Here is a 56,433-nt window from a genome sequence, read left to right as displayed (position 1 = left end):
CGGCGGCGTGTGTGGGCCAGCGGGCGGGTGCGTCATGCTGCGCTCTCCGATCGGCTCGTAGCGGGCGTGCACGCGACTCGCCCGAACAGCACCTCGACGGACGTGCCGAGGTCGGCCGCCATCCGCATCGCCAGCGCCAGGCCGGCGCCCTTGTGGCCGTTGCGGAGCAGCGACATGTGGGTCCGGCCGATGCCGTGCCGCTCGGCCTGCTTCGCGACGGTGTCCAGGCCTCGCTGCCTGGCGAGCGCGTCGTAGACATCGACCCGAAGGCGGACGACGTCGGCCTTCGGCGACTCGGCGTCGGGATTTGGCATCGGTTCCATGGTCGCCACCGTAACCGTCACCTAAAGGCAACGCAACGGGCGACGCCAAAATCAGTCTGATTCAGCCGATCGTCTGAGTGGCCGGCGCCGTCGATCGCGGCTACCGTTGCCCACAGACAACGCTTGCAGGGGGTCCACATGCCGGGTCAGCGCGTCAACACCGCAGGCGCAGCACGGATAAGGCGACGCTCGAAGCTCAGACGCGGTGTCGCCAAAGAGCAACGGCCACAAACCCACCGTTGCCGCTGGTCCAGCGCTTATGGTTCGCCTATGGGCGACGCTTCTCCACCCGCCGAGGACTGGGCGGGTTACCTACGGCGAATGACCAGCCGGCCGGGCTGGAGCGTTGCCAGGCTCGCGCGCGAGTCCAAGATCCACCGTGGCACCATCTTCGGTTGGATGAAGGGCGAGGGCGTCACGGTCGCGAGCGTGAAGGCCATCGCGAAGGCGCTCGGCGACGACGAGGCTCACGCGCTGGCTGCCGCCGGCGGCGCGGCTACTCACGCTGAGAAACTCGATCCGGACCTACGGATCATCATGCAGCGCCTCGAGGACCCGGCCGTCGGTGAGCCGGAGAAGGCCACGATCCGCGCCACGTTGCGGTATCTCGCAGACCTCGCCGACCGGCAGGACCGCGAGCGGCGGGAGCGCCGAGAAGAGCCAGACCAGAAGGCGAGCTGATGCCTCGCCGTCGCGGCCAGCTCGCCGCCGTGCCGGATCAGCCGCGCCGGTTCGTCGCCTACCGCCGCGTCTCGGAGCTGATGGGCCGCGGCGGCGACGACTTCCACTCTCCGGGCATCCAGCTCACCGCGATCCGTCGCATGGCCAAGCCGGCCGGGCTGCGTGAGGTCGCGGTCGTCGACGACATCGACCGCACCGGCCGCCATTTCAGCCGTGAGGGCATCGACGAAGTGCGGCGCATGGCCGCCGCCGGGCAGATCGACGTCCTGGTGGTGTACAAGGTCGACCGGTTCGGACGCAACGTCCTCGAATCGCTGCAACTGCTCGCCGAGTTGGCCGACAAGGGCGTCACGATTATGTCGGCCACCGAACAGATCGACACGTCCACGCCGTCCGGCCGGTGGATGCTGACCAATCTTCTGGCGATCGCGGAAATGCAGTCCGACGAGATCGGCCGGGGCTGGTCGAACACCATTGCCCGGCGCGCGGAAAAGGGCGAGCATCACGGCCGGCCCCTCGGATACATCCGGCGGGATAAGCGCCTCGTTCCCGATCCGGAACTGTCGGCCGCGATCACGGAGACATTCCGGCAGTACGCGGCCGGGGAGCCGATCGGCGACGTCACCGCCTATCTCGCGGCGATTCGCGGAAAGGCAATGCACACGGCGAACGTCAAGAAACTGTTGCGCAATCCCGCCTACCGGGGAATGGTCATCGCCGGCGACGAGGTGTGGCCGGGCGAGCATGAGCCCCTGGTCGACGAGGTGACGTGGCGGAAGGTGCAGAACCGCCTCGCAGCCGAGGCCGGGACGCCGCCGCGGCACCTGGCGCCCACCTGGTCACTGGTCGGGCTGGTCGAGTGCCCGCAGAAGCACAAACTCCAGCGGGCGGGCGGGCGCCTGATGTGCGGCGAGGACCGCAGCCAGGTCAAGGGCTCCCGCTGCGACGGCGTTGGCCGGCCGCTGCTGGCCCGGGTGGAGGCCGAGGTTCTCGCCCAGGTCGCCGCCTACGCCCGCGAGCTGCGCACCGACCACGGGGCCCGGGCGCAGCGGCTGGCCCGGCTGACCGCCGGCCGCGCCGACCGGGCAACGCTGGAGCGCCAGGTGAGCGAGGCCCGCACCGCCATGGTCAACCTGCTCAAGGACAACGCGCGGGAGCAGGTCCCCGAACCGGTGTACCGGCAGGCCCTCGCCGAACTGCGGGAAGCCGAGCAGACCGCCGCGGGACAGCTCGCCCGCCTCGGCGCCGCCGACACCCCACCGGACCCGGAGGCCGTCGCGAAAGCCGCGGAGGCGATCCTCAAGCTGTGGGCCGACCCGGAGGTGACCCACGCCGAGCGAGTCAAAGCCCTGCGGTCACTGGTCGACCGGATCGTCGTCCGACCGGCGGAGCGGTGGCGAGAGCCCGAATCGGACCGCGTGGACGTACGTTTCCGCTGGTAGCCGTCTTCTCAGTTCGTGATGCCCCACGATCGTGGGCAACGTGCTCACCACACCCGAGTGGCGCCGGACCACCCAGAGCCAGACCCTGGTGGCCAACTTCAAGGTCGCCTCCACCGCCCGCCGCCTCGACCGCGACAGCGGCCGCTGGGTGGACGGGAACAGCCTCCGCGTCCGCGTGAACTGCTGGCGGAAGCTCGCCGAGGGCGTGGCCGCCTCGGTGATGGTCGGCGACCCGGTGATCGTGTGCGGGCGGCTCTACACCCGCGACTGGACCGACGACGCCGGCAACCACCGCACCCTCTACGAACTGGAGGCCGTCGCCGTGGGGCACGACCTCTCCCGGGGCCGCGGCCGGTTCCTGCGCAACCGCCCGACGCGGGCGACCAGCGCCGTGGAGGACGCCGAGGCCGAGCGGCGCGTCCACGGCGAGCCGACCGAGCCGGTGCCGCCCGCCGAGGCGCCGGCCCTGCCCGATGCCCGGCCGCTCGACGACGACTTCGAGCTGCCCGAGTTCGCGGCGGCGCGAAGCCGGTCCGAGTCGCTGAGCTTCAGCGGGATGGACCCGCTGGACGGCCCGCTGGAAGCCGCGCCGGCCGAGCCCGACCCGGAGGACGACGACTCCGACCTGACCGAGGACTCCGGCGAGGACGCGGGCCCGGCCGGTGCTCCCGAGCCGGGCCTGCACGGGACGGCGGACCTGGTCGGGGAGACGGATCGGCTCGGTGCGGCGGACCGTGAGACGGACCCGCTCGGTGAGACGGACCCGCTCGGCGGGTCCGAGGCCGGGCCGGTTGCCGGTGGTCGGGGCCGGCGAGGCCGAAACCGGGTGCCGACGCCGGCCTGACCGGGGTCGGCTCTGCGCGGCGTGGCTCTGCACGCTCGGTCGGCCCTGCGTCGGGGTGGCCTTGCGTCGGGTGGCTCTGCGTCGGGGTGGCTCTGCGTTGGGTCAGCCCTGTGTCGGGGTGGCTCTGCGTCGGGTCGGGACCGTCCGGGGCTGGGCTGCCCGGTCGCTGGGGCGAACGGGGGCGGGGTGGCGGCGGTTGCCGCCGTCACCCCGCGGGCCGGCGGACCGAGCTCGGGCGATCGTCATGATCGGATACGGCTCAGCGCCTGTCGTGGCGGCGTCTCGAGTCGGTGGAACGTATTCGATCATGGGCGGGTAGGCGGGCGGTGCGGGTGCGCGGTGGTCGCTACACATCGTGATCGGTCGGAGCGGCGGGCGGGAGGGGGCGGGGGAGGGCTCGGTTAGGCTGGCCGGCCGGAGGTGATGGCCGGTGCGGCAGGCGACGCCGGTGGCGACCGCGGCGGGACTGATCGCGGGATACGCCCTGGATGCCCTGGTCGGCGACCCGCGCCGGTGGCACCCCGTGGCGGGGTTCGGCCGCGCGGCCGGTGCCCTGGAACGGCGGATCTACCGGCCCGAGCGGACAGCCGGTGCCGCGTACGCGGCATTGGCGGTGGGCGCGCCGGTGCTGCTCGGGGCGGCGGCGACGGTCGCCACCCGGCGGCGTCCGTTGGCCCGCGCCGTCCTCGTGGCAGCCGCTACGTGGACGGTGCTCGGCGGGCGTACCCTGCGGCACGAGGCCACGGTGATGGGCAGGGCGCTGCGCGGCGGCGACCTGCCGGGGGCCCGGCAGCGGATCGGTCACCTGTGCGGGCGGGACCCGTCGGCGCTGGACGAGCCCGAACTGGCGCGCGCCACCGTCGAGTCGGTCGCCGAGAACACCTCCGACGCGGTCGTCGCGCCGCTCTTCTGGGGCGCGGTCGCCGGCCTGCCCGGCCTGCTCGGCTACCGCGCGGCGAACACGCTCGACGCGATGGTCGGCCACCGCTCGCCCCGGTACGCCCGGTTCGGGACGCCGGCCGCGCGCCTCGACGACGTGCTCAACCTCGTCCCGGCCCGGCTGACCGGGCTGCTGACGGTGGCCGTGGCCCCGGTGGCGCACGGCGACCGGGCGCGGACCTGGCGGATCTGGCGCCGGGACCGCAACGACCATCCCAGCCCCAACGCGGGGCAGTGCGAGGCGGCGATGGCCGGGGCGCTGGGCGTCCGGCTCGGCGGTCGCAACGTCTACTTCGGCCGCTCCGAGGTCCGCCCCTTCCTCGGTGACGGGCCGCGTCCGGAGGCCCGCCACCTGCCCCGGGCTGCCCGGATCTCCGGTGCGGTGGGGCTCGCCGCGCTGGGGCTCGCGGCGGCGTACCCGCTGACCGCCGGCCGCCTGGCCGCCGCCGCCGGACGCCGGCTCGCGGCAGGGCTGGGCGCCCGCGCCGGCCGCGGCGCGGTGGGAACCGGCGTCCGGACGGGCCGGGTCGCCCCGGCATCCGCCCTCCGGGCCGGCCGCGGGCCCGCCGCGGGCGCGGGCAGCACGAGCGGGCGGGGGAGCGGGCGGTGAGCGGCGGCCTGCTGGTCGCCGGCACCACGTCCGACGCGGGCAAGAGCGTGCTCACCGCCGGCATCTGCCGCTGGCTGCACCGGCGGGGCGTGAAGGTCGCGCCGTTCAAGGCGCAGAACATGTCGAACAACTCCGCCGTGGTGGTCGGCCCGGACGGGCGCGGCGGGGAGATCGGGCGTGCCCAGGCCATGCAGGCGGCCGCCTGCGGGGTCCCGCCGGACCTGCGGTTCAACCCGGTGCTGCTCAAGCCGGGCAGCGACCTCGCCAGCCAGGTCGTGCTGCTGGGCGAGGCCGTCGACACGATCACGGCCGGCACGTTCCGGCAGCTGCGCCCCCGCCTCGCCGAGACCGCGTACGCGGCCCTGGCCGAGCTGCGGGCGGCGTACGACGTGGTGATCTGCGAGGGCGCGGGCAGCCCGGCGGAGGTCAACCTGCGGGCCGGCGACTACGTCAACATGGGGTTGGCCCGGCACGCCGGCCTACCCACGATCGTGGTCGGTGACATCGACCGGGGTGGCGTGTTCGCCGCGATGTTCGGCACCGTCGCCCTGCTCGACCCGGCCGACCAGGCCCTGATCGCCGGCTTCGTCGTCAACAAGTTCCGCGGCGACCTGGGGCTGCTCCGGCCGGGGCTGGACATGCTGCGCCAGGTCACCGGCCGCCCCACGTACGGGGTGCTGCCCTGGGCGCTCGACCTCTGGCTGGACGCGGAGGACTCGCTCGCGTACGGGCGGGTGCTGGGCCGTCCGGCCGGCCCGCGCGGCGACGAGTGGCTGGACGTGGCCGTGGTCCGGCTGCCCAGGATCAGCAACGCCACCGACGTCGAGGCGCTCGCCACCGAGCCCGGTGTCCGGGTACGCCTCACCGTCGAGCCGGCCGAACTCGCCGCCGCCGACCTGGTCGTGCTGCCCGGCTCGAAGTCGACCGTGGCGGACCTGGCCTGGTTGCGGGAGACCGGGATCGCCGACGCGGTGCTGGCCCACGCCGGCGCCGGCCGTCCCCTGCTCGGCGTCTGCGGCGGGTTCCAGATGCTCGCCCGCGCGATCCACGACCCGGTGGAGAGCCGGCGGGGCAGCGTGCCCGGCCTCGGCCTGCTGCCGATCGAGGTCACCTTCGACCCCCGCAAGACCGTGCGCCAGTCGGCCGGCACGGCGTGGGAGGGTGTCCCGGTCCGCGGCTACGAGATCCACCACGGGTACGTCTCGTCCGCCGACCCGGACCTCACCCCGCTGCTCGCGTACGCCGACGGTGCCGGCGAGGGCGCGGTCGCCGGGGCGGTGTACGGGACGCACTGGCACGGCGCGTTCGAGTCGGACGCCTTCCGCCGCCGCTTCCTGACCGAGGTGGCCCGGCAGGCCGGGCGGGACGGCTTCCGGGTCGCCCCGGACACGTCCTTCGCCGCCGCCCGCGAAGGTTCGCTGGACCTGCTCGGCGACCTCGTCGAGGAGCATCTGGACACCGACGCCCTGTGGCGCCTCATCGAGTCCGGCCCGCCGGCCGGTCTCCCGGTCATCCCGCCGGGCGCCCCCACCGGCTGAGACACGGCCCGGGTCAGTGGCGGACGTCGGCGGGGCGGTCGGACATCGGCAGTCCCGCCTCCCGCCACCCGTCCACGCCACCGATGACGTCGGTGGCCCGGTGCAGACCGAGCGCCCGCAGGCTCGCCACCGCGAGGCTGGAGCTGTAGCCCTGGCGGCACACCACCACGATCTTCAGGTCGTACCCGGTGGCCTCGGGGATCCGCCAGGCGCTCGCCGGGTCCAGCCGCCACTCCAGGACCGTGCGGTCGATGACGATCGCGCCGGGCAGGTCACCCTGCTCCCGCCGGTGCGCGTCGGTGCGAATGTCGATCAGCAACGCCCCGGTGCGGACCGCCTCGACCGCCTGGTGCGGGGTCAGCCGGCGCACCCCGGCCCGGGCCTGTTCCAGCAGGGCGTCGACGCCCGGACTCATCACGCTGTGGGACACGAGCCGATCATGCCGCCCAGCCCGGGGCTGCGCCGCCGGAACGGTCCGGCTGCCCACCACGACCGCCCGAACGGGCGACGGGCCGCCGGTCCCGCCGGCACCGCCCGCTACGGTCGGCGCGTGGAGGTGGCGGTGCTGGAGGCGTACGCCCGGTTGGCGCGCCGGGTGCGGGCGGCCCCGGCGCGGCTGGGAGCGACCCGGCTGGTGGCCGTCGACGGGCCCAGCGGCGCGGGCAAGAGCTGGTTCGCCGCGCGGCTCGCGGACGCCCTCGCCGAGCTGCCCGGCGACGCCCGGCCACCGGTGGTGCACACCGACGACCTGCTCGACGGCTGGGACGACCAGCTCACCTTCTGGTCCCGGCTGGAGGAGTGCGTCCTCGCGCCGGTCCGCGAGGGCCGGCCGGGGGCGTACCGGCGGTACAGCTGGGTCCGCCGGGAGTTCCTGCCCCGGCCGGTGCCGGTGCCGGTGACGCCGGTGCTCCTTCTGGAGGGGGTGAGCGCGGCCCGCGCCGCGGCGGCGCCCGACCTGACCCTGGCCGTGTTCGTCACCGCCTCGCCGGAGCTGCGGCTCACCCGCGCGGTGGCCCGGGACGGTCCGGGCATCCTCCGCGAGCTGCGCCGCTGGCACGCGGGCGAGCGGGCCCACTTCGCCGCCGACGGCACCGAGGAACGGGCCGACCTGGTGGTCGACGGGGCGCCGGAGCTGCCGCACGACCGGTCCCGCTACTACCTGCGGCGGGGCGGCTCGGGTAAGGCCGGCATACGATGCCGGTCATGACCACACCGATCATGTCCGAGTCCGACCTGCGGGCCGCCGTCGAGCGGGAACTGCCCGGCGTCCGCGCCGACCTCGAACGCCTCGTCCGCATCCCCGGCATCGCGTTCGACGGCTTCGACCACTCGCACGTGGAGCGGTCCGCCGAGGCGGTCGCCGAGCTGCTGCGCGGCTGCGGCCTCGACGTGAAGATCGTGCGCTCCGGCGGCCAGCCGGCCGTGATCGGGACGAAGCCCGCCCCGCGCGGCGCGCCGACGGTGCTGCTCTACGCGCACCACGACGTGCAGCCGGTCGGCGACCTGTCCCTGTGGGAGTCGCACCCGTTCGAGCCGGTGGAGCGGGACGGCCGCCTCTACGGGCGCGGCGCCGCCGACGACAAGGCGGGCATCATGGCGCACGTCGCGGCGCTGCGCGCGTTCGGTGACGCGCTCCCGGTCGGCGTGGTGCTCTTCATCGAGGGCGAGGAGGAGTACGGCTCCGACTCGCTGGAGCAACTGCTGGCCGAGCACCGGGACGAGATCGCGTCCGACGTCATCGTGATCGCCGACTCCGGCAACTGGGACATCGGCGTGCCGGCGCTGACCACGTCGCTGCGCGGCATCGTGAACTGCTTCGTCGAGGTGCGGACGCTGGACCACGCCGTGCACAGCGGCATGTTCGGCGGCGCGGTGCCGGACGCGCTCACCGCGCTGGTCCGGCTGCTCGCCACCCTGCACGACGACGCAGGGAACGTCGCCGTCGACGGGCTGGTCGGCCGGGAGGGCGCCGCCGTCGACTACCCGGAGGACCGGGTCCGCGTCGAGGCCGGGCTCGCCGAGGGCGTGCAGTTCATCGGCACCGGCCGGATCACCGACCGGCTCTGGACCAAGCCGGCCCTGGCCGTGCTCGGCGTCGACGCGCCGGCCACCGGGGAGGCCCCGAACGCCCTGGTTCCGACCGCGAAGGCCAAGCTCAGCGTGCGGCTCGCGCCGGGCGACGACCCCAAGCGGGCGTACCTGGCGCTGCGCGCCCACCTGGAGAAGCACGCCCCGTGGGGCGCCCAGGTGACGGTGACGTTCGAGCACGACGGCGACCCGTGCGTCATCGACGCCTCCGGCCCGATGTTCGACGCCGCCCGCTCCGCGTTCCGCACCGCCTGGGACGGCACCGACCCGGTGGACATCGGCGTGGGCGGCTCGATCCCGTTCATCGCCACGTTCCAGGAGATGTTCCCGGCCGCCGCGATCCTGGTGACCGGTGTGGAGGACCCGCACGCCCGGGCGCACGGCCCCAACGAGAGCCTGCATCTCGGCGAGTTCGCCCGGGTCTGCCTCGCCGAGGCGCTGCTGCTGCGCAACGTGGCCGGAGCGGCCCGCGGGTGAGCTGAGCCGGGCCTGGTGTCGGATCCGTAACTTCCTGGTCCATCTGGGAGTTTGCGGTGTGTCGGGCGCGGGGCTGTTATAGCCTTTCGTACATGAGTACGAACGAGGTGATGGCCCGCCTGGAGGCCGCCGTCAGCGCTCTGGGGGACGTCGACGTCTCCGCGTGGCCCGAGGACACGCTCAAGGAACAGCTCGGTGAGCTGTCCGCCGCCCTGGTCGCGCTCGACTCGCTGCTGTCCCGGGTCGCCGACGAGGTGCGCGCCCGTGGCCTGCGCATCGAGGAGCCCGTCCCGGCCTGACCACGCGGATGCCCGGGTGGTGTCGGGGGTGGCTGGCAGGATGGAGCCCGTGCGGTTCCTGGACCTGGCAGCCACCTCCGCCGCTGTCGCCGCGACCAGCGGTCGCCGCGCCAAGGTGGAGCTGCTCGCCGACGCGTTGCGGCGCCTCGAGCCGGGCGAGGTGGCGGCCGGCTCCGGCTACCTCGCCGGTGAGCTGCGGCAGCGTCAGACCGGGGTGGGCTGGGCGAGCCTGCGTGACCTGCCGGCACCGGCCGACACGCCGACGTTGACGGTGGCCGCGGTGGACGCGGCGATCGAGGACATCTCGTCGCTTCGCGGGGTGGGCTCCCAGGCCCGACGCCGCGCACTGCTGCACGGGCTCTACGCGTCGGCGACGGCCGACGAGCAGCGGCTGCTGACCGGGCTGTTCAGCGGGGAGCTGCGCCAGGGCGCCCAGGCCGGGCTCCTCGCCGACGCGGTGGCCCGCGCCGCGGAGGTGCCGGTCGCGGCGGTCCGCCGGGCCCTGCTGCTCGCCGGTGACCTGCGCGCGGTGGCGGTGGCGGCGCTCGACGGCGGCGCGGCCGCGCTGGCCGCGTTCGGTCTCCAGGTCGGGCGTCCGCTCGCACCGATGCTGGCGCAGAGCGCCCCGTCGGTCGACGAGGCGCTCCTCGCCATCGGCGTGCCCGCCGTGGTCGACGTCAAGCTCGACGGCATCCGCATCCAGGTGCACCGCTCGGGGCAGGACATCGCCGTGTTCACCCGCAGCCTCGACGACATCACCGTCCGGGTGCCGGAGGTGGTCGCGGCGGTGCGCGCGCTGCCCGCCCGTGAGCTGGTGCTCGACGGCGAGGCCATCGGGCTGGACGCGGCCGGCCGCCCGCTGCCCTTCCAGGAGACCTCCAGTCGGGCGGCGCGCCGCACGACACCCAGCACCACCGGCGGCAGCCCGGTCGCCCCGGCCGTGCTCGCGGCCGCCGGGACGACCGGCGAGACCGTGCTCACGCCGTACTTCTTCGACCTGCTGCACCTCGACGGCGAGGACCTGATCGACCGGCCGGGCCGGGAACGGTGGGCTGCGCTGGCCGGCGCGATCGACCCGCAGCTGCTGGTCGGGCGGGTGGAGGTCGACGGCCCGGAGGCGGCGGGGGCGGCGTTCGCGGCCGCCGTCGACGCCGGGCAGGAGGGGGTGGTGGTGAAGTCCCCGGACGCCCCCTACGACGCCGGCCGCCGCGGTGCCGCCTGGGTCAAGGTCAAACCCCGGCATACCCTGGACCTGGTGGTCCTCGCGGTCGAGTGGGGCAGCGGCCGACGCCAGGGCTGGCTGTCGAACCTGCACCTCGGCGCGCGCGACCCCCGCACCGGGGAGTTCGTCATGCTCGGCAAGACCTTCAAGGGGCTCACCGACGAGTTGCTGCGCTGGCAGACCGGGCGTTTCCTCGACCTGGCGGTGGAGAAGGGCGACTGGGTGGTGCGGGTCCGTCCCGAGCAGGTCGTCGAGATCGCCTTCGACGGCGTGCAGAGCAGCTCCCGCTACCCGGGCGGGATGGCGCTGCGCTTCGCCCGCGTGGTGCGCTACCGGGACGACAAGACTGCGGCGGAGGCGGACACGATCGACGCGGTGCGCGCCATCCACGCCGGCCGCGCCACCGGCTGACGCGATCAGGCCGGCGCGGGTTCGGCCGCGCGGTCGGCGGGTCGCTCCGGCGCCACACCGGCGCGGCGGCGGGCCTCCCGCCGCGCGAAGAAGCCGTAGCCGAACAGGGTCATGCCGGCGAAGATCCACCACTGCACGACGTAGCCGAAGTTCTGCCAGTTGTTCGTGTAGCCGACGGGGATCGCCGCGAAGGCCGGATCGGCCGCCGGGGTCTGCTCGTCGAGCAGCACGTACGCCCCGTGCACCGGGTAGGGCAGCTCGCGGGCCAGCCGGGGCAGCATGATGCGGCGCGTCTCCAGCTTGCCGTCGCGCCGGGCGACCGGGACGGAGCCGCCCTCGCCGGGGCGGACCCGGCCGATCACGGTCACCTCACCGGCGGGCGTCGCCGGCACCGCCGGCTGAGCGGTCGCGTCGCCCCCGGGTGCGGGCGGGATCCAGCCGCGGTCCACCAGGACGGCGGTGCCGTCGGCCAGGACCAGCGGGGTGAGCACCTCGAAGCCGACCGTACGGTCCACCGAGCGGCCCCGGACCAGGATCACGTTCGAGTCGTCGTAGCGGCCGGTGACGGTGACCTTCGTCCAGGTCTGCTCGTCGGTGGGCGGCTGCCCGGCGGTGCCCGCGCCCCCGACCGGGGCGGCCACCGCGTCGCGCAGCGGCACCGGCGTCATCCGCCGGCCGGCGTCGATCCGCTCGTTGATCTCCGTCCGCTCGTGGTAGCGGTCCAGCTGCCAGTTGCCGAGCAGCACCATCGCCGCCGCCGCGACCAGGGTCAGCGCGAGCGCGCCCAACCAGCGCGGTGTCAGCAGGAACCGGTACACGACCACGAGATTACCCGTATGACCTGGGCCACCGACCCGCGCGACCCGGCGGCGACGCGACCGGGCGCCGCGGTGACGCTCCCACGTCGGTCCCGTCCGCTATCGTCACGCGGGCGGACCGCGCCGTCGGTCCACTCCGCGTACCCGCCGCCGCCCGCGAGGGAGTCGATGATGACCGTCGTGCCGCGCCTGGTGCTCAGTGCGCCCTCCTCCGGGCATGGGACGAACATGCTGGCGATCGGGCTGCTCGCCGCGCTCGCCGACCGGGGGGTGACGGTCGCCGGTTTCAAGGTCGGGCCGGACCGGGTCGACGCCGCCTACCTCGGGCTCGCCGCCGGCCGGCCCGGGCGCACGCTCGACCCCCGCCTGGTCGGCGCGGAGCGGATCGCCCCGCTGGTCGCGCACGGCGCCGCCGGCGCCGGGCTCGCGGTGGTGCAGGGCAGCATGGGGCTGTACGACTCGCTGACCGGCCACCCGGAGACCGAGTCGACCGCGGCGGTCGCCACCGCGTTGCGCAGCCCGGTCGTGCTGGTGGTCGACGTGGCCGCCATGGGCCAGTCGGTGGCCGCCCTGGTGCACGGCTTCCGGGCGTACGACGAGCAGCTCTGGCTGGGCGGCGTGATCCTCAACCGGGTCGCCTCCGGGCGGCACGAGGCGTTGCTGCGCGAGGCGCTGGACGACGTCGGCGTGCCGGTCTACGGCGCGCTGCGCCGGCAGGACCTGCCGCCGGTGCTGCCGGCCCGCCGGCACGGGACGGTGCCCGTGGTCACCGCGTCCGCCGAGGCCGACCGGGCGGTCCGCCGGCTCGGCGAGGCGGTGGCGGCGACCGTCGACCTGGAACGGCTGCTGGGGCTGGCGCGCTCCGCGCCGCCGCTGAGCGTGGCAGCGTGGTCGCCGGAGGCCGAGGTGGGGGCCGCCGAGGCGTCGGCGACCGGCGAGCGACCGCTGATCGCGGTGGCCGGGGGCGCCGGCGGCGGCTACAGCCACGCCGAGACGACCGAGTTGCTGCGGGCCGCCGGTGCCGAGGTGGTGACCCTGGATCCGCTGCACGACGAGGCGCTGCCCGCCGGCACCCGCGCGCTCGTCGTCGGCGGGGGCCTGCCCGAGTCGAACGCCGAGCGCCTGTCGGCCAACCGCCGGCTCTGCATCGCGGTCGCCGAGCTGGCCCGCACCGGCCGCCCGGTCGTCGCCGAGGGCACCGGGCTGCTGTGGCTGGCCCGGGAGCTGGACGGCCTTCCCATGTGCGGGGTGCTCGACGCGGTCGGCAGCAGCCGGGAGGGCCTCGTGGTGGGCTACCGCACGGCGACGGCGGCGACCGACAGTGTGGTTGCCGCGGCCGGTGCGACGGTGACCGGGCACAAGGAGCATCGGGCGGTGCTCACGCCGCGGGCCGGGCAGCGGCCGGCCTGGACCTGGGACGGCGGGACCCCCGAGGGCTTCGTCTGGCGGGGCGTGCACGCCTCGCAGCTGACGCTGCACTGGGCCGCGCACCCGCGGCTGGCCGCCCGGGTGGTCGCCGCCGCCGCGCAGGCGGAGCCCGCCGAGTCCCCGGCCGGCGGGGTCCCCGCGTGATCGGTCAGGTGGCGGTCCGCCGGTTCCCGGAGCTGACGGTCTCCACACCGCGAACGGAGGTGCGGCCCCTGACGGCGGCCGACGCGAAGGCGGCGGACGAGGTCTTCGCCGACCGTCAGACCCAGCGCTGGCTGCCCGTGGCGGAGGAGACCGGCCAGATCGACGGGCACGCCTGGTGCACCGACCTGGCGCGGCAGCGGCGCGACAGCGGCGACGGGGACCACTACGCGGTGCTCCGGCGGGAGGACGACCGGGTGGTCGGGTGCCTCTGGACGCGGCGTACCGACTGGGGCGCCCGGTGCACGGAGGTCTCGTACGCGATGGCGGCGCACGCCCGCGGCTTCGGGCTGGCCGTCGAGGCGGTGGACGCGCTCGCCATCGCCCTGCTCCTGGAACACGGCTTCCAGCGGGTCGAGCTGCGCGTCGCGCCGGGCAACGTCGCGTCGCGGCGGCTCGCCGAGAAGGCCGGTTTCAGCTACGAGGGTCTGCTCCGCAACGCCGGGTACGTGCGCGGCGCGCGGGTCGACCTGGAGCTGTGGTCCCTGGTCGCCGCCGACCTGCGCTAGCGGGCCGGTGTCGGCGCGGCTCGCGCCGGGGCGTCGACACCGGCGCCGGCCACCGGGCGGTGGACCCGGCGGCGGCGCTCAGCCGACGATCGCGTCCGACGGCGGGGTGAACTGGCGCACCGGCTTGCCTTTCAGCGCCTCCTTCAGGGTGTTCGAGACCGCCGCGATGGGGATCTGCGACTGGCCGTCACCCACCGCGTTGAACGGGTTGTCCGGATCGGAGATGAAGCTCGCCGCCGCCAGCTCCGGGGTGAACCCGACGAACCAGGCCGACCGGGTGCTGTCGGTGGTACCGGTCTTGCCGGCGACCGGCCGGCCGACCGTGCCGCGGACGCTGTCGGCCGTCGACCAGCCCCCGCAGCTGCCCTTCGCCGGGGTGTCACCGGTGGGGCACCGCGCGGCGTCGGTGGCGGCCCGGGCGGCGTCGGCTTCGACCACCTGGCGGCAGCGCGGCTTGGCGACCTCCCGCTCGATCCCGGAGGCGGTCCGGTACATCGCCGGGGTGCCGTCCCGGTTGTAGATCGCCTGCACCGGCATCGCCTCGCAGTACCGGCCCTCCGCGGCGACGGCGGCGTACGCGTTGGCCATCTCCAGCGGGGTGGCGTCGGAGACGCCCAGGGTGAAGGCGCCCCAGGTCTTCGCCTTGGCCGGGGACGCGTGGTCCCGGTCCACGTCGGTACGCCAGCGCAGGCCCAACTGTTCGGCGAGGCGTACCGCGCGGTCCGCGCCGACCTGCTCCTCCAGCCAGACGAAGTACGTGTTCACCGACTTGCCGAAGCCGGACCACATGGTCTGGGTACCGGACATCGCGCCGCTGGCGTTCGACGGCGCCCAGCCGTTGTAGACCTCCGACCGGTACCGGTGCGGCGCGTCGAAGGTCGTGTTCAGGGTCAGGCCGGCGTCGAGCGCGGCGAGCATCGGGAACATCTTGAACGTCGACCCCGCCTGGTAGCCCGGCAGGTCACCGCCGCCGAGCAGGGGGGCCACCGTGTTCGGGTAGTTGGCCTTGACCTTGGGGCCGGCCTCCGGGTTGGAGCTGGGCGGGTTCTCGTCCAGGTTGAGGGAGTAGGTCCGGTTCACCGCCATGGCCTTCACCCGCCCGGTGCCGGGCTCCGTGATCACGATGCCGTTGGCGAACGGGCTGCCCGTGTTGTCCTTGCTGCCGACGTTCTTCTCGGCCGCCGCCTGGATCTTCGGGTCCAGGCTCAGCACGATCCGGTATCCGCCCCGGCGGAGCTTGTCCATCCGCTCCAGCGGGTTGTCGCCGAACGCGGGCTGGGCGCTCCACCAGTTCTTCACGTAGTCGCAGGCGAAGCCCCAGCTGTTCCACTTCTCCGGGACGGAGATGCAGTCGTTGGAGGGGTAGCTGAGCTTCAGCCGGATCGGCTCGGACCTGGCCGCGGCGGCGGCGTCCGGCGAGAGGTAGCCGAGCCCGGCCATCCGGTCCAGCACGTAGTTGCGGCGTGCCGTGGCGTCCTTCTGGTCGGAGGTGGCCGGGTCGTACTGCGACGGTGACTTGACGAGCCCGGCGAGCGTGGCGGCCTCGACCGGCGTGAGGTCCTTCGGGGTCTTCGAGAAGAAGATCTCGCTGGCGGCGTAGATGCCGTACGCGCGGTGCCCGAAGTACGCGGAGTTGAGGTAGCGCTCGAGAATCTGCTCCTTGCTCAACTCCTTCTCCAGGTCCAGGGCCATCCGCATCTCCCGGACCTTGCGGATGCTGGTCTGCTGGGTCGCCTCCTGCACCTCCTTCGGCGTCTTCGCGCTGTCCCGCAGGGCCATCCGGACGTACTGCATGGTGAGGGTGGAGGCGCCCTGGGAGACGCCGCTGGACCGGGCGTTGGCGACGAACGCGCGGGCGACGCCCTTCGGGTCGACGCCCCGGTGCTGGTAGAAGCGGGAGTCCTCGGCCGCCACGATCGCCTGCTGGATGTTCGGGGACATGTCGGCGAGCTTCGTGTACTGCCGGTACTCCTCGTAGAACATCGTCAGTACCGTCCTGCCGTCCGGCGCGTAGAGGTACGAGGTCTCCGCGGGCAGGGCGGTCGTGAGGATCTTCGTCTTGTGCTCCAGGGCGTGGGCGGTGACCTTGGCGCCGATGCCGGTGGCGGCGGCGACGGGATAGGCCACGGCGGCGACCACGATGCCGGCGATGAGACCGGCGCGGAGGAGAGGGACGAGACGACCGGCGGCAGCAAGGGGTCGGTTGCTCACACCGCCAAGTTATGACATTTCCGATTCGTACCTGAGAAGTATTCATAAACGCGGCGCTCGTGACGCGCCCCACGCCGCGTGGCGCTGTCCCGCGCGCCGCCTTCCCGGCAGGATCGCGGTCATGCGTGAGAGGCAGTCGGGACACCCCGGGCCGAGCGAGGCGCCCTCCGGCGTGGTGCTCACCTTCCCCGGCGCCCGGGGCGGGTCCACCGGGCCGCGGGACGAGCCCGACCTCGGGCACCACGGCGACGTGGAGGCCACCCCGGGCCTGGTCGACCTGGCCGTCAACGTGCGCCGCGCCCCGATGCCCGACTGGCTGGCCGACCCGATCACCGCCGCGCTCGGCCACCTCGCCGCGTACCCGGACGCCCGTCCCGCGCGGGAGGCCGTCGCCGCCCGGCACGGCCGGCCCCCGGCCGAGGTGCTGCTGACCGCGGGCGCCGCCGAGGGCTTCGTGCTGATCGCCCAGGCGCTGCGCGGCGTCCGCCGCCCGGTGGTCGTGCACCCGCAGTTCACCGAGCCCGAGGCCGCCCTGACGGCGGCCGGGCACCGGGTCGAGCGGGTGCTGCTCGACCCGGCCGAGGGGTTCCGGCTCGACCCCGCGCGCATCCCCGCCGACGCCGACCTGGTCATGATCGGCAACCCGACCAACCCGACCTCGGTGCTGCACCCCGCCGGCGACGTCGCGGTGCTGGCCCGCCCGGGCCGGATCCTCGTCGTCGACGAGGCGTTCGCCGACACCACCACCGCGTCGGGCGTCCCCGGCGAGCCGGAGTCCCTCGCCGCCCGCCGTGACCTGCCCGGCCTGCTGGTGGTCCGCAGCCTCACCAAGACCTGGGGGCTGGCCGGGCTGCGGATCGGCTACCTGCTCGGCGACGCCGCCCTGCTGGGCCGGCTCGCCGCCGTGCAGCCGCTGTGGCCGGTGTCCACGCCGGCCCTCGCCGCCGCCGCCGCCTGCGCCGGGCCCGAGGCGGTCGAGGCCGAGCGCGCGATCGCCGCCCGGCTCGCGGCCGACCGCGACCATCTGGTCGCGCGCCTGACCGCCCTACCCGGGGTACGCGTCGCGGGCCGGCCGGCCAGCGCCTTCGTGCTGATCCACACGCCCGGTGCCGCCGCCGTGCGGGTCGCCCTGCGGGAGCGCGGCTGGGCGGTACGCCGAGGCGACACCTTCCCCGGGCTCGGCCCGGACTGGCTGCGGATCGCCGTCCGCGACCCGGCGACGACAGACGCGTTCATCGAGGTACTGGCGGAGATCCTGGAGGCGTGATGCTGGAGACGACGATCGCGGCGATCGGACCGCTCGACGAGCCGGCGATGGCGGCCGCCCGCGACCTGCAGGGCCGGCTCACCAAGCCGGCCGGCTCGCTCGGCGCGCTGGAGGAACTTTCGGTACGCCTCGCCGGCCTGGCCGGCGCCTGCCCCCCGCCGCTGCCCGAGCCGGCCGCGGTGGCGATCTTCGCCGGGGACCACGGCGTGCACGCCCAGGGCGTCACCCCGTGGCCGCAGGAGGTCACCGCGCAGATGATCGGCAACTTCCTGGCCGGCGGCGCGGTGGTCAACGCGTTCGCCCGGCAGGCCGGCGCCTCGGTCACCGTGGTGGACGTGGGCGTCGCCACGCCGCCCGTCGCCGCCCCGGGCGCGGACACCGGTCCCCGGCTGGTCGAGGCGAACATCCGGCGCGGCACCCGGGACATGACCGTCGAGGCCGCCCTGACCCGTGCCGAGGCGCGGGCCGCCGTCGAGACCGGCATCCGGGTCGCCGGCGACCTGGTCGACGCCGGGGCGGGCATCCTGCTCACCGGGGACATGGGGATCGGCAACACGACCCCGGCCGCCGCCCTGGTCGCGGCGTTCGGCGGGGTCGACCCCGCCGAGGCGACCGGTCGCGGTACCGGGGTCGACGATCCCACGTACCGGCGCAAGATCGAGGTGGTGCGGGCCGCGCTGCACCGGCACGCGCCCGACCCGGCGGACCCGCTCGGCGTGCTGGCCGCGGTGGGCGGCCTGGAACACGCCGCCCTGGCCGGGCTGATCCTGGGCGCCGCGGCCCGCCGGGTCCCGGTGCTGCTGGACGGGGTCATCGCGGTCTCCGCCGCGCTGGCCGCCGCGGCCTTCGCCCCGCCCGCCACCGGCGCGATGGTCGCCGGGCACCGCTCGGCCGAACCGGGCGCCACGGTGGCGCTGCACCGGCTGGGGCTGACCCCGCTGATCGATCTCGGGCTGCGCCTCGGCGAGGGCACCGGCGCGCTGCTGGCCCTGCCCGTGGTCACCGGCGCGGTACGCGTGCTGCACGAGGTGGCGACGTTCGACGCGGCGGGGGTGGCCGAGAAGTGAGCGAGCGGACCAGGCGGCTCAACCCCGCGGCGCCCGACGTCGCCGGGGTGCGGAGCGGGGCGGCGGTGTGAGCCGGAACCCGTACCCCCTCGGCCTGCGCCTCGCCGGCCGGCGGGTGGTCGTGGTGGGTGGGGGAGCGGTGGCCACCCGCCGGGTGCCGGCGCTGCTCGACGCGGGCTCGGACGTGTTCCTCGTCGCGCCGGAGTTGACCCCGGCGCTGCGCGCGCACGTCGACGCCGGCCGGCTGCACTGGGCACGGCGCCGCTTCGCGCCGGAGGACCTGGACGGCGCCTGGCTGGTGCAGGTGGCGGTCGACGACCCGATCGCCGCGGCGTCGGTCAGCGCGGCGGCCGCCGAGCGGCGGATCTTCTGCGTCCGTGCCGACGACCGGGCCGCGGCGACGGCCTGGACGCCCGCCGTCACCCGGCACGGCCCGGTGACCGTGGCGGTCCTCGGCGGCGGCGACCCGCGCCGCGCGATGACCGTGCGCGACGCGGTCCGCGACCTGCTGAGTGCAAGGAAGGACCCCTTCCCAACTCCTCAGGTAGAGGAGGGGTCCCCTGTTAACGCCCCCGGCGGGCGCGTGGCGCTGGTCGGCGCCGGGCCGGGCGACCCGGAACTGATCACCCTCAAGGGGTGGCGCCTGCTCACCGAGGCGGAGGTGGTGGTCGCCGACCGGCTCGTTCCCGGGCTGCTCCTGGACGAGCTACGGCCCGACGTCGAGCTGGTCGACGCCTCGAAGATCCCCTACGGCCCGTCCCGGGCGCAGGAGGAGATCAACCGCATCCTGGTCGACCGCGCGCTCGCCGGGAAGGCCGTGGTACGGCTCAAGGGCGGTGACCCGTACGTCTTCGGCCGTGGCGGCGAGGAGCTGCTGGCCTGCGCCGAGGCGGGCGTGCCGGTGACCGTGGTGCCCGGGGTGACCAGTGCGGTCGCGGTGCCGGCGGCGGCCGGCGTGCCGGTGACCCACCGGGCGGTGGCGCACGAGTTCACCGTGGTGTCCGGGCACGTCGCACCCGATTCGCCCGCCTCCCTGGTGCGCTGGGAGCACCTGGCCGGGCTCCGCGGCACGCTGGTGATCCTCATGGGGCTGAAGAACCTGCCCGCGATCGCCGCGACGCTGGTCGCGCACGGCCGACCGGCGGACACCCCGGCGGCCGTCGTGCAGGAGGGAACGACCGGCGCGCAGCGGATGCTCCGTTCGACACTCGGCACGGTCGCCGCCGACGTCGTCGCCGCGGAGCTGCGTCCGCCCGCGGTGGTCGTCGTCGGCGACGTGGTGCCGGTGCTCGCCGCGGCCGGCTGAGCACCCGACCCCGGTCGGGCGCCGCCGGAGGTCCCTCGTCCCCTTTGCTCTGCTTCAACCCACGCGCCGGTTCGCCGGCGTTTCCGGTGCGTCCGTTGAAGCAGAGCAAAGGGAGCCGGCAGGAGAGCTGGGCTGGCGGGGTGTGGCCGGTCAACCCGGTCGCGGCCGAACGCGCGACGGCGGCCGGAACGTGTCCGGCCGCCGTCGTCGCTGGTCAGGTCACTGCTTGAGCATGTTGTCCAGCAGCAGGGCGCAGCGGATCACGCCGAGGTGGCTGTAGGCCTGCGGGTGGTTGCCCAGGCCGCGCTCAGCGAGGGGGTCGTACTGCTCGGGCAGCAGCCCGGTCGGCCCGGCGGTGTCGATCATCTGCGTGAACAGCTCCTCCGCGTCGGTGCGGCGGCCGGTACGCAGGTACGCCTCGACGAGCCACGACGTGCAGATGTGGAAGCCACCCTCGCGACCGGGCAGGCCGTCGTCCCAGTGGTAGCGGTAGACGACCGGGCCGCTGCGCAGATCCGCCTCGATCTTCAGCACCGTCGACAGGAACCGGGGGTCGTCGCCGGGGAGCAGCCCGGAGAGCCCGATCCAGAGCGAGGACGCGTCGCTGTCCTCGTGCCCGTACGCGACGCTGTACGCCTCGGCGTGCTCGTGCCAGCCGTACTCCAGCACGTTGGCGCCGATCCGGTCCCGCAGCTCCACCCACTCCGGTCGGTCCTCCCCGCCGTGTTGGCGGACGACGTGCAGCGCCCGGTCGACGGTCATCCAGCACATGACCTTGGAGAAGATGTGGTGCCGGGGTGGGAGGCGGGCCTCCCAGATGCCGTGGTCCGGCTCGTGCCAGCGGCGGCGGACCGCCTCGACCATGTTCTCCAGGACCCGCCACTCGTCCTCGCGGACCGTGCCGCGCGCGTCGGCCACGGCGGCGATCAGATCGGCGATCGGGCCGAAGACGTCGAGCTGGAGCTGGTGGTTGGCCAGGTTGCCGACCCGGACCGGCCGGGAGCCGGCGTACCCGGGCAGCGTGTCGATGACCGCCTCGGCGCCCAGCTCGTAGCCGTCGACCGTGTAGAGCGGGTGCAGCCGCTCCGGGTGCCCGCCGGTGCGCTCCACGACGCCGTCGATCCAGCGCAGCAGCGCCTCGGCCTCGCCGGTCGAACCGAGGTCGACCAGGGCGCGGGCGCTCATGGCCGCGTCACGCAGCCAGCAGTAGCGGTAGTCCCAGTTGCGGACGCCGCCCAGCTCCTCCGGCAGCGAGGTGGTCGCGGCGGCCAGGATCGAGCCGGACGGCTCGTGGCAGAGCCCTCGCAGGGTGAGCGCGCTGCGGGCGACCAGATCCCGGGCGGTGCTCGGGAGCCGTAGCGAGGCCACCCAGTCCTTCCAGGGTTGCTCCGCGGCGGCCTGCCGCTCGTGGATCGGCAGCCGGTGGTGTTCCAGGCTGTGGGTGCCGAAACGCATCTCCAGCACGACCTGCCCGCCGGCGGCGGAGAGGTCGACGACGGCCTTGGCCGTCTCGTACACGCCGTCCCCGGTGACCTCCCACTCGACGCCGGGCGAGTAGAGCGCGACCGGCTCGTTGGAGCCGAGCACGAGCAGGCCGTCGCCGAGCGGTTGCAACTGGACGGCCACCTGCCCGAACTCGGGCCGGGGGGCGAACTCCAGGCGGGCCCGGCCACGGCCGGTGAGCACCCGGACCAGGGTCGAGTCGGCGCTGATGATCGCCGGGCCCTCCGGCGTGGTCTCGGTGTCCGGGAGGTCGAGCCAGTCGGTCACGGCCAGGCCGGACCAGCGGGTCTCGAGGGTCATCGTGCGCGACCGGTACCGCTGGCCGAGCGGGATGCCGCCGCGCTCGGGCGCGACGCTGAAGTATCCGGCCGGGCCGCCACCCACCAGGTCGGCGAAGATCGCCGCCGAGTCGGGCTTGGGGTTGCAGAGCCAGGTGATCTTGGCCTCGGGGGTGACCAGGGCGACCGTACGCCCGTTGGCCAGCATCGAGTGTCGCTCGATGGGCACCGCCCGCTCGCCGAACAGCCAGTGTCGCCGGGTCTCCAGCAGCAGCCCGAGGGCCCGGGCCGCCTCGATCGGCTCGGCCACCCGGTACTGCGCCTTGGTGTCGCCCGGCCCGATCTTGATGCCGACGTCCGGGCCGTGCAGGTTGCCGAAGGCGTTCTCGTCGGTGACGTCGTCGCCGATGAACAGCACGGCGCTCGCGGAGAGCTGGGTGCGCAGCTGGTCGACGGCCGTGCCCTTGTGGGTGGCCACCACCGACAGCTCGATGACCTCCTTGCCCTGGGTGACGGTGACGCCGTCCCAGGTGGCGGGGCCGCTGCGGACCGCCTCGATGGCGGCGGCGGCGACCTGCGGGTCGGCGCCGCGGGTGTGCACCGCCACGCTGGCCGGCTTGCGCTCCAGCCGGATCCCGGGGTGGGCGGCGGCGATCTCCCGAAGCGTCTCGCGCAGCCGGGTGCGGACGGCGATCAGCTCGGGGGAGAGCCGCTCGACGAAGCCGATGTCGAACTCCGAGCCGTGGCTGCCGACCAGGTGGACCTCGCTGGGCAGCCGGGACAGCGCGGCCAGGTCGCGCAACGCCCGCCCGGAGACCACCGCCACGGTGGTCTGCGGCAGCGCGGCGAGCGCGCGCACCGCGGCCACCGACTCCGGCAGCGGTACGGCCTTGCTCGGGTCCTCGACGATCGGCGCGAGCGTGCCGTCGTAGTCGCAGGCGATGAGCAGCTGGGGGACGCGGGCGATCCGGCCGATGGCGGTGCGCAGCTCCCGGTCCAGGCTGCCGGCGGTGGACGTGACGACGTCGGGGGCGGCGTTCACGCGGCGTCCGCCTCGGGCACGCCGAGCTCGGTGAGGAACGACTTCGCCCAGTGCCCCACGTCGTGGGTGCGCAGGTGGCGTTGCATTGTCCGCATACGGCGGCGGGCCTCCGGCTTCTCCACGTGCACGGCCCGCAGCAGGGCGTCCTTGACCGCGTCGGGGTCGTGCGGGTTGCACAGGAACGCCTGACGCAGCTCGGTGGCGGCGCCGGCGAACTCACTGAGCACGAGCGCGCCACCCTGGTCGGCGCGCGATGCGACGTACTCCTTGGCCACCAGATTCATTCCGTCTCGCAGGGGGGTCACCATCATCACGTCGGCGGCGGCGTACATCGCGGCCAGCTCAGTGCGACTGTACGACTGATGCAGATAATGCACCGCGGGGACGCCCACCCTGCCGAATTCGCCATTAATCCGACCAACCTCGCGCTCGACCTTGACGCGAAGTGCCTGGTAGTGCTCCACCCGCTCGCGGCTCGGCGTCGCCACCTGCACCATAACCGCGTCCGGCACTGTCAACTTTCCGTCAGCGAGCAGCTCGCGGAACGCCTTGAGCCGCAACTCGATGCCCTTGGTGTAGTCGAGCCGGTCGACGCCCAGGATTATCGTCTTCGGGTTGCCCAGCTCCTCCCGGATCTCCTTCGCCCGCGCCTGGATGGCCGGGTCGGCGGCCAGCCGCTCCATCTCCATCGTGTCGATCGAGATGGGGAAGGCGCCCGCCTTCACCTGGCGGCCGTCCACCTGGATCATCTGCCCCTCGTAGCGGAGGCCGAGCAGGTGCCGGGCCAGCCGGACGAAGTTCTGCGCCGCCAGTCGCTGCTGGAAGCCCACCAGGTCCGCGCCGAGCAGCCCGCGCAGGATCTCGGTGCGGAACGGCATCTGCATGAACAGCTCGATCGGCGGGAACGGGATGTGCAGGAAGAAACCGATGCGCAGGTCCGGCCGCAGCTCGCGGAGCATCGCCGGCACGAGCTGGAGCTGGTAGTCCTGCACCCACACCGTCGCGCCCTCGGCGGCGACGTCCGCCGCGGCCTCCGCGAACCGGGCATTGACCAGGCGGTACGCCTCCCGCCAGCGTCGTTTGTAGACCGGCGTCTCGACCGCGTCGTGGTAGAGCGGCCAGATCGTGGCGTTCGACTGCCCCTCGTAGTAGCGCTCGAGTTCGTCCGCGCTGAGCGGCACCGGGTGCAGCCGGATGCCCTCCAGGTCGAACGGCTCGGGCGCGGCGCCGGTGCCGCCGGCCCAGCCGACCCAGGTGCCCTTGTGCTCGGCGAGGACCGGGTGCAGGGCGGTGACCAGTCCGCCCGGACTGCGTCGCCACTGCCGCCCCTCGGGTGTGCTCACCTCGTCGACGGGCAGGCGGTTGGCCACTACGACAAAGGAGCTACGGACGGTCACGTTCGGCCACCTCCGGGTGCAGACGGGTCCACCGCGATGAGCGTACTGAGCGTAGCTGCGGCCTCTGGTGCCCCGTGTCGGAGTTACCTACCCGTCCCACGTCCGCCGAACCCCCGGCGTGATCTTGGCGACAGCGGTGTGCCGCGTACCGGGAAGAGGCGGGGTGATGTGGGCGGAGCGCGGCGTACCTGTCAGGATTGACGACGGCGTGCGTGCGGCCGGGCTTTCGGCCGGCGGCGGCGGGCGGAAGTCGCGGCCCGCGCCCGCGCCCGCGCCACAAGCTCGCGACCGCAACCGACGGAGGGTAGCCCGCACCGTGGCCCAGTTCATCTACGTCCTGGACAAGGCGCGCAAGGCGCACGGCGACAAGGTCGTGCTCGACAACGTGACGCTGAACTTCCTGCCGGGTGCCAAGATCGGTGTGGTCGGCCCGAACGGTGCCGGTAAGTCCAGCCTGCTCAAGATCATGGCCGGCTGGGACCAGCCGAGCAACGGCGAGGCCCGGCTGATGCCCGGCTTCACCGTCGGCATGCTGGCGCAGGAGCCGCCGCTCAACGACGCCAAGACCGTCCTCGGGAACATCGAGGAGGCGGTCGCCGAGACCAAGGCCAAGCTGGAGCGGTTCAACAAGATCGCCGAGCAGATGGCGACGGACTACTCCGACGAGCTGATGGAGGAGATGGGCAAGCTCCAGGAGGAGCTGGACCACGCCGACGCGTGGGACATCGACTCCAAGCTCGAGCTGGCCATGGACGCGCTGCGCTGCCCGCCGCCGGACGCCGACGTCACGCAGCTATCCGGTGGTGAGCGCCGCCGGGTCGCGCTCTGCAAGCTGCTGCTGGAGACGCCCGACCTGCTGCTGCTCGACGAGCCGACCAACCACCTGGACGCGGAGAGCGTGCAGTGGCTTGAGCAGCACCTGGCCAAGTACGCCGGCACCGTCATCGCGATCACCCACGATCGGTACTTCCTCGACAACGTGGCCAACTGGATCCTGGAACTGGACCGCGGCCGTGCCTACCCGTACGAGGGCAACTACTCCACGTACCTGGAGAAGAAGGCCGCCCGGTTGGCCGTCGAGGGTCGCCGGGACGCCAAGCTGAAGAAGCGCCTCTCCGATGAGCTGGAGTGGGTCCGCTCCAACGCCAAGGCCCGGCAGACCAAGTCGAAGGCCCGGCTCGACCGGTACGACGAGATGGCCACCGAGGCGGAGAAGACCCGGAAGCTGGACTTCGAGGAGATCCAGATTCCGCCGGGCCCGCGCCTGGGCAGCACCGTCATCGAGGCGAAGAACCTGACGAAGGCCTTCGGCGACCGGGTGCTGATCGACGACCTCAGCTTCTCGCTGCCGCGCAACGGCATCGTCGGCGTGATCGGCCCGAACGGCGTCGGCAAGACCACCTTGTTCAAGACCATCGTCGGGCTGGAGGAGCCGACCGACGGCACGGTCCGGGTGGGCGAGACGGTCTCCCTGTCGTACGTCGACCAGAGCCGGCAGGGCCTCGCGGGCGACAAGACGGTCTGGGAGGTCGTCTCCGACGGCCTGGACCACCTGATGGTGGGCAAGGTCGAGATGCCGTCGCGGGCGTACATCGCCGCGTTCGGCTTCAAGGGGCCGGACCAGCAGAAGCCGACCAAGGTGCTCTCCGGCGGCGAGCGCAACCGGCTCAACCTGGCGCTGACGCTGAAGATCGGCGGCAACGTCATCCTGCTCGACGAGCCGACCAACGACCTGGACGTGGAGACCCTCTCCAGCCTGGAGAACGCGCTGCTGGAGTTCCCCGGCTGCGCCGTGGTCATCTCCCACGACCGGATGTTCCTCGACCGGGTCGCGACGCACATCCTGGCCTGGGAGGGCGACGACCAGAACCCGGCGAAGTGGTTCTGGTTCGAGGGCAACTTCGAGGCGTACGAGAAGAACAAGATCGACCGTCTGGGCGCGGAGGCCGCCCGGCCCCACCGGGTGACCTACCGCAAGCTGACCCGCGACTGAGCATGGCGGACCGTTTCGTCTACCACTGCACCCTGCGGTGGTCCGACCTGGACGCGTACGGCCACGTCAACAACTCGCGCTTCCTCACCCTGTACGAGGAGGCGCGGGTGGCGTTGATGTTCGCCGGCGGCCGGGCGTGGGGGGTGGGCTCGTTCGCCGACGGCGTGGTGATCCGCCGGCACGAGATCGACTACCTGCGGCCGGTCGACTACGCCCTCGGCCGGGCCACCGCGGAGGCGGCCCCGACGGTGCGGATCGAGATGTGGGTGGCGGAGATCCGGGCGGCGGCCTTCACCGTCGCGTACGAGATGTACGACGGCGACCGTCTCGTCAGCCGCGCCCGGTCGGTGCTGGTGCCGTTCGACCTCGACCTCCAGCTGCCCCGGCGGCTGTCGCCGGAGGAGCGCGAGTTCCTCCTCACGTACGCCCCGCAGGCCGGCCCGGCGTGACCGGCCCGGACGACGCCGGCCGGGAGGCCGCCGCGGTCGCGGGTCACGGGCTGTCCGGCGTCGCCGACGCGGGCGCGTTCCTGGCCCGGCTGGTCCGGCTGGACCGGGCGGCGCTGGTGCGGCTGCGCCCGGCCGGCGCCGAGGGTCGCACCGCCCTCTGGGGGCGTTTGCCGTGGGGAGTGCTGGTCGTCCGCACGGTCGCCGGTGCCGGCCCGGGTGACGACGTCACCGTGGCGGCCGGCCAGCTGCTGGCGGAGCTGACGGCCGGCGGTGCGGCGCTGCCGGCCCGGCGGGACGCCGACTGGCGCTGGCCGTTGCCGCCCGCGGCCAGCCGGCGGGTGGAGACCCTGCCGGCCGCCGAGGTGCGCCGGGTGGCGTCGGCCGCCGCGGACGCCCTGCGGGACGCCTCGGCGCACGGCGTGGGCGGACGCGCGGTGGGGCAGCGCGCCCTGCGCGACGCCCTCCTCGACCACGTGCCGGTGGTCGTCACCCCGGACGTTCCGCCCGGCGAACCGGTCGAGGTCTCCCAGCGGTTGGTCCAGGGTGTGGTGCGCATGGGCTTCCTGGGCGGGGACGAGACGGGCGGCGGGGTGCAGGTGCGTGCCGCCGGCCGGTGGGTCGGTCTGGTCGGCCCGTACGGAGCCGCATGGTCGCAGACGGCGACGGATCTCGCCGTCCGGCCGGCGGCCAACCATCCGTTCGGGTGACCCCCGATCATCCTTCTGTCCTGGGGCTGTCGTTGGGGGGATGCTTCCGCCCGGCTGTCCGGGTACCGTCCATCCTCGGATCCAACGCACCGTAGGCGACTGGATCCGCTGGGGAGTGAGGTGCGCGAGCGATGCCGTGGTGGTCATGGCGCCCCGGTCCCGCCAACGGCGGCGGTGACCCGGACAGTCGTAGCGGGATCACAGTGGAGGGCACCGTCCGGGTCGGGCCCCCGACCCCACGTCAGCCGGGCGACAACTGCCCAGGTGCCGACCGTCCCCCGATCGCCGACATGCCGGCGACCGTCGCACCGGTGACGCTCAGCCGGGTCTGCGACGCGCTCGACCTGCTCGATGTGCGCTATCTGGCCGACGGCGACGGCAACCTGCTGGCGATGTGGGAGCGGCACGCCGTCCTGGTCACCCTCGAGGGCCCGGAGGACGAGATCCTGGTGATGCGGGCGCGTCCACACGCGACGGTCCCGCCGGACTGGGAGGACCGGGCCTACCGCGTCGTCAACGAGTGGAACCACACCCGCCGCTTCTGCAAGGCGTACATCGGCGACCCGACCGAGCGCGGTCAGCTCCCGATCTACGCGGAGCTCCAGGTGCCGTTCGGCGCCGGGGCGCACGACGCGCTCCTGGTCGAGATGCTCGACTGCGGCGCGGCGGTGGCCACCAGCTTCGTCGACTGGCTGCACGACGAGGGCGCCCTGCTCTGAGGCGCCGTCGGGGGACCGCCCCGGCCGGGGTCACGCCGGCGCGGCCGGGTCCTCCATCACGTTCACCATGAAGTACGCGGCCCGCTCCAGGTACTCCCAGAGCGCGGCGGCGAGGTGGGGCGGCAGGTCCAGCCGGTCCACGGCGTGCCGCATGTGCTTCAGCCACGCGTCCCGCTCGGCGGCCCCGATCCGGAACGGCGCGTGCCGCATCCGCAGGCGCGGGTGCCCCCGCTGCGCGGAGTACGTGTTCGGCCCGCCCCAGTACTGCATCAGGAACAGGGTCATCCGGTCCGCCGCCGGCCCCAGGTCCTCCGGGTACATCGGGCGCAGCAGCGGGTCGGTGGCGACGCCCGCGTAGAACTCGTCCACCAGCCTGCGGAATGTCGACTCCCCACCGACCGCCTCGAAGAACGTCGTCGGCGCACCGGACTCAGCTGCGGGATTCACCGTTCCATCCTGCCAGGTGCCCCGGTGCCGCTCCGGCGCCGCCCGCTGTGGGGCGGGTCACCGCCGTGGTGGGACCGGTCAGGTCACCACGTGCCAGTGGCGCCCTGACTCGCCCGACCGGCCGCCGTCCGGGTGGTCCCCGGGACCACGGCCGCCCGCCGGGGTCCGGCCCGGCCCGCCGGGTGACCGGGACGGTTGTGGTGGCACCTCCGCCGAGCCGTCCGGCTTTGCCACCGGTCGGCCACCCTGCTGGGCGGCGGTGACCGCCGCGTCGACGGTGGCCGGGCTCGGCCAGTTCAGCGCGACGAGAGCCATCAGCAGGACGCCCGCCGCGCTCCAGACCCCGACCACCAGTGGAATGGAGAAACGGTCGGCGAGCAGGCCGGTGACCAGGACCGCGAGGCCCTGGATCACCTGGACGCCGGTCGCCATGACACCGAAGGCCCGAGCGCGGAAGCCGTCCGGCAGGGCCCGCACGAACAGGCCGTTGGCCATCGGCAGCATGCCGGCGACGGCGAACCCGCACGCGGCCGCCATCAGCGCCACCACCAGCGGTGGCGGGTCGAGCAGGGCGGGAACCAGCGTCAGGGGGGCCACGACGGCCAGCGGCCGCATCAGCGCCAGCCGCCGGGCCGGCGTCACCGCGCGGCCGACGATCAGACCGCCGAGGATGAACCCGACCGGATTGGCGGCCATGATGACCGCCTGGGCGGCCCCCCGCTCCATGTCGTCGGCGTGCCGACCCGCCCACGCCGCCGCGAGGCCCTCCGGGACGATGGAGAACAGCATCGCGCTGAAGACCAGGATCGCGATGGCGCGCAGCACCGGGGTGCCGAAGACGATCCGGAAGCCCTCGCCGGTCTCCCGGAGCAGGTGGCTGCGGTGCGCGGCGGTCATCGCGGGCGGCCGGTCGGCCACGCCGAGGCGGACGAGGACGGCCGACGCGCCGAAGGTCCCCGCGTTGATCAGCAGGGCGGCGGCGGGGTTCGCCGCGGCGACGGCGGCACCGGCCAGGTAGCCGACGACCTGCGCGGCCTGGCCGACGCTGGCGTTCACGGACAGGCCGACCACGAGACGGTCACCGCTCAGGATGAGCGGCATGAGCGCCGACCGCGCGGCCTGGCTCGGCGGGTTGGCCAGGGTGGCGAGGAAGAGCAGGGCCAGGATCGCCGGGCTCGGCATTCCGGGGATCGCGATGACCAGCATCAGCGCCATCCGGACGAGGTCGCAGGTGACCATGACCCGCCGGTACGGGTACCGCTCGGCGAGCGTCGCGAGCAGCGGGCCACCGACGATCCAGGGCAGGTAACTGACGGCGAACGCGGCGGCGGAGAGCGCCACCGACTCGGTCTCCCGGTAGATCAGCAGGGTGACGGCGGCCTTCGCGATGTAGTCGCCGATCCAGCCCAGCGTGCTCGCCGTGAAGACGGCCCGGTACTCGCGTTGGGCGAACACCTCGCGGAAGGTGGCCGGCCCTTCCGGAGAAGGTCGCTCGTCGGACACCGTCGCCTCCATCGTTCCGCTGGACCGGCCACTCGTGATGGCCCGGCCTGGGAACCGTCGTCAGATCTGCCGATCAGCGAGGACGTGACCACGCTCCGCGGGGGGAGCGTGTGCACGGGATTCTGCCCGAAAGTCCGACAACTGGCTAGGCCGGACGGGTTGATCGTCGCATCGCCGACTGAACGAACGGACGATACCCGAGGGGCCGGCCGGCGGGAACCCCGCTGCTTTCGTCAGGTGGCGCCCCCGACCCCGGTCTCGCCGGGCGCCCGTACCGGCAGGCCCGGGTAGAGCCGAGCTGCGGCGATCTTGGCGGTGATCCCCGAGTTCTCCAGGGCCTCGGCCAGCCGGCGGCGCAGCTCCCGGCCCACCGCGAACTGCCCGTCCGCCGTCGTCTTCACCACGGTACGGATCACGGCGCCCTCCACCGTCATCTGCTCGACGCCCAGCACCTCCGGCGCCTCGACGATTTCCGGCGCCAGCTCCGGGTCCAGCGCGACCGAGGCGGCCGCCGTCCGCAGCACCGCCGTCGCCTCCTCGGTACTGGCGAAGCCGATGGGCAGGTCGACCACGACCAGCGCCCAGCCCTGGCTCTTGTTGCCGACCCGGATGATCTCGCCGTTGCGGATGTACCAGAGCACCCCCCGCCCGTCCCGGACCGTCGTCACCCGCAGCCCCACCGACTCGACCACACCGGTGGCCTCACCGAGGTCGACCGTGTCCCCGACGCCGTACTGGTCCTCGATCAGCATGAACAGGCCGGCGATCAGGTCCTTCACCAGGCTCTGCGCGCCGAAGCCGAGCGCCACGCCGGCGATGCCCGCGCTGGCGAGCAGCGGCGCCAGGTCGAAGCTGAACTCCTTGAGCACCATCAGCAGCGCGATGCCGAAGATGAACGCGGTGGCGAGGCTGCGCAGCACGGACCCGATCGCCTCGGCCCGCTGGCGCCGCCGCTCCGGGATGAACTCGCCCGGCTCGGTGGGCGCCGTGGGGATCCGTTCCCGCAGCGGCCGGAGCATGGTGGGTACGCCGGCCTCGCTGGTCGTCCGGACGAGCCGCTTGATCGTCCGGTGCACCAGCCACCGTGCCGCCACGGCCAGCAGCAGGATCAGGGCGATGCGCAGCGGCTTGATCAGGATCCAGTAGCTGCCCTCCGCGAACCAGACGGACCCGGTCAGCTCCCAGGCGCCGCGGCAGACCGTCTCGTCCAGGCACTCCGGGCTCGGGGTGCCTGCGGGGGCGGGGGTCGGCGCGGCCGACATGATCGAGATGGATTCATCCACCCTGTCTTCGTACCGCAAGCGGCCGGACCGCTGCCGGTCGACCCGCCACGGCGTGACCCGGAGCGGGATCGGCGTCGACGTCCCGCCCGCGCGACCGGTCCCGGTCGCCGGCACCGGCCCGGCCGGCGGCCGTGATCAGGGCGAACCGGTCATCGGTGGCAGGGGCGGGGAAAGCTTCGGTGGGGGACCCCGGATTAGTACGTGCAATCCGGGGTCTTATCAGGGACGATTGGCGCACGGACGTCGGTGATCCGGGCCGGCGTCGGTCGGTGGGTCGCTGCGCCCGTTTCCGGCCGGCGGTGGCGAGCAGGGGCCGCTGAACCGGGAGGGTGAGCGCGATGCCTGACATACGACCCACGGTGGGCTCCGGCGCGCTCGTCCTCAACGCCACCTACGAGCCCCTGTGTGTCGTGTCCGTCCGTCGTGCCGCCATTCTCGTGCTCTCCGCGAAGGCCGTCTGCGTCGCCGACGGCGACGGCGTCCTGCACAGCGCCCGCAACTCGCTCCCGGTCCCGTCGGTCGTCCGGCTCACCCGCTTCGTCCGGGTGCCGTACCGCACGCACGTGGGCCTGTCCCGACGGGCGATCTTCGCCCGCGACGGCTGGCGCTGCGCCTACTGCCGGGGCCCGGCGGAGACCATCGACCACGTCTTCCCCCGCAGCCGGGGCGGCCGGCACGCCTGGGAGAACGTGGTGGCGGCCTGTGCCCGGTGCAACCACACGAAGGGCGACAAGACCCCCGCCGAGCTGGGCTGGCGGCTGCACGCGCTGCCGGCCGCCCCGAAGGGCACCGCGTGGCGCGTGCTCGGCCACCGGGCGCCCGACCCGCGCTGGGCGGACTGGCTGGACCTGCGCGAGCCCGAGGCGGCCTGAGCGGGCCGGGCTCACCGCGGCCGGGAGGTCACCAGCGAGGCGAACACCACGACGTTGTCGGCGTAGCCGGTCCCGCCGCCGACCCACCGGCCGCCGCAGGTCACCAACCGCAGGTTGGGCCGGCTGAAGTCGCCGAAGACCTGGTCGGCCGGGAATCTCTCCTTGTCGAACCGCTCCACCGAGTTGACCTCGAACACCGCCACCGTGCGGTCGGAGCGGGTCACCTCCACCTGGTCGCCCGCGTCGAGGGTGCGCAACCCGTGGAACACCGCCGGCCCGGTGGTGGTGTCCACGTGCCCGACGATGACGGCCGGGCCGTACTGCCCCGGGGTCGGGCCCTGGTCGTACCAGCCGGCCTCGTGGGCGCGGCCGGCATCCGGCGCGGCGATGGTGCCGTCCGGGGCGAGCCCGACGGTGTGCACCGGGGCCGCCACGTCGATCGCCTCGATCTCGATGGCGACGGGCGGGCTCGCGGGCAGCACCGGGAACTTCTTCGGCGGCGGACGCAGGCCGGCCGTGAACCGGTCCGGCAGCAGGCTCATCCCGGTGATCCGCTCCACCCCGAGCATCGCGATGATCAGCACCATCAGCGTCCCGATCACCAGGACCGGCACACCCGGGTTCCGCGAGGGCACCAGCCGCCGGCCGGCGGCCACCCAGCGGTGGCGCGGACGCGCCGGCAGTGGACCGGCGGCCGGGTCGGTGGTGGGAACGCTGGCGGCGACGGTCTGCCCGGCGACCCGCCGCAGCCGCCGTGCGGTCGCGCCGGCCAGCCGGGCGGACGCCCGCAGCGCCCGCCGGGTGGCGGCCCCCGCCCGGGCCCGCCGGGTGGCCGCCCGGGCCCGGCCCGATCGGGTACGCCTGTGCGCTCCGGCCATGGCGGGAGGTGGAGGTCAGGCGCCGGCCCCGGAACGGCGGCTGCCGAAGAAGCCGAACCCGACGGCGAGGGCCACCGCGGCGATGCCACCGATCAGCAGCAGCGAGCCGGGCCCGCCGGCGGTGCCGCCGCCCCCGGTCGCCGGCCCCTTCGTGGGCTGCTGCATGTTCAGCACCGTCAGCGTCGTGGTCGCGGTGTTGCTGTTCTCGCAGCGCAGGTCCACCTGGTAGTCGCCCGGCTCCCTGCTGCCGGGGATGGTGACCTGCCCGGTGAGGAAGCCGTTGTCCGGCCGGAGGAACACCCGCCCGAAGGCGTCGGACTGCACCGTCGCCTGGCGGTTGTTGGCGTTGTCGCAGCTGGCCCGGATGCTGACCCGGGTGCCCGCCTGCGCCGGGTTCGGCGTCACCTCGACGAAGGCGTTCTCGGTGGCCCGCACGGGTGCGGCTCCGACCAGGACGAACGCCGCCACCAAGGCCAGCATGGCGAGTACGCGATGACCCCGCATGATTCCCCCTCCCGGTGACGACCACCGGAACCCCTCCCCGGGTGACCGGCCCTGCTTTCCCGCTGGCCCGGCGGCAAACCCCGGGTGCGGGTCAGCGCCGGGCGGGTGGGGCGGGTGGGGGCAGTGGGGTTACCGGGTGCCAGTCCAGTGGGGTGGACAGAACCATGGTGCTGGACGGCTGGCCGTACGGGGCGAGTCGGTCGATGACCGCCTCGAACTCCCCGATCGACCCGGCCGCGACCTTCAGCATGCTGCACGCGTCGCCGGTGATCCGGTGGATCTCCATGATCTCCGGCCAGCTCTCCACCTCCGGGTCGTTGAGGATGCAACGGGCTCCGTAGCAGGACATCCGGATCAGCGCCACGACCGTCCGCCCGGCCCGGCTCAGGTCGACGTGCGCGTGGTAGCCGGTGATCACACCCGACTCCTCCAGCCGGCGTACGCGTTCCGCCACCGCCGGCGGGGACAGGTGCACCCGCCGGGACAGTTCGCTGTACGACAGCCGGGCGTCGGCCTGCAGCTCGCGCAGCAGCGCCCAGTCCATCTCGTCCACGCACCGACCTTACGTTCTTCAACCGGATCGGTGCCATCGCCTTGCGATCAACAGGCAATGGGCCGGCAGAGACGTTGATCCGGCATTCCATTGGCCGTTCCCGCCGCGGGATCATGTCGGTCATCCGGCGGGGACGCCGGGTGACCCGGTATGTGGAGGGAGTGGACCGGTGGAACGGACGGACCTGCGGGCGGCCACCCGGGCGGCGGTGCGGCCGGTCACCCCGCGCCAGCGGGCCGCACGGGCCGCCAGCAACGGCGGCGAGCCGACGTTGGATTTCGGCGGGCGGGTCCCGTACGACGCGTACGTGCAGGCCAGCACGCTGCACCGGTTGCAGGCGCCGCTCAGCGACGACCCGGGCGAAATGTCGTTCCTCATGGTCAGCCAGATCATGGAGTTGTACTTCGGGCTGACCTGCCACGAGCTGCGCGAGGCCCAGCGCCACCTGCGCGCCGACCGGATCTGGGACGCCCTGGCCCCGCTGCGCCGCGCCGCCCTGCACCTGGAGGGCCTGAACGCGGCCTGGAACGGCCTCCGCTGGATGACCCCGGCCGACTTCAACCGGTTCCGCAACCTGCTCGGCGAGGGCTCAGGTTTCCAGTCGGCGATGTACCGCCACCTGGAGTTCCTGCTGGGCCTCCGGGACGAGGCGCTGATCCGGCCGTTCCGCCGGCAGGCCGAGGTGTACGCCGAGCTGCGCGCCGCCCTGGCGGCCCCGAGCCTCTGGGACGACGTGGTCGCCCTGCTCGCCCGGCACGGGCACGAGGTCCCCGCCGAGCTGCTGGACCGGGACGTCACCGGCGAGCACCAGCCGCACCCCGCCGTCGAGGCCGCCTGGGTACGGATCTACGACGAGGAGGCCGGGCCGGAGAACCACCTGCGCCTGCTCGGCGAGGCGCTGACCGAGGTGGCCGAGCAGTTCGGCGACTGGCGGTGGAACCACATCAAGGCCGTGCAGCGCACGATGGGCGCCAAGGTCGGCAGCGGCGGCTCCGCCGGGCTGGCGTGGCTGCAGCGCAGCATGGCCCGGGTGGTCTTCCCGGAGCTGTGGTCGGCCCGGACCGCGATGTGACCGAAGGTCGAGACATCCCGTGACGAGCACCGAAGACGAGGCCCTCCGCCTCGACGCCGCCGACCCCGGTCACCGGCACCTGTTCCACGTCCCGGCCGCGGACGGCGGCCGCTACCCGGAGGCCGCCTACCTGGCCGGCAACTCGCTCGGCCTGCAGCCCCGGGCCACCCGGGACGAGCTCCTCGGCGACCTGGACGCGTGGCGGCGGCTGGGAGTGGAGGGGCACCTGGAGGCCGAGCGGCCGTGGCTGCCGTACCACGAGCTGTTGACCGGGCCGGCCGCGCGACTGGTCGGCGCCCGGCCGGCGGAGGTGGTGGTGATGAACTCCCTCACCGTCAACCTCCACCTGCTGATGGTCAGCTTCTACCGGCCCGCCGGGGCCCGCACCCGCATCGTCATCGAGGACACCGCCTTCCCGTCGGACAGTTACGCCGTCCGCAGTCAGGCCCGCTTCCACGGCCTCGACCCGGACACGACGGTGGTGCGGTTGCGTCCCCGTCCCGGCGAGGACACCCTGCGCACGGCCGACGTGCTCGACCTCCTCGCGACCGAGGGCGACACCGTCGCACTGGTGCTGCTCGGCGGCGTCAACTACCTGACCGGCGAACTGATGGACATCCCGGCGATCACCGCGGCCGGCCGGGCGGCCGGTGCCGTCGTCGGCTGGGACCTCGCGCACGCCGCCGGCAACGTGCCGCTGCACCTGCACGACTGGGACGTGGACTTCGCGGCCTGGTGCTCGTACAAGTACCTGAACTCCGGTCCGGGGGCGCTGTCCGGCGTGTTCGTGCACGAGCGCCACCTCGGCGACCCGGCGCTGCCCCGCTTCGAGGGCTGGTGGAGCACCGAGGCGGCGACCCGTTTCGAGATGACGCCGGTCTCCCGGCCGCCGGCCACCGTGGAGGCCTGGCAGGTCTCCAACCCGCCGATTTTCGCCATGGGCCCGGTGCGCACCTCGCTGGAACTCTTCGACGCGGTCGGCATGCCGGCGCTACGGGAGCGCAGCGTGCGGTTGACCGGCTACCTGGAGCGGCTGCTGGACGAGGTGACGCCGGGACGGCCGCTCACCGTGGTCACCCCCCGCGACCCGGCCCGGCGCGGTGCTCAGCTCTCGGTGCGGATCGGCACCGGTAGCGCCGCCGGGCTGGCCAAGCGCCTGCGGCACGAGCACGGGGTGATCGCCGACGCCCGGGAGCCGGACGTCCTCCGGTTCGCCCCGGTACCGCTGTACTGCTCGTACCACGACTGCTGGCGGGTGGCCGAGGCGCTGGCCGCGACGGTGGAGGTGTCCCGGTGAGCGCGAGGAGTGAGCCGGGTTTGCGAGCCGCGCAGTCGCGAACGAAAGGGAAGGCGCCGATGAGCCAGGAACGCGACGAGATCGCCGTCGTCGGCGCCGGCCTCGCCGGCTGCCTGCTCGCCTGTTTCCTGGCCCGGCGCGGCTACCGGGTCGCCCTCTACGAGCGCCGGCCGGACCCGCGCACCGGGACGGTCGAGCGGGGCCGGTCGATCAACCTGGCGCTGTCCGAGCGCGGGCTGGACGCGCTGCGCCGGATCGGGCTGGACACCCAGGTGATGTCGGACGCGCTGCCGATGCGCGGCCGGATGATCCACCCGGTCGCGGGGGAGTCGCAGTTCCAGCCGTACAGCGCGGCCGGTGACCGGGCGATCAACTCGATCAGCCGGGGCGCGCTGAACAACGCCCTGCTGGACGCCGCCACCGCGCTGCCCGGTGTGCGGGTCGCCTTCGACCACCGGCTGGTCGGCCTCGATTCGACCACCGGTGAGATGACCTTCGAGACGCCGCAGGGCAAGGCCCTGGCCACGTCGCCGGTCGTGCTCGGCGCCGACGGGGCCGGTTCCGCCGTACGCGGTCAGCTCCTCGGGCACGGGCTGCTCCGCGAGAGCGTGGACTTCCTCGACTACGGCTACAAGGAACTGACCATCCCGCCGCTGGGCGGGGACTTCGCGCTCGACCCGGAGGCGCTGCACATCTGGCCGCGGGGCACGTCGATGATGATCGCGCTGCCCAACCCGGACCGCTCCTTCACCTGCACGCTCTTCTGGCCCACCCACGGCACCGCGAGCTTCGCGTCGTTGGGCAGCCCGGCGGCCATCGAGCGGCACTTCGCGCAGCACTACCCGGACCTGCTGCCGCTGGCGCCGAACCTGGTCGACGACTACCAGCACAACCCGGTCGGGGTGCTGGGCACGGTCCGCTGCGACCCGTGGCAGGTGACCGGGCGGGTGGGCCTGCTCGGCGACGCGGCGCACGCCATCGTGCCGTTCTACGGGCAGGGTGCGAACTGCGCGTTCGAGGACGTGGTGGAGCTGGACCGCTGCCTCGACGAGTGCGCCGACGACTGGTCCGCCGCGCTGCCGCTGTTCCAGCGGCGCCGGCAGGACAACGCGGAGGCGATCGCCCAGATGGCCCTGGCCAACTTCGTGGAGATGCGCGACAAGGTCGCCTCGCCGCTGTTCCAGTTCGGCCGCCGGGTGGAACACGCACTGGAACGGGCCCTGCCCGGCCGGTACGTTTCCCGGTACGAACTGGTGTCCTTCTCGACCACCCCGTACGCGGAGGTGCGCCGCCGGGTCCGTCGGCAGCACCGGATGCTCGGTGCCGCCGGCGTGGGGGCGGCGCTGCTGCTGGCCGGGGCGGTCGGGTCAGTGCTCCGCCGAGGGAGGCGTCGATGACCGGCTGGGACCCGCGGCTGATGGCCGGGCACGCGCCGGACGGGCCGGGCCTGCTGCGCAACTTCGTCGCCGGGGAGTTCGTCGACGCCGGCCGCCGCTTCACCAAGCGCAGCCCGGTGACCGGCGAGCCGGTGTTCGAGGTCGTCGAGGCGACCGGGTCCACCGTGGACGACGCGGTGTCCGCCGCGCGGGCCGCGCTGCGGGGCCCGTGGGGCCGGATGGGGGAGCGGGAACGCGCCGAGGTGCTGCGCCGGGTCGCCGACGAGCTGGAACGCCGCTTCGACGACCTGGTGACCGCCGAGGTGGCGGACACCGGCAAGGCCATCTCGCAGGCCCGGACGCTGGACATCCCGCGCGGCGCGGCGAACTTCCGCGCCTTCGCCGAGATCGTCGCCACCGCGCCCACCGAGTCGTTCACCACGGTCACCCCGAGCGGCGGCCGGGCGCTCAACTACGCCGTCCGCAAACCGGTCGGCGTGGTCGCGGTGATCGTGCCGTGGAACCTGCCGCTGCTGCTGCTCACCTGGAAGGTCGCGCCGGCGCTGGCCTGCGGCAACGCGGTCGTGGTCAAGCCCAGCGAGGAGACGCCCGCCTCGGCGACGCTGCTCGCCGAGGTGATGGCCGCCGCCGGCGTGCCCGAGGGCGTGTTCAACCTGGTGCACGGCTTCGGACCGGGCTCGGCGGGGGAGTTCCTCACCCGGCACCCGGGAGTCGACGCGATCACCTTCACCGGCGAGTCGGCCACCGGCGGGGCCATCATGCGCGCCGCCGCCGACGGGGTGAAGGCGGTCTCCTTCGAGCTCGGCGGGAAGAACGCCGGGCTGGTCTTCGCCGACGCCGACCTGGACGCGGCGGTGGCCGGGTCGGTGCGCTCCAGCTTCACCAACGGCGGCCAGGTCTGCCTCTGCACCGAACGCGTCTACGTGCAGCGCCCCGTCTTCGAGGAGTTCACCGCCCGGCTGGCGAAGCGGGCCGCCGAGTTGCCGTACGGGTGGCCGGCCGACGAGGCCACGGTGAACATGCCGCTGATCTCGCACAGCCACCGGGAGAAGGTGCTCGGGCACTACGAGCTGGCCCGCGCCGAGGGCGCCGACGTGCTCGCCGGGGGCGGCACGCCGCGCTTCGGCGACGCCCGCGACGGCGGCGCGTACGTGCAGCCGACCGTGCTCGCCGGGCTCGGCCCGGACGCCCGGACCAACCGGGAGGAGATCTTCGGCCCGGTCGTGCACGTCGCGCCCTTCGACGACGAGGACGAGGCGTACGCCCTCGCGAACGGCACCGAGTACGGCCTGGCGGCGGCCGTCTGGACCCGGGACGTGGGCCGCGCCCACCGGGCCGGCGCCCGGCTCGACGCGGGCATCGTCTGGGTCAACACCTGGTTCCTGCGCGACCTGCGCACCCCGTTCGGCGGGGTGAAGGCGTCCGGCATCGGCCGCGAGGGCGGCGTGCACTCGCTGGACTTCTACTCCGAACTCACCAACGTCTGCGTGGACCTGTCATGATCGATTACGAGGCCGCGGCCCGGGAGCTGACCGAGGCCCGGGAGAGCGGCAAGCCCTGCCCGCCGCTGCGCGGGCGGCTGCTCCCCGAGGGGGACGTCACCTCCGCGTATCTCGTGCAGCAGTTGCAGGTGCGGGAGTGGCTGCGGCGCGGCTACCGGCGGGTCGGCGCGAAGATCGGCCTGACCTCCCGGGCGGTGCAGGAGAGCTTCGGCGTCTACCAGCCGGACTTCGGCGTGCTGACCGAGGAGATGGCGGTGCCGGACGGCGTCGAGGTGGCGCTCGACCGGCTGCTCCAGCCCCGGGTGGAGGCCGAGATCGCCTTCGTGCTCGGCGCGGACCTGCCCGACGAGCGGATCACCACCGCCGACCTGACCCGGGCCGTGGACCACCTGCTGCCGGCGATCGAGATCGTCGACTCCCGGATCGCCGGCTGGGACATCTCCATCGTGGACACGGTCGCGGACAACGCGTCCAGCGGGCTGTTCGTGCTGGGCACCACGCCGCGCCGGCTCGCCGACGTCGACCTGCGGCTCGCCGGCATGGTGCTCGAACACGCCGGGGAGCCGGTCTCGGTGGGCGCCGGGGCGGCCTGCCTGGGCAACCCGCTGCACGCGTTGGCCTGGCTGGCGCAGACCCTCGCCCGCTCCGGCGACCCGCTGCGCGCCGGCGACGTCGTGCTCTCCGGCGCGCTCGGCCCGATGGTGCCGGTGACGCCCGGAGCGGCGTACGAGGCCCGGATCTCCGGCCTCGGGTCGGTGCGGACCTGTTTCTCTTCGTCCGAGGGGGCGGCATGACGGTCGGTGTGGCGGTGATCGGGTCGGGCAACATCGGCACCGACCTGATGATCAAGGTGTTGCGGCTCAGCGACACCCTGCGGATGGTCGCGATGGCCGGCATCGACCCGGCGTCGGACGGGCTGGCCCGGGCTCGCCGCCTCGGCGTCGCCACCACCGCCGAGGGCGTGGACGGGCTCGTCGCGATGCCCGAGTTCGCCGACGTGGAACTGGTCTTCGACGCCACCTCGGCCGGCGCGCACCGGCACAACGACGCCGTCCTGCGGGCCCACGGGCGGACCGTGCTCGACCTGACCCCGGCGGCCATCGGCCCGTACGTGGTGCCGCCGGTCAACCTCGACGAGCACCTGCACGAGACCAACGTCAACATGGTCACCTGCGGCGGGCAGGCGACAGTGCCGATCGTCGCGGCCGTCGGCCGGGTCACCCCGGTCGCGTACGGCGAGATCGTCGCCTCGATCGCCTCGAAGTCGGCGGGCCCGGGCACCCGGGCCAACATCGACGAGTTCACCGAGACCACCGCGCGGGCCATCGAGGTGGTCGGCGGCGCCGAGCGCGGCAAGGCGATCATCGTGCTGAACCCGGCCGACCCGCCGCTGCTGATGCGGGACACGGTCTACTGCCTCTGCGCGGACGCCGACGCCGACCGGGTGGAGATCGCCGCGTCGGTCGCGGACATGGTGCAGCGCGTGCAGGAGTACGTCCCGGGCTACCGGCTCAAGCAGGACGTGCAGTTCGACCGGATCGACACGTACGTGCCGTCGCTCGGCCGGCACCTGACCGGGTTGCAGGTCTCGGTCTTCCTGGAGGTCTCCGGCGCCGGGCACTACCTGCCTGCGTACGCCGGGAACCTGGACATCATGACCTCGGCCGCGCTGCGCACCGCGGAGCGGCTCGTGGCCCTGCGCGTCGAGGGGGTGCGGGCATGACGGATCTGTACATCCAGGACGTGACGCTGCGGGACGGCATGCACGCCATCGCGCACCGGTACACGGTGGACCAGGTGCGGACCATCGCCGCCGCCCTGGACGCCGCCGGGGTGGCCGCCATCGAGGTGGCGCACGGTGACGGGCTCGCCGGGTCCAGCGTCAACTACGGGCACGGCGCGGCCGGCGACGCCGACTGGATCGCGGCGGCGGCCGAGGTGCTGACCACGGCGAAGCTCACCACGCTGCTGCTGCCCGGCATCGGCACCATCGCCGACCTGAAGGCCGCGAAGGCGCTCGGCGTGACCAGCGTGCGGATCGCCACCCACTGCACCGAGGCCGACATCTCCGCCCAGCACATCTCCTGGGCCCGGGAGAACGGCATGGACGTCTCCGGGTTCCTCATGATGTCCCACCTGAACGACCCGACCGGGCTCGCCGCCCAGGCCAAGCTCATGGAGTCGTACGGGGCGCACTGCGTCTACGTCACCGACTCCGGCGGGCGGCTGCTGATGTCCGACGTGGCCGAGCGGGTCGACGCGTACCGGCAGGTCCTGGAACCGGAGACGCAGATCGGCATCCACGCCCACCACAACCTGTCCCTCGGGGTGGCCAACAGCGTCGTCGCCGTCGAGCACGGCCGCGTCCTCGGCCCCACGCCGTCCGGTCCGGACGCCGTGGCCGGGCGTACCGTCCGGGTGGACGCCTCGCTGGCCGGCATGGGCGCCGGCGCCGGCAACGCGCCGCTGGAGGTCTTCGTCGCGGTCGCCGAACTGCACGGCTGGAAGCACGGCTGCGACGTGTTCGCGCTGATGGACGCCGCCGAGGACCTCGTCCGCCCGCTGCAGGACCGGCCGGTGCGGGTCGACCGGGAGACGCTGTCCCTGGGGTACGCGGGCGTCTACTCCAGCTTCCTCCGGCACGCCGAGCGGGCCTCGGCGAAGTACGGCGTGGACGTCCGCTCGATCCTGGTCGAGCTGGGCCGGCGCCGGATGGTCGGCGGCCAGGAGGACATGATCGTGGACGTGGCGCTGGACCTCGCCGGCAAGGAGGAGACGTGATCGGGCCGGACATCACCGGGATCGCCGGGACGTTGGGCGCGGCGGCCGACACCGCCACCGCGATCCCGCAGCTCGCCGCCGAGACCGGGCTCGACGTCGACTCCGCGTACGCGGTCCAGACCGCCCTGCTCCAGCGCCGGCTCGACCGGGGCGAGCGGCTCGTCGGCCTCAAGATGGGGCTGACCAGCAGGGCGAAGATGGCCCAGGTCGGTGTGGACGAGGTGATCTGGGGCCGGCTCACCGACGTGATGCGGGTCCCCGACGGCGGGGCGGTGTCCGTCGGCGACTTCATCCACCCCCGGGTCGAGCCGGAGGTGGCGTTCCTGCTGGACCGGCTGCCCGAGCCGGGCGAGCCGGTCGCCGACTTCGCCGACGCGGTCCGGGCGGTCGCCCCGGCGATCGAGCTGATCGACTCCCGGTACGCGAACTTCACCTTCTCCCTGCCCGACGTCATCGCCGACAACACCTCCGCCGGGGCGTTCGTGATCGGGCCGTGGTGCCCGGTGCCGGACGGCCTCGACAACCTCGGCGTGCTGCTGGAGATCGACGGACGGATCGCCCAGGTCGGGTCGACCGCGGCGATCCTCGGCGACCCGCGCCGCGCGCTGGACGAGGGCATCCGCCTCGCCGGCCGGCACGGCGTCCGGCTGCACCAGGGCTGGGTCTTCCTGGCGGGCGCCGCGACGGCGGCCGTCCCGCTGCGCCCCGGCGCGCACGTCCGTGCCGTCGTGGAGAAGCTCGGCAGCGCGTCGCTGAGGGCGGCGGTGTGAGCGAGCAGTCGCGCACCCCGACCGCCCGGGTGGTGGCCGGCAAGGCCGTGCCCCGCGGGGCGTTCCCGCACGTCAAGGTCGCCGGCGGGTTCGTCTTCGTCTCCGGTACGTCCTCCCGCCGGCCGGACAACACCTTCGCCGGTGTCGAGGTGGACGAGTTCGGCACGACCAACCTGGACATCCGGGTGCAGACGCGGGCGGTGGTCGAGAACATCCGGGACCTGCTGCGGTCGGTCGGCGCGGACCTGGCCGACCTCGTGCAGGTCACGTCCTACCTGGTGAACATGAACGACTTCGGTGGCTACAACGAGGTGTGGGCCGAGTTCTTCGACGCGACCGGCCCCACCCGCACCACCGTCGCCGTCCACCAACTGCCGCACCCGCACCTGCTGATCGAGATGCAAGCCGTCGCCCTGCTCCCGCAAGGAGGTCAGTCGTGAGTGAGATCGCCGAGCCGTTCAGCTTCCCCGGGTGGATCGCGGAGAACCAGCACCTGCTGAAGCCGCCGGTTGGCAACAAGGAGATGCTTCCCGGCAGTGACGACTTCATCGTGATGGTGGTGGGCGGCCCGAACCAGCGCACCGACTTCCACGTGGACCCGTACGAGGAGTTCTTCTACCAGGTCAAGGGCAACATGCACGTCAACCTGATGCTCCCGGAGGGGCCGCGGACGGTGCACGTCCGCGAGGGTCAGATGTGGATGCTGCCGCGCAACACCCCGCACTCGCCGCAGCGCCCCGAGGCCGGCTCGATCGGGATGGTCATCGAGCGGGTCCGCGAGGAGGGGACGCTGGAGAAGTTCCAGTGGTACTGCCCGTCGTGCCACGCGAAGGTCCACGAGGTGGAGCTCCAGGTGCGGGACATCGCCGCCGACCTGCCCCCGGTCTTCCAGGCGTTCTACGCCGACGAGAAGGCGCGCACCTGTGACAACTGCGGCGCGCTGCACCCGGGCAAGGGCTGATGCCGGGACCTGTCGTCGACGTGCACACGCACGTCGTACCGAAGGGGTGGCCGGACCTCGGCGTCGCGTGCGGCGGGTCCGGCTGGCCGTGGCTGCGGGTCGACTCCGAACGCGCGGCCATGATCATGGTCGGGGAGACGGAGTTCCGGCCGGTCGGCGCCGAGTGCTGGGACGCCGACACCCGGCTGGCCGACATGGCCGCCGACGGTGTCGACGTCCAGGTGGTCTCGCCGACCCCGGTCTTCTTCTCCTACGACCGCCCCGCCGACCAGGCGGTCAAGGTGGCCCGGATCTTCAACGACCTGACGCTGGAGGTCACCGCCGCCGGCGGCGGCCGGCTGGTGCCGTTCTGCCAGGTGCCGTTGCAGGACCCGGAGGCCGCGTGCGCCGAGGTGGACCGGTGCCTCGCCGCCGGGCACGCCGGTGTGGAGATCGGCAACCACGTCGGCGACCGCGACCTGGACGACGGCGGGATCGTCGAATTCCTGACCCACTGCGCCGAGGTGGGCGCTCCGGTCTTCGTCCACCCCTGGGACATGCCGGGCGGGCCGCGGCTGGACCGCTGGATGGCCCGCTGGCTCACCGGGATGCCCGCCGAGACCCACCTGTCCGTCCTGGCGATGATCCTCGGCGGGGTCTTCGACAAGGTGCCGGAGACGCTGCGGATCTGCTTCGCGCACGGTGGCGGGAGCTTCCCGTTCTGGCTGGGCCGCGCCGACAACGCGTGGCGCCGGCGCGGCGACCTGGTGCGTGGCGCCTCGGCCGCCCCGCCCAGCGCGTACGTCGACCGGTTCTCCGTCGACTCGGTGGTGTTCGAGCCGGCGGCACTGCGGTTGCTCGTCGACACGATGGGGGTCGACCGGGTGCTGGTGGGCAGTGACTACCCGTACCCGCTGGGGGAACGGCCGGTCGGCGCGGTCGTGCACCGGTCCGACTTCCTCGCCCCGGACGAGCGGGACAAGCTGCTCGGCGGCAACGCGCTGCGCTTCCTGCACGGCTGAGACCGGGGCGGCCGGCGGCACGCGCCGCCGCGCGCCGCCGCCACCTGCCTGTTCGCTCCCTTTGCTCTGCTTCACCGGACGCACCGGTTCCGGCCGGTACCTGGTGCGTGGGTTGAAGCAGAGCAAAGGGCCTGCGGTGACACCTCCGGCCGCCGGGCGCGGCGTCGTGCGCGGCCGGGGGGTCGGCCCGACCGCCCGCGCCGCTTCGGCGCGTGACGAGTGCGCCCGGGCCGGCCGCCGGGCAGGATGAGAACATGGCCGAGCCGCACGACCTGACCGCGCTGGAGCAGGCCGCCGCGATCGCGCGCGGCGAGCTGACCAGCCGGCAGGTGGTCGAGCACCACCTCACCCGGGTGGCCGCGCTCGGCGACACCGTCGGCGCGTTCGTCACGGTCACCCCGGACGCAGCGCTCGCCGCCGCCGACGCGGCCGACGCGGTCCCGGTCGAGGCGCGGGGGCCGCTGCACGGGGTACCCACCGCGATCAAGGACCTGACGCTCACCGCCGGTGTCCGCACCACCTTCGGCTCGGCCGCCTTCGCCGACTTCGTGCCGCCGGTCGACGCCGACGTGGTCGGCTTCATGCGCGCCGCCGGCCTGATCAGCCTCGGCAAGACCACCACGTCCGAGCTGGGCTGCTCGCTCTACTCCGAGGGCCTGGTCGCCCCGCCGGCCCGCAACCCGTGGAACCTCTCGTACACGGCGGGGGGTTCCAGCGGCGGCGCGGCGGCCGCCGTGGCGGCCGGGCTGGTGCCGGTGGCCCAGGGCTCCGACGGTGGCGGCTCGCTGCGCATCCCCGCCTCGATGTGCGGGCTGGTGGGCTACAAGCCCAGCCGCGGCCTGGTGTCCGGTGGGCCGATCGGGTTCGGGGCGTACGGCCTGCCCACCCACGGCCCGATCGGGCGGACCGTCGCCGACGTCGCCGCGCTGCTCGACGTCCTCTCGCAACCGGTCGCGGGGGAGCCATACCTGGCGCCGCTCCCGCCCGCCGGCGGGTGGCTCGCCGCCGCCCGCGCCGCCGAGCCGGGACGGCTGCGGATCGGGCGCTTCACCACCCCGATGCTCGCCGAGGAGCCGGTCCACCCGGACTGCGTCGCCGCCGTGGACCGGGCCGCAGCCCTGCTCACCGCCGCCGGCCACGAGGTGGTCGAGGTGCCGTCGCCGCTCACCCCGGCGGCGTGGCCGCTGTTCGAGATCGTCTGGTACGTGCTGGCGCTCGCCCCGGTGCCGCCGGAGCGGGAGAGCGAACTGCTGCCGCTCACCCGGCTGCTGCGGGAGCGGGGCGCGGCGATCTCCGCCGCCACCCTCACCGCCACCCTCGGCGAGCTCCAGGCGCAGGTCCGCCTCGGTGTGCGCCGCACCGCCGGCTGCGACCTGCTGCTCTGCCCCACCCTCGCGGCGCCGCAGGCGCAGGTGGGCTGGTTCACCGAGGGGCACGACCCCGCGGAGGACTTCGACCGGCAACGGCGGTTCTCGCCGTACTGCGCCATCTTCAACGTCATGGGCGATCCGTCGGTGTCGCTGCCGGTGGGCGTCACCGCCGACGGGTTGCCCGTCGGGGTGCTGCTCAGCGGCCGGTACGGCGACGACGGGAGGCTCATCGCCACCGCTGCGCAACTGGAGCACTACGGTGGCGGTTGGGACCGCCACCCCGCAATCTGGCGTGCCGTCGGCTCCGCTAACGTGAATACCACAAGCGGAGTCGGGGAATCGTCTGCTTGATCGTCGACCCGACCCGGATTTCCTGGTCTCTCTTTCGCCTGGGGGCGTTGGGATTGTCTGTAACCGAGACGTTGCTGGTCTTCGTCGGCATCCCGGCGGCCGCGGTGCTGGTGATCGCCGGTCTGGCGTACGCCGGCAGCCGCGGCGGTGGTGGTGGCGGCGGCGGTAAGCGCTACCGGCCGGGCCGGCCCTTCGACTTCACTCCGGTCTGGTTTCTGAGCCGCCCGGAGGAGCTGGCCGACTCGGCCGGCACGGCGCTGGCCGCCGGCGCGCAGGCGCCCGCGCTGAGCAGCCGCAAGCAGGAGCAGGCCGGCATCGAGGCGCCGGCCGGTGGAACCGGAGGCGCAAGTGACCGTTGGTGAGATGCAGCCACAGTCGGGGACGGGGAACCCGCCGGACGTCCTGGACGGGCCGTTCTCGACCCGCCAGCTGCTGCGCATCGACGAGGCGCTGCGCCTGGCCGACCGCGGCACGGGCCTGGTCTTCTCGGTCTTCGTCGGCGGTCTCGACGAGCCGATCCGCGAGCACGCCCAGCGGCTGCACCGGCAGCTCGCCGAGCCGGACCGGTCCGTGCTGATCGCGGTCTCGCCCAACCAGCGGCAGCTGGAGATCGTCACCGGAAAACACGCGCGCAAGCGCATCCCCGACACGTACGCGAAGCTCGCCGCGCTCTCCATGGTCGCGGCCTTCGGCGGCGGTGACCTGACCGGCGGCATCATCACCGGCCTCGACCAGCTCGCCAGCCACGCCGGCAAGGGCTGAGGTGTAAGGAAGGGCCCCTTATCAACGCCTGAGGTAGAGAAGGGCACCCTTCTCACCGCGAACCGCCAACCGCCACCCGGTCCATTCTTCGGACCGGGTGGCGTCGTGTACTCCGGGTCACGCAGCCCGGGCGTCCTTGGCGCGGGCCTTCAGCGCGCGGACCACGCCGTCGCGGCCCTCGGCGACCAGCCGACGCAGCGGCGCCGGGTGGCCCGCACCGGCCAGCCAGGCGTCGGTCGCCTCGACGGTGTCGTCCTCGACCAGGTACGCCGGGTACGCGAGCTGCGCGAACTCCTGCGCGGGCTCGCTGTCCCGGCTGGCCCAGACCTGCGCGACGGTGGCGAAGTACCGCTCCCGGTAGGGCCGGACCAGCTCCACCTGGGCCGGGTGGGTGAAGCCCTGCAGCAGCGCCCGGTGCCGCCAGTTCGGCAGCGGCTCCGGGCTGGTCAGCTGCGCCCACACGGCCGCCTTGTTCTCCGGGGTCGGCACGAGCGCGCGCGCGTACGCGGCCTCCCGCTCGCCGCTGGCGGTGCGGTCCGAGGCGAGTTCCGCCTCGACGTCGTCGGGGCCGGCCGCGCCGTTGGCCACCAGGGCGGTGAGCAGCGTCCAGCGCAGCTCGGTGTCGACGGTCAGGCCGGCCGGCACGCCGCTGCCGTCCAGCCAGCCGCGCAGCGTCGCCAGGTCCTCCGACGAGCGGGCGGCCGAGGCGTACGCGCGGGCCCAGGCGAGCTGGAAGCCGCTGCCGGGCTCGGCGGCGGTGAGGGCGGTCCTCGCGGTCCGGGCCAGGTCGGCCCAGCCGGTCGGCGCCCACACCGGGTCGGCGTAGAAGGTGAGCGCGGTGGTGGCCTGCCGCAGGGTGGCCGTGACCAGGTTGATGTCCGTCTCGGCGGGCAGGCCGGCGAGCGCCAGTGCCACGTAGTCGCGGGCGGCCAGCTCCGCGTCGCGGATCATGTCCCAGGCCGCGGTCCAGCAGAGCGCCCGGGCGAGCGACGACTCGAAGCCGGCGATGTGCTGCACCACGGTCGCCATGGACCGTTCGTCGAGCCGCAGCTTCGCGTACGTAAGGTCGTCGTCGTTGAGCAGCAGCACGTCGGCCGCGCGGACCCCGGCCAGCTCGGCCAGCTCGGTCGCCTCGCCGGTGACGTCCACCTCGACGCGCTCGCGGCGGACCAGCCGGCCGTCGTTGAGGTCGTACAGGCCCACGCCGATCCGGTGCGTCCGTAGGGTCGGGTGACCGGTCGGCGCCTCCTGACGGACGACGACGCGCTCGTACGTGCCGTCGGCGCCGATCGTGACCTGCGGGCGCAGCGTGTTGACCTGCGCGGTCTCCAGCCACTGCGCGGCGAACTTGCGCAGCTCCCGCCCGGAGGCCGCCTCCAGCTCGGACAGCAGGTCGTCGAAGGTCGCGTTGCCCCAGGCGTGCTTGCCGAAGTACGACCGCAGGCCGGCCAGGAACGGCTCCTCGCCGACGTACGCGACGAGTTGCTTGAGCACGCTGGCGCCCTTGGCGTACGTGATCCCGTCGAAGTTGACCTCGACCGCCTCCAGGTCCGGCATCTCCGTGTAGACGGGGTGGGTGGAGGAGAGCTGGTCCTGCCGGTAACCCCAGTTCTTCCGGATGGAGAGGAAGGTCGTCCACGCGTCGGTGAACCGGGTGGCGTTGGTGTTGCACCAGTGGCTGGCCCACTCCGCGAACGACTCGTTGAGCCACAGGTCGTTCCACCAGCGCATGGTGACCAGGTCACCGAACCACATGTGCGCCATCTCGTGCAGGATCGTGTTGGCGCGCTGCTCGTACTCGAAGTCGGTGACCTGCGAGCGGAAGATGTAGTGCGACTCGGCGTGCGTGACGCAGCCGAAGTTCTCCATCGCGCCGGCGTTGAAGTCCGGCACCCAGAGCTGGTCGTACTTCGGCAGCGGGTAGCGCACCTCGAACTTCTCGTGGAAGAAGTCGAAGCCCTGCTTCGTGATGAGGAACAGGTCCTCGGAGTCCAGATGCGGTGCCATCGAGGCCCGGCAGAAGACGCCGAGGTCGATGCCGTCGTGACTGTCCCGCACCTCGTGGTACGGGCCGGCGCACAGCGCGGTGATGTAGGTGCTCATCCGCGCCGACTCGACGAAGTGGACCGCCTTCAGGCCCTCGCCCGCCGCCTCCTCGCGGTCGACCGGCATGTTGGAGACGACCTTCCAGTGCGCCGGCACCGTGGCGTGCCAGGTGTAGACGCTCTTCAGGTCGGGCTGGTCGAAGGCGGCGAACACCCGCTGGGCGTCGGCCGTCTCGAACTGGCTGTACAGGTAGGTCTCACCGTCGACCGGGTCCACCGTGCGGTGCAGCCCCTGCCCGCTGTTCGAGTACGCGAAGTCCGCGTCGACGACGAGCCTGTTCTCCTCGGCCAGCCCGGGCAGGGTCAGGCCCTTCTCCGCCGACCAGCCGCTCAGGTCCAGCGCGGTGCCGTTCAGCGTCGCGGACCGCACCGAGTCGGCGGCCACCTCGATGAACGTGCTGGCACCGGGTTCGGTGCACCGGAACCGGACCTCGGTCGTCGACCGGAAGGTGCGACCCTCGGCCTGCACGGCGCTCGACAGGTCCAGACTGATGTCGTACCCGGTCACGTCGAGCAGGCGGCCCCGCTCGGTGGCCTCCACCTGCGTCAGGTTGCGCACTCCCGGCACTGTTCGTCTCCATCTCTCGTCTCGCCGTACGCCGACCGCGGCGCCGTCCGGCGACCGTTCGTGACGGCCGCGCCGATCGAGTCTTGCACGCGTGCCGGCCCCACGGTGGGCCAGCTCACGCTCTCATTCCGGTGTCGGGCGTCGGACGTCGGGGTGAAGATCGGTGCAGACGTCGAGGACCGGCGTCACCCGTCGTGAAGGGACCTCACCGTGAGCGAGCGTGTCACCGTCGACATGTGGTTCGATCCGATCTGCCCGTGGGCGTGGATCACGTCCCGCTGGCTGCTGGAGGTCGAGCAGGTGCGGGAAGTGGACATCCGCTTCCACGTGATGAGCCTGTCGGTGCTCAACGAGGGCCGGGACCTGCCCGAGGAGTACCAGGAACTGATGCGTACCGGCTGGGGGCCGGTGCGGGTCTGCATCGCCGCCGAGCAGCGGTACGGCACCGGGTCGCTCCGTGACCTGTACACCGCGCTCGGCACGCGGATCCACCTCGGGCAGGAGAAGCTCTCCCCGGAGCTGTTCGCCGCCGCGCTGTCCGACGCCGGTCTGGACCCGGCGCTGGCCGGGGCCGCCGACGGCGCCGGGTACGACGAGGCGCTGCGCGCCAGCCACGAGGCCGGCATGCGGCCGGTCGGCACCGACGTCGGCACCCCGGTCATCCACGCCCCGGGTCCGGACGGTTCGCCGGTCGCGTTCTTCGGCCCGGTCATCACCCCGGCCCCGAAGGGCGAGGCCGCCGGTCGGCTGTGGGACGGCGTGCTCCTGGTCGCCGGCACGCCCGGCTTCTACGAGCTGAAGCGCTCCCGCGAACTCGGCCCCATCTTCGACTGAGGCGCAAGGAAGGGCCCCCTGTTAACGCCTTCCGCGGTGCAGGGGGCCCTTGTTGACACTGCGCCGCCCCGGCTACCTCCCCGTCACCCGCCCTCGGGCGGATTCGTTGGCCTCCATGTCCGCCGCATCGACCCGCAGGGGCCGCACCCCGCAGCTCGTGGAGGCATTCATCATGGCCAAGCACCGTGCGTCCGGTGACGAACCGTCGACCCGGGAGGAGGCGAACGACGATTCCGCGTACTGGTCGGTCGACGACTCCCGCTGGCCGGCGGTCCATCCCGACCTCCCCACGCACATGGTGGACCTGCTCGCTCCGCCGATCGTCGTCGGCGTGGCCCGCGTACCGGTCACGTCCCGGCTGACCCCGCCCGGCGCCAAGCCGCCGGACCGCGCGCGCCACGCCGTGGCTCCCCGCCGGCCGGTCACGCCGGTGGTGCCGGTCGGTCGGCACCGTCAGGCACTCGACGGCTGAGGACGTGTTAACAGGGGACCCCTCCTATACCGGAGGCGTTAGGAGGGGTCCCTTCCTTTCATCTGGTGGGCGGGGAGTGGGTCCGGGACACGGCGACGGTCCGCACCGGTAGCGTCAGCGCACATGACGGTCGTCCATCCGATCGCCCGGGCCTGGATCACCACCGGCGGCACCGGCGCGCAGAACTACGACGAGTTCGCCGACGACGCGGAGATCACCGCGATCATCGAGGCGAACCCGCACAGTGCCCTCGGCATCGAGATGCCGCACCGGGCGCCGGAGAGCCTGGGGAAGCCGTTCCTGGACGCGCTGCCCGACGCGGTGGCCCGGCTCGCCGAGGCCAAGGCGGACGGCAGCTACACGCCCGCCGAGCAGGTGGTGGTCCTCTACCGGATCAGCGCGCCGGGCGAGGAGCCCGCGTACGGGCTGTTCGCCATGGTCGACACCGACCAGATCTCGACCCGGGCCGACGAGCCCGGCCTGGTGATCCGCAACGAGGACGTCTTCATCGCCAAGGTGCGCGAGCGGGTGGCCCTGGCCGACGCGCTGGGGCACCTGCTCTCGCCCGTACTCCTGCTCCAGACCGGGCGGGGCGACGAGCTGCACGCCGCGCTCGCGGCGGCGACCGACGCGGCCGGGGCGCCCGCCGCGACCGACGTCGACCAGGCCGGGCGCACGCACGCCATCTGGCTGGTCGGCCTGGGCCCGCGGCAGGACGAGCTGACCGCCCTGGCCGGCGGCGGCGAGCTGGTCGTCGCCGACGGCAACCACCGCAGCCTCGCCGCCCAGACCGGCGGGCTGCCGCGCTTCCTGGCCGTGGTCACCACGCCGGCCTCGGTCGCCATCCAGCCGTACAACCGGCTGGTCAGCGAGCTGACGACCAGCCCGGACGAGCTGCTCGACCGGTTGCGCGCCGCCGGCGCCGAGGTCACGCCGATCACCGGCCCGGTCGAGGTCCCGGCGGCCGGCGGCACCGTCCACCTCCGGCTCCCCGACTCGGGGTACGCGGTACGCCTGCCCCACGTCGGCGCGGGCCGCCTGGAGAACCTGGACCACGCGCTGGTCGAGCGCCTGCTGCTGCGGGACGCGCTGGGGCTGGACCCGGGGGACAAGCGGGTCACCTACGTCGGCGGCGACTACCCGGCGAGCTGGCTGACCGGGGAGGTCGACGCCGGCCGGGCGGAGCTGGCCGTCCTCATCGCGCCGGTGACCGTCGACGACTTCGTCGCGGTGAACCTCGCCCGGGAGAAGATGCCGCGCAAGAGCACCTGGTTCACCCCGAAGGCACGCGGCGGCCTGGTCGTCGCCGAGTTGGAGCGCTGAGCTGTGACGAATCCGCCTCCGTGCCGCCGCCCACGCGCCGGCACGGAGGCGGGCCTGTCAGACTGCGCGTTATGCGCGTCTACCTGGGATCCGACCACGCCGGCTTCGAGCTGAAGGTGCACCTGGCCAACCACCTGGCCAAGCAGGGGTACGACGTGGTCGACGTCGGCCCGCACGCCTTCGACCCGGACGACGACTACCCGGCGTTCTGCCTGCACACCGGTGACCGGGTGGTCGCCGACGCGGGAAGCCTCGGTGTCGTCATCGGCGGCTCGGGCAACGGCGAGCAGATCGCCGCCAACAAGATCGCCGGGGTGCGGGCGGCGCTGGCCTGGAACATCGACACCGCCCAGCTCGCCCGCGAGCACAACGACGCCAACGTCGTCGCGGTGGGCGCCCGGCAGCACACCCTCGACGAGGCGACCGCCATCGTGGAGGCGTTCCTGACCACCTCGTTCTCCGGCAACGAACGCCACTCCCGCCGCATCGGTCAGGTCGCCGAGTACGAGAACACCCGGACGCTGCCGCCCCTGCCCTGATCCGCCGCCGGCGGGGGTCAGCGGCGGGGGAGGTCCTCCCTAGGCGTCCAGTTCCGGCGGACCAGGACCACCCGGGTCTCGGCCTCGGCCAGGTCCTGCTCGGTCGGCCGGGCGGCGTCCCGCGCGCGCATCGCCGCGGTCACGCCCACCTGCGACGACCCCGAGCCGACCAGCCCCCGCAGCCCGCGTTCCCCCTCCTCCGGGCCGCCGCGACGGGTTCGCGGCGGCCCGTCGCCGTCGTGCACCCCTGACGTCGCCGCGCTCGGCCCCTCGGCGCCACCCTCGGCGTGGTGCCGGTGCCGGCGTCGCCGTCGCTCCACGTCACCCATCAGCCGACCGTACCGCGCAGGGCCCTAGAACACCTCCCTGCTGGCGGGGGCGCGGTGCCAGCCGAAGGCCGGCCCGGCCGTCGCCAGCGCACCGGGCCGCAGCTCGCGGACGCGGCCGGCCGTGGCGAGCGCGCCCACCGTCGCCCCGCCCAGGTAGAGCTCGCCCAGGCAGCGGACGTCGCAGGCCAGCTCGGCCGGTTGGTCGGCGGGGACGCAGGTCGCTCCGTCGGGCCCGCCGGTGAGCCGCCACCGCCCGGCGTTTTCCGGCAGCAGGTCGTCGGTGACCTCCAGCACCACGTCGACCGGGGTCGCGTACCGGCGGCCGGCGAGTGCGGCCGGCAGGTCGACCACCCGCAGCCAGAGCCCGTCGACCAGCGTCGCGCCGAGCCGGCGCGGTTCGTCGACCAGGCGCAGCAGCGGCTCGTCCACCGCGGCCGCGCGGTACGTGAGCCGCCGCGTCAGGTCGAGGGAGAGCAGCAGCCGCCACATCGCGACGTACGCGGCCGGACTGCCGGTCACCACCTCGTCGACGGTGGTGAGCGCGTTCGGCCCGGTGGCGGCCCACTCGCCCTTCGTGCGGAAGAGCCCGTACCCGTCCACCCCGTCCGGGCCCTCGTGGAGGACGGCCCGGCGCTCGGTGGCGCCGCCGCGCTGGGCGGGCGGGTCGGCCAGCACGTAGTCCCACCACACCTCGCCACGACTGGACCAGCCGGGCCGGTCGGGGCGTACCTCGTCGTACACCCGGGTCAGCGTGGCCCGGCAGTCGACCGCGCGGGTCAGGCGGAGCCGGCCCTCGGCGGGCGTCGGGTCGGGCAGGCGCAGCTCCGTGGTGTCGGCCTCCGCGACGAGGCGCTGCGTGGCCAGGCCGTAGCCGAAGCGCGGGTAGATCCGGCCCTCGCTGGCCCAGAGGACCGCGACCGGCTCCCGTCCGGCGTCCCGGACCTCGCGCAGCTGCCGTCGCATCATCTCGGTGAGCAGCCCCCGGCGGCGGTGTGTGGGCGCGACCCCCACCATGCTCACGTGCGCGGCGGGCACGCGGGCCCCCGGCACCGTCAGCTCGCGGGTGAACGCGGTGGCGCTCGCCACGAGATCGGGGTTGTCCCGGACGAGCAGGGTGCGCTCCGGCTCCAGGAGGGTCTTCTCGACCGCCCACGACTCGGAGTCGAAGCCGCCGTGGAAGAGTGCGCCGAGAAGTTCGCCCAGCTCGTCGAACTCCTCTTCCCGGGCGGTCGTGAAGCGCAGTGGGGGATTCGTCATGGTGCTCTGTGTAGCCGACCGGTCCGCGTCCGACGACCGATTTGAGCGCTGGCTACCCTCGATAGTCAGACGGGGTCCGCTGGTTCCCGTCGGTCCAGGGGAGGGGACGACATGGCCGACCAGACACAGCCGTGGGCCGAACGCACCGTCGAGGTGCCGCCGCAGCCGGGTGTCGGCGTGCCGCAGCAGCGGGACGCCTTCCGGCGGGGGGTGGCCCCGGTCGGACGGTCCGGTACGCCCCGCACCGAGCCGTTCCCGGTGGTCGAGGAGCCGACCGGCACCGGCTGGCCGGGCGCGGCGGCACCGCGCCGCCCGATGAGCTGGCACATGGCCCAGCTGCGCCGCGGCGCGGAATGGAGCGCCGCCGGCGTCCTCTTCGCGTTCGTCTGCTGGGGGATCTGGGCGATCTCCGGCGGCGGCGACCTCGTCGCCCCGTTGCTGATCTTCGTGCTGAGCCTGCTCGTCGCGGCCGGCCTGTTCGCGCTCGCCCGGTTGGTCGGTCGGGTGGTGCTGGAGCAGCGCCTGGGCCGGGTACGGCACAGCGCGCGCGGCGCTCACCTGGTGACGGCGGTCTTCCTGACCGGCCTCGGCATCGCGTGGCTCCAGCAGACGGAGTGGGTCGTCTCGGCCTGGAACTGGATCACCAACAACTAGGTTCGGGAACTGCCCTGGGTTGGGGCCGCGCGGGCGGGGTCGGCGGATCTGCCGACCCCGCCCGCGCGGCCGTCGCGGGATGCCGCGACCCCGTCGTCCTCCCACCAGGTCGGCCGGCGCATACCCGGCGTGACGCGGATCATCCCCGCCGGCCGTCGCGGGTCGCCGCGACGCCCGGCTCGCCGCCGTCCGGGTCGACCATTCCGTCGTACCTGCAGAGCGGGCGCGTCGGACGGCCTCCGCTGTCGCGTTGAGCCAGCGTTGACCGGGGCTCGCGAGAATCGACCGCCGTAGGACGGAAGCGCGCACCCCGAGGAGTCCCCTTGACGTACGCACCCATGACCGGGCCGGTCGCCGGCGAGCCGGCCGACCGCCCGGGGCGCCGGCTGTTCACGTCCGAGTCGGTCACGGAAGGCCATCCCGACAAGATCGCCGACCAGATCAGTGACGGGATCCTCGATGCGCTCCTCGCGGAGGATCCGCGGAGTCGGGTCGCGGTGGAGACACTGATCACGACTGGTCAGGTGCACATCGCGGGTGAGGTGACCACGAAGGCGTATGCCGACATCCCGACGATCGTGCGTCGCACGATCCTGGATATCGGCTATGACTCGTCGAAGAAGGGTTTCGACGGTGCCTCGTGTGGGGTGAGTGTGTCGATCGGGGCGCAGTCGGCGGACATCGCGCAGGGTGTGGACAACGCGTTCGAGTTGCGTACGGGTGCGTCGGAGAGTGCGTTGGACGCGCAGGGTGCCGGTGACCAGGGGATGATGTTCGGCTTCGCGTGTTCGGAGACGCCGGAGTTGATGCCGTTGCCGATCGCGTTGGCGCATCGGTTGTCGCGGCGGTTGGCGCAGGTGCGTAAGGACGGCACGGTGCCGTATCTGCGGCCGGACGGTAAGACGCAGGTGACGATCGAGTATGAGGGTCTGCGTCCGGTGCGGTTGAACACTGTGGTGGTGTCGTCGCAGCATGCGGCGGACATTTCGTTGGAGTCGCTGCTCACTCCGGATGTTCGGGATCATGTGATCACGCCGGAGGTGGAGTCGCTGGGTTTGGACACCGAGGGGTACCGGTTGTTGGTGAATCCGACGGGCCGGTTCGAGATCGGTGGTCCGATGGGGGATGCCGGGTTGACCGGTCGGAAGATCATCGTGGATACGTACGGCGGGTACGCGCGGCACGGTGGTGGGGCGTTCTCGGGTAAGGATCCGTCGAAGGTGGACCGGTCGGCGGCGTATGCGATGCGGTGGGTGGCGAAGAACGTGGTCGCCGCGGG

Annotated in this window: 54 protein-coding genes and 1 pseudogene (1 of these 55 only partly in view); 39 read left to right on the top strand and 16 right to left on the bottom strand. The window is 73.7% G+C overall.

From position 1 onward, the window contains the following. Positions 1 to 36: the 5' end (the start) of a hypothetical protein gene (locus AB0873_RS14815; protein ID WP_366600230.1), read on the bottom strand. It extends 162 nt beyond the left edge of the window; the window shows 36 of its 198 coding nt (coding positions 1-36); the start codon lies at positions 34 to 36; the stop codon falls past the left edge of the window. After that, positions 33 to 323: a hypothetical protein gene (locus AB0873_RS14810; protein ID WP_366600229.1), complete on the bottom strand. Its 291-nt coding sequence runs from the start codon at positions 321 to 323 to the stop codon at positions 33 to 35. The genes AB0873_RS14815 and AB0873_RS14810 overlap by 4 nt, the downstream gene beginning before the upstream one ends. A 321-nt stretch (positions 324 to 644) precedes the next feature. On the opposite strand from AB0873_RS14810, the gene AB0873_RS14805 reads away from it, so the two are divergent. From AB0873_RS14805 to AB0873_RS14785, 5 genes are all read left to right on the top strand, one after another. Continuing rightward, on the top strand, positions 645 to 1,004 hold the full coding sequence (locus tag AB0873_RS14805; protein WP_366600228.1) for a hypothetical protein: 360 nt from the start codon (positions 645 to 647) through the stop codon (positions 1,002 to 1,004). Beyond that, complete coding sequence (locus tag AB0873_RS14800; RefSeq protein WP_366600227.1) at positions 1,004 to 2,446, top strand: recombinase family protein; 1,443 nt, start codon at positions 1,004 to 1,006, stop codon at positions 2,444 to 2,446. Before AB0873_RS14805 ends, AB0873_RS14800 begins: the two co-directional genes overlap by 1 nt. A 40-nt stretch (positions 2,447 to 2,486) precedes the next feature. Continuing rightward, complete coding sequence (locus AB0873_RS14795) at positions 2,487 to 3,290, top strand: single-stranded DNA-binding protein (RefSeq protein WP_366600226.1); 804 nt, start codon at positions 2,487 to 2,489, stop codon at positions 3,288 to 3,290. 430 nt (positions 3,291 to 3,720) lie between these two features. Next, a complete protein-coding gene (locus tag AB0873_RS14790) occupies positions 3,721 to 4,839 on the top strand; it encodes a cobalamin biosynthesis protein (protein WP_366600224.1) in 1,119 nt (372 codons plus the stop codon). Further along, complete coding sequence (locus AB0873_RS14785; protein ID WP_366600223.1) at positions 4,836 to 6,377, top strand: cobyric acid synthase; 1,542 nt, start codon at positions 4,836 to 4,838, stop codon at positions 6,375 to 6,377. Before AB0873_RS14790 ends, AB0873_RS14785 begins: the two co-directional genes overlap by 4 nt. A 13-nt stretch (positions 6,378 to 6,390) precedes the next feature. Here the strand turns inward: AB0873_RS14785 and AB0873_RS14780 are convergent, their stop codons facing one another. After that, a complete protein-coding gene (locus AB0873_RS14780) occupies positions 6,391 to 6,792 on the bottom strand; it encodes a rhodanese-like domain-containing protein (RefSeq protein WP_366600222.1) in 402 nt (133 codons plus the stop codon). Between AB0873_RS14780 and AB0873_RS14775 the strand changes: the two are divergent. The 4 genes and pseudogenes from AB0873_RS14775 to AB0873_RS14760 all read left to right on the top strand — a co-directional run. After that, positions 6,727 to 7,603 (top strand): annotated as a pseudogene (locus AB0873_RS14775) (hypothetical protein); the annotation flags it as partial. The gene AB0873_RS14780 and the pseudogene AB0873_RS14775 overlap by 66 nt on opposite strands. After that, a complete protein-coding gene (locus AB0873_RS14770) occupies positions 7,596 to 8,942 on the top strand; it encodes a dipeptidase (protein WP_366600221.1) in 1,347 nt (448 codons plus the stop codon). The pseudogene AB0873_RS14775 and the gene AB0873_RS14770, both read left to right, overlap by 8 nt. A 92-nt stretch (positions 8,943 to 9,034) precedes the next feature. Next, positions 9,035 to 9,241, top strand: a complete 207-nt coding sequence (locus tag AB0873_RS14765; protein WP_366600220.1) for a hypothetical protein — start codon at positions 9,035 to 9,037, stop codon at positions 9,239 to 9,241. Between the two features lie 40 nt (positions 9,242 to 9,281). Continuing rightward, positions 9,282 to 10,874 carry an ATP-dependent DNA ligase gene (locus AB0873_RS14760; RefSeq protein ID WP_366600219.1) on the top strand — a complete coding sequence of 531 codons (1,593 nt, stop codon included), beginning with the start codon at positions 9,282 to 9,284 and terminating at the stop codon, positions 10,872 to 10,874. A 5-nt stretch (positions 10,875 to 10,879) separates the two neighbouring features. Here the strand turns inward: AB0873_RS14760 and AB0873_RS14755 are convergent, their stop codons facing one another. Next, entirely contained in the window at positions 10,880 to 11,698 is an 819-nt protein-coding gene (locus tag AB0873_RS14755) for an SURF1 family protein (protein ID WP_366600218.1), read from the bottom strand. A 165-nt stretch (positions 11,699 to 11,863) separates the two neighbouring features. Here AB0873_RS14755 and AB0873_RS14750 point away from each other — a divergent pair, with 165 nt between their 5' ends. Further along, complete coding sequence (locus AB0873_RS14750) at positions 11,864 to 13,264, top strand: cobyrinate a,c-diamide synthase (RefSeq protein WP_366600217.1); 1,401 nt, start codon at positions 11,864 to 11,866, stop codon at positions 13,262 to 13,264. After that, entirely contained in the window at positions 13,261 to 13,830 is a 570-nt protein-coding gene (locus AB0873_RS14745; RefSeq protein WP_366600216.1) for a GNAT family protein, read from the top strand. The genes AB0873_RS14750 and AB0873_RS14745 overlap by 4 nt, the downstream gene beginning before the upstream one ends. A 78-nt stretch (positions 13,831 to 13,908) precedes the next feature. Here the strand turns inward: AB0873_RS14745 and AB0873_RS14740 are convergent, their stop codons facing one another. Further along, the gene (locus AB0873_RS14740) at positions 13,909 to 16,041 is read right to left on the bottom strand and encodes a transglycosylase domain-containing protein (RefSeq protein ID WP_366600215.1); all 2,133 of its coding nucleotides are present in this window, start codon (positions 16,039 to 16,041) and stop codon (positions 13,909 to 13,911) included. A 121-nt stretch (positions 16,042 to 16,162) separates the two neighbouring features. Between AB0873_RS14740 and cobC the strand changes: the two genes are divergently transcribed. The 3 genes from cobC (at position 16,163) to cobA (ending at position 19,681) form a co-directional block, all read left to right on the top strand. Then, positions 16,163 to 17,308, top strand: coding sequence for an Rv2231c family pyridoxal phosphate-dependent protein CobC (gene cobC / locus AB0873_RS14735; protein ID WP_366600214.1), 1,146 nt, complete (start codon positions 16,163 to 16,165; stop codon positions 17,306 to 17,308). Beyond that, positions 17,308 to 18,375 (top strand): nicotinate-nucleotide--dimethylbenzimidazole phosphoribosyltransferase, encoded by a 1,068-nt coding sequence (gene cobT, locus AB0873_RS14730; RefSeq protein ID WP_366600213.1) that lies wholly within the window; start codon positions 17,308 to 17,310, stop codon positions 18,373 to 18,375. The genes cobC and cobT overlap by 1 nt, the downstream gene beginning before the upstream one ends. A 67-nt stretch (positions 18,376 to 18,442) precedes the next feature. Continuing rightward, positions 18,443 to 19,681, top strand: a complete 1,239-nt coding sequence (cobA, locus tag AB0873_RS14725; protein ID WP_366600212.1) for a uroporphyrinogen-III C-methyltransferase — start codon at positions 18,443 to 18,445, stop codon at positions 19,679 to 19,681. A 219-nt stretch (positions 19,682 to 19,900) separates the two neighbouring features. Here the strand turns inward: cobA and otsB are convergent, their stop codons facing one another. Both otsB and AB0873_RS14715 read right to left on the bottom strand, forming a co-directional pair. Continuing rightward, positions 19,901 to 22,504, bottom strand: a complete 2,604-nt coding sequence (otsB, locus tag AB0873_RS14720; RefSeq protein ID WP_366600211.1) for a trehalose-phosphatase — start codon at positions 22,502 to 22,504, stop codon at positions 19,901 to 19,903. Then, complete coding sequence (locus tag AB0873_RS14715) at positions 22,501 to 23,901, bottom strand: trehalose-6-phosphate synthase (protein ID WP_155330636.1); 1,401 nt, start codon at positions 23,899 to 23,901, stop codon at positions 22,501 to 22,503. Before AB0873_RS14715 ends, otsB begins: the two co-directional genes overlap by 4 nt. Positions 23,902 to 24,217: 316 nt before the next feature. On the opposite strand from AB0873_RS14715, the gene ettA reads away from it, so the two are divergent. The 4 genes from ettA to AB0873_RS14695 all read left to right on the top strand — a co-directional run bounded on the left by ettA (position 24,218) and on the right by AB0873_RS14695 (position 27,769). Next, the gene (ettA, locus tag AB0873_RS14710; protein ID WP_155330637.1) at positions 24,218 to 25,894 is read left to right on the top strand and encodes an energy-dependent translational throttle protein EttA; all 1,677 of its coding nucleotides are present in this window, start codon (positions 24,218 to 24,220) and stop codon (positions 25,892 to 25,894) included. Positions 25,895 to 25,896: 2 nt separating this feature from the next. Beyond that, positions 25,897 to 26,343: a thioesterase family protein gene (locus AB0873_RS14705; protein ID WP_155330638.1), complete on the top strand. Its 447-nt coding sequence runs from the start codon at positions 25,897 to 25,899 to the stop codon at positions 26,341 to 26,343. Next, entirely contained in the window at positions 26,340 to 27,050 is a 711-nt protein-coding gene (locus AB0873_RS14700) for a hypothetical protein (protein WP_366600210.1), read from the top strand. Before AB0873_RS14705 ends, AB0873_RS14700 begins: the two co-directional genes overlap by 4 nt. 131 nt (positions 27,051 to 27,181) lie before the next feature. After that, a complete protein-coding gene (locus AB0873_RS14695) occupies positions 27,182 to 27,769 on the top strand; it encodes a YbjN domain-containing protein (protein WP_155330640.1) in 588 nt (195 codons plus the stop codon). Between the two features lie 30 nt (positions 27,770 to 27,799). Here the strand turns inward: AB0873_RS14695 and AB0873_RS14690 are convergent, their stop codons facing one another. The 3 genes from AB0873_RS14690 to AB0873_RS14680 form a co-directional block, all read right to left on the bottom strand. After that, positions 27,800 to 28,216 carry a globin gene (locus AB0873_RS14690; RefSeq protein WP_366600209.1) on the bottom strand — a complete coding sequence of 139 codons (417 nt, stop codon included), beginning with the start codon at positions 28,214 to 28,216 and terminating at the stop codon, positions 27,800 to 27,802. Positions 28,217 to 28,294: 78 nt separating this feature from the next. Continuing rightward, positions 28,295 to 29,731 carry an MFS transporter gene (locus tag AB0873_RS14685; protein WP_366600208.1) on the bottom strand — a complete coding sequence of 479 codons (1,437 nt, stop codon included), beginning with the start codon at positions 29,729 to 29,731 and terminating at the stop codon, positions 28,295 to 28,297. Between the two features lie 221 nt (positions 29,732 to 29,952). Further along, positions 29,953 to 30,981 carry a mechanosensitive ion channel family protein gene (locus tag AB0873_RS14680; RefSeq protein WP_366600405.1) on the bottom strand — a complete coding sequence of 343 codons (1,029 nt, stop codon included), beginning with the start codon at positions 30,979 to 30,981 and terminating at the stop codon, positions 29,953 to 29,955. A gap of 359 nt (positions 30,982 to 31,340) precedes the next feature. Here AB0873_RS14680 and AB0873_RS14675 point away from each other — a divergent pair, with 359 nt between their 5' ends. Beyond that, positions 31,341 to 31,874, top strand: coding sequence for an HNH endonuclease (locus AB0873_RS14675; RefSeq protein WP_155330642.1), 534 nt, complete (start codon positions 31,341 to 31,343; stop codon positions 31,872 to 31,874). Positions 31,875 to 31,885: 11 nt separating this feature from the next. Here the strand turns inward: AB0873_RS14675 and AB0873_RS14670 are convergent, their stop codons facing one another. The 3 genes from AB0873_RS14670 to AB0873_RS14660 form a co-directional block, all read right to left on the bottom strand. Continuing rightward, positions 31,886 to 32,665, bottom strand: coding sequence for a class F sortase (locus tag AB0873_RS14670; protein WP_366600403.1), 780 nt, complete (start codon positions 32,663 to 32,665; stop codon positions 31,886 to 31,888). Positions 32,666 to 32,767: 102 nt separating this feature from the next. Then, positions 32,768 to 33,232 carry a hypothetical protein gene (locus AB0873_RS14665; RefSeq protein WP_366600207.1) on the bottom strand — a complete coding sequence of 155 codons (465 nt, stop codon included), beginning with the start codon at positions 33,230 to 33,232 and terminating at the stop codon, positions 32,768 to 32,770. 115 nt (positions 33,233 to 33,347) lie between these two features. Beyond that, a complete protein-coding gene (locus AB0873_RS14660; protein WP_366600205.1) occupies positions 33,348 to 33,809 on the bottom strand; it encodes an Lrp/AsnC family transcriptional regulator in 462 nt (153 codons plus the stop codon). A 169-nt stretch (positions 33,810 to 33,978) separates the two neighbouring features. Here AB0873_RS14660 and AB0873_RS14655 point away from each other — a divergent pair, with 169 nt between their 5' ends. The 14 genes from AB0873_RS14655 (at position 33,979) to AB0873_RS14590 (ending at position 47,073) form a co-directional block, all read left to right on the top strand. After that, a complete protein-coding gene (locus AB0873_RS14655) occupies positions 33,979 to 34,881 on the top strand; it encodes a tryptophan 2,3-dioxygenase family protein (protein WP_366600204.1) in 903 nt (300 codons plus the stop codon). A gap of 19 nt (positions 34,882 to 34,900) precedes the next feature. Beyond that, positions 34,901 to 36,178, top strand: a complete 1,278-nt coding sequence (kynU, locus tag AB0873_RS14650; RefSeq protein ID WP_366600203.1) for a kynureninase — start codon at positions 34,901 to 34,903, stop codon at positions 36,176 to 36,178. Between the two features lie 59 nt (positions 36,179 to 36,237). Continuing rightward, a complete protein-coding gene (locus AB0873_RS14645) occupies positions 36,238 to 37,575 on the top strand; it encodes an NAD(P)/FAD-dependent oxidoreductase (RefSeq protein WP_366600201.1) in 1,338 nt (445 codons plus the stop codon). A gap of 20 nt (positions 37,576 to 37,595) precedes the next feature. Beyond that, positions 37,596 to 39,077, top strand: a complete 1,482-nt coding sequence (locus AB0873_RS14640; protein ID WP_366600401.1) for a 2-hydroxymuconic semialdehyde dehydrogenase — start codon at positions 37,596 to 37,598, stop codon at positions 39,075 to 39,077. Beyond that, entirely contained in the window at positions 39,074 to 39,871 is a 798-nt protein-coding gene (locus AB0873_RS14635) for a fumarylacetoacetate hydrolase family protein (RefSeq protein WP_155330649.1), read from the top strand. Before AB0873_RS14640 ends, AB0873_RS14635 begins: the two co-directional genes overlap by 4 nt. Beyond that, the gene (locus AB0873_RS14630; RefSeq protein ID WP_366600199.1) at positions 39,868 to 40,800 is read left to right on the top strand and encodes an acetaldehyde dehydrogenase (acetylating); all 933 of its coding nucleotides are present in this window, start codon (positions 39,868 to 39,870) and stop codon (positions 40,798 to 40,800) included. The genes AB0873_RS14635 and AB0873_RS14630 overlap by 4 nt, the downstream gene beginning before the upstream one ends. After that, positions 40,797 to 41,858 carry a 4-hydroxy-2-oxovalerate aldolase gene (gene dmpG / locus AB0873_RS14625; protein ID WP_366600197.1) on the top strand — a complete coding sequence of 354 codons (1,062 nt, stop codon included), beginning with the start codon at positions 40,797 to 40,799 and terminating at the stop codon, positions 41,856 to 41,858. The genes AB0873_RS14630 and dmpG overlap by 4 nt, the downstream gene beginning before the upstream one ends. After that, positions 41,855 to 42,628, top strand: coding sequence for a fumarylacetoacetate hydrolase family protein (locus AB0873_RS14620; protein ID WP_366600196.1), 774 nt, complete (start codon positions 41,855 to 41,857; stop codon positions 42,626 to 42,628). The genes dmpG and AB0873_RS14620 overlap by 4 nt, the downstream gene beginning before the upstream one ends. Beyond that, positions 42,625 to 43,068: a RidA family protein gene (locus AB0873_RS14615; RefSeq protein WP_155330653.1), complete on the top strand. Its 444-nt coding sequence runs from the start codon at positions 42,625 to 42,627 to the stop codon at positions 43,066 to 43,068. Before AB0873_RS14620 ends, AB0873_RS14615 begins: the two co-directional genes overlap by 4 nt. Then, positions 43,065 to 43,589, top strand: coding sequence for a 3-hydroxyanthranilate 3,4-dioxygenase (locus AB0873_RS14610; protein WP_366600194.1), 525 nt, complete (start codon positions 43,065 to 43,067; stop codon positions 43,587 to 43,589). Before AB0873_RS14615 ends, AB0873_RS14610 begins: the two co-directional genes overlap by 4 nt. Next, complete coding sequence (locus AB0873_RS14605) at positions 43,589 to 44,590, top strand: amidohydrolase family protein (RefSeq protein WP_366600192.1); 1,002 nt, start codon at positions 43,589 to 43,591, stop codon at positions 44,588 to 44,590. The genes AB0873_RS14610 and AB0873_RS14605 overlap by 1 nt, the downstream gene beginning before the upstream one ends. 254 nt (positions 44,591 to 44,844) lie before the next feature. Next, complete coding sequence (locus tag AB0873_RS14600; protein ID WP_366600190.1) at positions 44,845 to 46,311, top strand: amidase; 1,467 nt, start codon at positions 44,845 to 44,847, stop codon at positions 46,309 to 46,311. Between the two features lie 71 nt (positions 46,312 to 46,382). After that, complete coding sequence (locus AB0873_RS14595) at positions 46,383 to 46,673, top strand: hypothetical protein (RefSeq protein WP_155334077.1); 291 nt, start codon at positions 46,383 to 46,385, stop codon at positions 46,671 to 46,673. After that, complete coding sequence (locus AB0873_RS14590) at positions 46,660 to 47,073, top strand: DUF5130 family protein (protein WP_155330657.1); 414 nt, start codon at positions 46,660 to 46,662, stop codon at positions 47,071 to 47,073. Before AB0873_RS14595 ends, AB0873_RS14590 begins: the two co-directional genes overlap by 14 nt. Positions 47,074 to 47,190: 117 nt before the next feature. On the opposite strand, the gene pepN is transcribed toward AB0873_RS14590, so the two are convergent. Then, positions 47,191 to 49,737, bottom strand: a complete 2,547-nt coding sequence (pepN, locus tag AB0873_RS14585; protein ID WP_366600189.1) for an aminopeptidase N — start codon at positions 49,735 to 49,737, stop codon at positions 47,191 to 47,193. 219 nt (positions 49,738 to 49,956) lie between these two features. Between pepN and AB0873_RS14580 the strand changes: the two genes are divergently transcribed. The 4 genes from AB0873_RS14580 (at position 49,957) to AB0873_RS14565 (ending at position 52,914) form a co-directional block, all read left to right on the top strand. After that, positions 49,957 to 50,580 carry a disulfide bond formation protein DsbA gene (locus tag AB0873_RS14580; RefSeq protein ID WP_155330659.1) on the top strand — a complete coding sequence of 208 codons (624 nt, stop codon included), beginning with the start codon at positions 49,957 to 49,959 and terminating at the stop codon, positions 50,578 to 50,580. A gap of 172 nt (positions 50,581 to 50,752) precedes the next feature. After that, a complete protein-coding gene (locus AB0873_RS14575) occupies positions 50,753 to 51,052 on the top strand; it encodes a hypothetical protein (RefSeq protein WP_366600187.1) in 300 nt (99 codons plus the stop codon). 123 nt (positions 51,053 to 51,175) lie between these two features. After that, positions 51,176 to 52,375, top strand: a complete 1,200-nt coding sequence (locus AB0873_RS14570) for a DUF1015 family protein (RefSeq protein WP_366600185.1) — start codon at positions 51,176 to 51,178, stop codon at positions 52,373 to 52,375. A gap of 71 nt (positions 52,376 to 52,446) precedes the next feature. Continuing rightward, positions 52,447 to 52,914: a ribose-5-phosphate isomerase gene (locus AB0873_RS14565; protein WP_155330662.1), complete on the top strand. Its 468-nt coding sequence runs from the start codon at positions 52,447 to 52,449 to the stop codon at positions 52,912 to 52,914. Between the two features lie 17 nt (positions 52,915 to 52,931). On the opposite strand, the gene AB0873_RS14560 is transcribed toward AB0873_RS14565, so the two are convergent. Together AB0873_RS14560 and AB0873_RS14555 are read right to left on the bottom strand one after the other, a co-directional pair. Further along, positions 52,932 to 53,243, bottom strand: a complete 312-nt coding sequence (locus AB0873_RS14560) for a hypothetical protein (protein ID WP_155330663.1) — start codon at positions 53,241 to 53,243, stop codon at positions 52,932 to 52,934. Between the two features lie 24 nt (positions 53,244 to 53,267). Then, complete coding sequence (locus tag AB0873_RS14555) at positions 53,268 to 54,500, bottom strand: GNAT family N-acetyltransferase (protein ID WP_366600184.1); 1,233 nt, start codon at positions 54,498 to 54,500, stop codon at positions 53,268 to 53,270. 111 nt (positions 54,501 to 54,611) lie between these two features. On the opposite strand from AB0873_RS14555, the gene AB0873_RS14550 reads away from it, so the two are divergent. Together AB0873_RS14550 and metK are read left to right on the top strand one after the other, a co-directional pair. After that, positions 54,612 to 55,154, top strand: a complete 543-nt coding sequence (locus AB0873_RS14550) for a hypothetical protein (RefSeq protein WP_366600183.1) — start codon at positions 54,612 to 54,614, stop codon at positions 55,152 to 55,154. A 338-nt stretch (positions 55,155 to 55,492) separates the two neighbouring features. Continuing rightward, positions 55,493 to 56,433 (top strand): methionine adenosyltransferase (metK, locus tag AB0873_RS14545; protein ID WP_366600399.1); only part of this gene is annotated, 941 nt, incomplete at its 3' end.

The organism is Micromonospora sp. NPDC047707, from assembly GCF_040704235.1.
Classification (GTDB): domain Bacteria; phylum Actinomycetota; class Actinomycetes; order Mycobacteriales; family Micromonosporaceae; genus Micromonospora.
Note: the sequence above shows the minus strand (reverse complement) of the source record. Positions and strands in the feature narration are given on the sequence as shown.

Coding starts and splice junctions, on each gene's coding strand:
- AB0873_RS14675 (WP_155330642.1), top strand. CDS start 31,341: ATGCCTGACATACGACCCACGGTGGGCTCCGGCGCGCTCGTCCTCAAC.
- AB0873_RS14555 (WP_366600184.1), bottom strand. CDS start 54,500: ATGACGAATCCCCCACTGCGCTTCACGACCGCCCGGGAAGAGGAGTTC.
- AB0873_RS14770 (WP_366600221.1), top strand. CDS start 7,596: ATGTCCGAGTCCGACCTGCGGGCCGCCGTCGAGCGGGAACTGCCCGGC.
- cobT (WP_366600213.1), top strand. CDS start 17,308: ATGCTGGAGACGACGATCGCGGCGATCGGACCGCTCGACGAGCCGGCG.
- AB0873_RS14705 (WP_155330638.1), top strand. CDS start 25,897: ATGGCGGACCGTTTCGTCTACCACTGCACCCTGCGGTGGTCCGACCTG.
- AB0873_RS14810 (WP_366600229.1), bottom strand. CDS start 323: ATGGAACCGATGCCAAATCCCGACGCCGAGTCGCCGAAGGCCGACGTC.
- AB0873_RS14750 (WP_366600217.1), top strand. CDS start 11,864: ATGACCGTCGTGCCGCGCCTGGTGCTCAGTGCGCCCTCCTCCGGGCAT.
- AB0873_RS14765 (WP_366600220.1), top strand. CDS start 9,035: ATGAGTACGAACGAGGTGATGGCCCGCCTGGAGGCCGCCGTCAGCGCT.
- AB0873_RS14760 (WP_366600219.1), top strand. CDS start 9,282: ATGGAGCCCGTGCGGTTCCTGGACCTGGCAGCCACCTCCGCCGCTGTC.
- AB0873_RS14575 (WP_366600187.1), top strand. CDS start 50,753: ATGGCCAAGCACCGTGCGTCCGGTGACGAACCGTCGACCCGGGAGGAG.
- AB0873_RS14805 (WP_366600228.1), top strand. CDS start 645: ATGACCAGCCGGCCGGGCTGGAGCGTTGCCAGGCTCGCGCGCGAGTCC.
- AB0873_RS14640 (WP_366600401.1), top strand. CDS start 37,596: ATGGCCGGGCACGCGCCGGACGGGCCGGGCCTGCTGCGCAACTTCGTC.
- AB0873_RS14800 (WP_366600227.1), top strand. CDS start 1,004: ATGCCTCGCCGTCGCGGCCAGCTCGCCGCCGTGCCGGATCAGCCGCGC.
- AB0873_RS14550 (WP_366600183.1), top strand. CDS start 54,612: ATGGCCGACCAGACACAGCCGTGGGCCGAACGCACCGTCGAGGTGCCG.
- AB0873_RS14605 (WP_366600192.1), top strand. CDS start 43,589: ATGCCGGGACCTGTCGTCGACGTGCACACGCACGTCGTACCGAAGGGG.
- cobC (WP_366600214.1), top strand. CDS start 16,163: ATGCGTGAGAGGCAGTCGGGACACCCCGGGCCGAGCGAGGCGCCCTCC.
- dmpG (WP_366600197.1), top strand. CDS start 40,797: ATGACGGATCTGTACATCCAGGACGTGACGCTGCGGGACGGCATGCAC.
- AB0873_RS14780 (WP_366600222.1), bottom strand. CDS start 6,792: ATGAGTCCGGGCGTCGACGCCCTGCTGGAACAGGCCCGGGCCGGGGTG.
- AB0873_RS14695 (WP_155330640.1), top strand. CDS start 27,182: ATGCCGTGGTGGTCATGGCGCCCCGGTCCCGCCAACGGCGGCGGTGAC.
- AB0873_RS14665 (WP_366600207.1), bottom strand. CDS start 33,232: ATGCTGGCCTTGGTGGCGGCGTTCGTCCTGGTCGGAGCCGCACCCGTG.
- AB0873_RS14645 (WP_366600201.1), top strand. CDS start 36,238: ATGAGCCAGGAACGCGACGAGATCGCCGTCGTCGGCGCCGGCCTCGCC.
- AB0873_RS14565 (WP_155330662.1), top strand. CDS start 52,447: ATGCGCGTCTACCTGGGATCCGACCACGCCGGCTTCGAGCTGAAGGTG.
- AB0873_RS14600 (WP_366600190.1), top strand. CDS start 44,845: ATGGCCGAGCCGCACGACCTGACCGCGCTGGAGCAGGCCGCCGCGATC.
- AB0873_RS14630 (WP_366600199.1), top strand. CDS start 39,868: ATGACGGTCGGTGTGGCGGTGATCGGGTCGGGCAACATCGGCACCGAC.
- AB0873_RS14635 (WP_155330649.1), top strand. CDS start 39,074: ATGATCGATTACGAGGCCGCGGCCCGGGAGCTGACCGAGGCCCGGGAG.
- AB0873_RS14570 (WP_366600185.1), top strand. CDS start 51,176: ATGACGGTCGTCCATCCGATCGCCCGGGCCTGGATCACCACCGGCGGC.
- AB0873_RS14680 (WP_366600405.1), bottom strand. CDS start 30,981: ATGTCGGCCGCGCCGACCCCCGCCCCCGCAGGCACCCCGAGCCCGGAG.
- AB0873_RS14685 (WP_366600208.1), bottom strand. CDS start 29,731: ATGGAGGCGACGGTGTCCGACGAGCGACCTTCTCCGGAAGGGCCGGCC.
- AB0873_RS14560 (WP_155330663.1), bottom strand. CDS start 53,243: ATGGGTGACGTGGAGCGACGGCGACGCCGGCACCGGCACCACGCCGAG.